The sequence below is a fragment of the Pedobacter sp. 22226 genome (assembly GCF_052045455.1).
GTDB classification, from domain to species: Bacteria; Bacteroidota; Bacteroidia; order Sphingobacteriales; family Sphingobacteriaceae; genus Pedobacter; species Pedobacter jeongneungensis.
The window spans coordinates 57,672-115,342 of record NZ_JBQEPB010000011.1 but is presented as its reverse complement, the minus strand read 5'-3'; the positions used below and the strand labels follow the sequence as shown (position 1 = coordinate 115,342).

Below are 57,671 nucleotides of genomic sequence, written 5' to 3'. Positions count from 1 at the left end.
ATGGTTACGTATCTGGTAGCCGATGGAACATGTTCTGCAATAACCACTACATTGCCAACAGCTTTGGCGCTATCTATATAAACCGTGCCCGATAATGATGCTGTGGTGATGGTTTGTGCAAGGGTTTTGTCAGGTAAAACAGATGTGGCAAATAACAGCATTAAAAAGCAGGCACAGCGGTAAAGTGCCTTACCTGTGTTGTTTTTTGCCATTGTATTATGGTTTAATGCGTATAACATTGCTGGTTGGCGGATAATTAACCGATACGCCTATGGCATGTTCATGTACCAGGAATTTTAAATTACTGGTTAGCGCCAAATCCTGCAGAATTTTTTCTAAAGTTTGATGATGATAACTGAAATTAAGCAATAGCTTGCCCGAAATATCTGATGGGCTATAAGAAAACCGATAGGCTGTTTTGGCTTCAATAATTTTAAATATCTGGCTTGCGGTTTGGTTTTTGGCTATAAAACTTACCCTGTTTTGCTTAATTGATGCTTTTTGCCGGGCATTTGCAAACGCTGTTAAGGATATTAAAAGAAGTATAATTAATACCTTATTTGCCATCGCCATTAAATAAAATTAAAATTTTCCCATCTTTTTTAATATGCCTAAAATTTAGGGTAAAGCCAATCATATCTAACACTTCGTCTATATTTTTCCCTTCAAATTTTCCCGTAAAGGTTTTTTGGGTGATATTCTGGTTTGCAACATCCAGTTTTACGCCATAAGTGGCTGATGTTTTTTCCAAAACAGCTGTAATTGTAGCGTTGTCGAATGTTATAGATTTAACCTCGGCGCCAGTATTTGTTTTGTTAATAATTATTCCGTTTTGCTTATCATACACGGCTTCTTCGCCATGCACTAAAGTTACCTCGTTTTTTAATGTTTTTTTGTTTAAAATGGAAACACTTCCTTCGCTTACACTCACCCTTATTGATTTTAAAGAGGCTTGATCATCCTGCATGGTTACTTTAAAAACCGTGCCCAAATCTTTTACCAGCAGTTCGCCAGCTGTAACCATAAATGGCTTTAAACTATTGTGCACCACGGTAAACTGGGCATTGCCTTTTAGTTCAATTTCTCGGTTAGCCGATTTTTTATAGCTTATGCCCGAATTTTCCTCTAGTGCTATTTTTGAACCATCAGGCAGGTTAATGATTCTGTTTTCGCCCCTGGCCGTTACAATTTGAACGAGGCTATTGCGGGTTTGATGTTGATAAAACCAAAATGCGCCGGCAACAACTGCAAAAATGGCCACATAGCCCAGCCATTTACCCATTTTATTTAAGCTAAGTGTTTTTGGTTGCGCTGATGGAAAAAGTTCATCCTTTAATTTTTGATAAACCAGGCCGGCGTTTGGATTTTCAATATAGTTATCCGTTTCGTTCCAAAGCTGGTCGAACCGTTCTTCGTTCGTTAATTTATCTCCTTTATTACTTTCAGACATTTTAATGTGTAGTTAGCATTAACTTATTATTATGAAAAAAAACAAATTATACTCATTTTGCCTCGCAATAAAATAAACAATCAGGGATAAGATGCCCGCATTTGTTAAGGCTGTTTTTAAAATTTTTCTTGCCCTGAATATCTGATTCTCTACCGTCCGTTTCGAGATACCGAGTTTATCGGCAATTTCTTCAGCCGAAAGGCCATTTTTGTAATTCATCGAAAAAACGATGCGTTGCTGTTCCGGGAGGCGGTTAATGGTATCGTTTATACATTTGTTCGTTTCTAAAAAAGCAATGTCATCTTGTGTGGTATTTGTACCTGCATGGCTATACTGCTCAATATCTTCATCGGTGTAGTAGTGTTTTTTTTCTTCCAGTTTTTTTAGTACAATTCTTTTGGCAATGGTGTACAGTAAACCGTTTACAGATAAATCTTCTTTAATGGAGTCTTTTTGTTTCCACAACTGTAAAAAACTATCCTGAATTACATCTTCGGCCTCTTCATCGCTCATGCCCATTTTTTTTGCCACAGTGTAAATCTTTAAATGGAAAGCATCGAACAGCCATTTAAATGCGGTTTCTGAACCATTTTTAATTTCAGCAATCAATTTGTCCTTATTGTAATTCGAATCCATATTGGGTAACCAGCTAAATCAGATTTGCCACCTGTTTAAGTTAACAAAAAAATGGTTTTGTTAAAATTAGAGTGTTAATTTAATGTTTTTTAATGGTTAGGCTGAAGATTGGAAACTATTTCATTATAAATGACCTTGATTGCAAACAGCGTCGATTGATTGAATTACATATCGAAAAAAAAGAAAAGTGTAACTTATATCAAAAACTTAAAGCAATATCCAGAGCTGCTAGCTAAACTTATTGAGCAATCCTTTTTGTTTTTTATCCTAAAATTCCTGACTAATTAATTTCAGCAAAGTACTGTTATTCGATCTTCCGAAGGTAACATCCTGGCATTTGTTGAATAGGATAAATTCTTTCAGGTTTTGCACTAACTGATTGATGGTTTTCTGGTCAATTTCAACAGGTTCAAAGTGGATGTTATGAATGATCAGTATTTTTTGTTTACGATTTGCTTTGGCATCCATTCTGGCAATAAATTTCTCTCCAGAGAGGATTGGAAGTGAGAAATAACCAAATTTTCGCTTTGGCGCCGGCACGAAACATTCAATCTGGTAATCAAAATCAAAGAAATCTTTTAAGCGGGCACGGAATACATTCAGTATATCGAAAGGGGACAGGATGAAAAGTTCATCTTCAATGGAAATGTTAATGTCGGTGTCGGAGCGCATGTATAGCGGGCCTTTAACTCCATCAACACTTACTGTGAGTACTTCTTTTGACTGAAGCATTTTTTCCAGTTCTTTTTTTACCAGATTTCCCTTTACCCGGCGCGCACGCCAGGCCATTTCCTTTACAGAAGAAATTCCCAGTGCGCCAAGCGTGCGAAGGATCACATAACGCGCATATTCCTCATCTGAAGGCATGGTTTGATCAGTATCCTGAGGTATTACATCCAGAGACAGGTGATAAACTTTTTGAAAAGCGCTATTGCGGCTGATCATCAGTTTGCCTTCCAGGTAAAGCCTTTCGAGGGCAACCTTTGCCGGCCGCCAGTCCCACCAGCCCGAACTGGCCTCTACGCGGTCGTTCTCAAAATCTCCAACCATTACAGCCCCATCACGCTCCACATGGTCTAAAATCTGATTCATTAGGTCCGATTCTCTTCTCGTTAAAGAAGCGCCTTGTGTTTCAAATGCTTTTTTTACCGGTAACGAAAAACGGAAATCGTGCATGGGCAAAAATCCGGCATCCGAGGTGAAATATTCGAAAATATCGCCCTGTTCACCTAATTCAGCAAGCCATTCCGTTTGATAATCAGGAACACGGGCAAACATGGCGTGATGGTGTGCACGTTCTACCACATAATTAGTATCTAACTGTACATATCCCAGGTGGTCGATCACCCTGTAAACGGCTTCTGTTCCCGTTCCGAATTGTGCTTTTTTTGAGAGTCCTGCTGCGTGTATAATGATTTTCCGTGCCTGCGATCTGTTGAGTACAATAGGTTCCATCGCACTAATATACCGATCATTTATCGGCATCAAAAATCAGTATTAATCCTTTTTCCACTTCGACAGGCTCAATATTGCCATTTGCCGTGGCATTTTCCATTTAAGTTCTGAAATCAGGGTAGCCATAAAAATCAGTCCGCCGCCCATTAATAACCGGGATGTAATTTCTTCGCCCAAAATAAAATGTGCTGCAAAGGCTCCAAAAACCGGTTCGAAAAGGTAAATGATGGATACCCTTTCGGCACTGATGTATTTCTGCGAAATGTTTGATATCGTGTACATGTATGCCGTTGAGAATAATGCGCAGAAAACAATACCTGCCCAAAAAGCATGCTCCTGCGGTATCCAAACCGTTCCATTTTGGAACAATGCCAATAAAAATGTTAATATGGCGCAGGTGGCAAACATGGGTACTATGGTAGGCACAATGTCTCCGGCTTTTGATTCCTTCTCGATCTGAATCAGATAAATCGCAAAGCAAAATGCACCAACAATGGTGTAGAGATCGCCGGTACCGATTTTCAGGTTATCAGTTATCGATATTACAAATAAACCAACTAGTGCGGTAAAGGCCGCTATCCATATTTTTAAAGGCGCAGATTTGCGGTAGATGATGAGTTTGATTAAAGGAATCATTACTACCGTTATCCCGGCAACAAACGAGCATTGCGAGGCCGAGGTATGGGTGATGCCCAGTGTTTGCAAATAGATGCCCAATACCAGGGGAATGGCTAAACTGGCACCGGTTTTAATTGTGGCAAAGTTCAGTTTTTTCACCTGCTTCCAGAAAATGACGGATAAAACCATGGTGGCCAGCATAAAGCGATAGCATAGAAATAAAACAGGCTGGTTTTGTCCTATGGCTAGTTTGGTTACCGAAAAGGAAATTCCCCAGAAAGCTGTACCCAGTATCAGTAAAATAAGAAAGAGGTTTCTTTTTTCCATTAAGATACTTTTAATTCATTAGCGTTTACCAATTGTTTTTTCATCATCAAATCCGTTTGCTCATCGTCGCCAAGCCAGAATGAATGTTTTCCAAAGGCTTTAAAGCCGTTTTTTTCGTAGAATTTTAAAGCCCTGTAGTTTTCTTCCCAAACGCCAAGCCATACATAAGATGCCCGTATTTGGTGGGCAATATCAATGGCTTTTTGATAGAGTAACTGACCAACTTTTTGTCCGTAAAATGCTTTCAGGAGGTAAATCCGTTCAATTTCGAGCGCCCCCAGGTCTAATTGTTCAGTTTGCGCCTCTCCAAGATTAATTTTAAGATAGCCAATCACTTTTCCTTCAAGTACCGCAAAATAAATCTGAGAATCTTTATTGCTGAGTTCCGCTTTCAGTTTCTCCTCCGAAAAACTGTTTTCGAGGTATTCTTTCATGTTTTCCTCACTGTTGACTTCAGCAAAAGCTTCAAAAAATGTATTTCTTCCAATTTCCTGTAATTTTTTGAGGTCTGTAATTGTTGCCCTTTCGATTGTGATCTGCTCCATGGTACGAATGTAAGCACTCTTTAAATGTTATAAAATGCTATTATTTCATTTATTAATGCGTATTTTGCATTAATGGATCTGCAGCGAATTAAATATTTTTTGGCCCTGTCTGAGGAGCTTCATTACTGGAAGACAGCCGGAAAGGTAAACATCACACAATCAGCGCTTAGTCGCCAGATTCAATCACTCGAAAGTGAGCTGGGGTTACAGCTTTTCGAACGCAATAAACGCAATGTAAAGCTCACTCCGGCCGGTAAATTTTTAAAAGAAAAGTGGGAAGTAGAACTGAGTGAGCTCGAATATATTCATCAGTTTGCAAAGCAGCTCCATTTGGGCGAACGCGGAACCATAACAATTGCGCATCCCGATTCGATATCGGCTTCCATTATGCCCGATATTTTGGCTAAAATTACCGAAGCATTTCCTCAGCTACAGATTAAACTGGTGCAGGTTTTATATGAAAATCAACTGGAATTTTTAAAAAATTACAAGATCGATTTAGCCATTACCCGCGATATTACCAGTGAACCGGGGATCATGTCAAAAAAAATATATACCGATCATTTGGCTTTAGTAGTTCCGTTAGAACATCCTTTTAAAAGGTTCGAAGATTTATCTGCAGAAAAACTCAGGCAGCAGAAGTTTATTTTGCCCACCAATGACGGTGGCAGTAGCTATAGTGAAATTATTCAGGCACTTTTTAAATCCTATAATTTTGTTCCGGATGTATTTCTGCACTCCGAATTTGGATCTACCATCATTGCCCTGGTAAGGAAAGGTTTGGGAATTGCTATTTTGCCCGATTCGTACATGCATCACCAGAGCCCGGGGCTGCGGTTTATCCCACTGCCTTTTAAAACTGATTTGTTAATCAACTGGCGGGCCGACGACCATAATCCGGTGCTGGCAAATATTTTAAAACTTGTTTTTGGAGATTAGGATAACCTCATTTAATTTATTGATAATGGTTTGAATGACATTTATTTAGAAATATATAAAAATCTAAATTGTATTGAAATATGATGAAAATGCCATAACTTTGATAAAAATTAGTCACTCTCAATAAGTAGGCAGAAAATATAAATAACATTTTAAATTAATTGTTGTTATTATATTACACTCAAAAGAATTAGCATGGGAAGCAATAACAATTCATACGGACAAAATAAAATGCACGCTAACAGTGCTGTTCCGGCCGGAAAATCCTGTGTTAAAATCAATTCTGCATCAAAATCAAATCTTGTACGCGTGACTTCCAGTCAAATCAATAATGGACGTTCACAAGCATACAAGCACTTGATACCTTAATGTTTGATAATTCATTCCCATTTACTAAACATTTTACCGACAAATTTCAAGGGGCTCAGTATTTAAAAGAGCGAACAACTTATATTTTTAAAACTCAGAAAGAAAAATATCATTTAGAGGTTGAAGAGTATCTTTTCAACATTTATGTGCTTAAATTTTTTCCTGCACGTTTAAAAAAGCATCCAGAAGGTTCAACATTCTCACTGGTGAAAATAAGATGGGTAAAATTGTGGCAACCTGTATTCAACTAATATTACAGATCCTAAAAAAGAACCCTATGGCCAACTTTGGCTTTCTGGAATCTCATACTTTTGATCCGAAAAGATCTTATGAGGAGAGTAAGGAATGTACAAAACGTTTTAAAATATATCGTTATGCCGTTTACAATCTTATTGGCGAAGAGTATTTTAGCCATTTTATGGAAGAAAAAAACAGCACCTATTTATTGGTTAATAATAAACATGAAGATATTGATTTAATTAAGGAACAGGCAAACATCATGTTCGATACTATTTTTCCTTCACTAAGTTAGATGCATGGCCTAACAGAGAATTTTTTCATTGCACATGATTTGGATTTAGCTTTTATCATTCACTTTCTTAATCAAAAAAATATTTAATAGCAGTATATAATTTACATATTTTAATACTAAAAAAGTGTTCAGTTTAAATAACTTTGTTTTTCAGTGATTGAATCGGGAAATCGATTTAGCTTGTTTTAAACCAAATAATTCAAAATGCTTTTAATTATTCTCAACATTATTTTTTGCATCTCCTTTTTGGGCTTTGCCTATGTAAATTTAAACGATAACGATGCTTTTCTATGGGTATCGATCTATTTAAGCGCGGCCATATCATGCGGTTTAGCGGCAGCCGGCAAATTTTATCCTTTTGTGTACCTGTTTTTAATTGCCTTTTACCTGGTTTACGCTATTATTCTTTTCTTTGCTAAAGATGGTGTACGCGACTGGATTACAAAATACCGCCGCGAAAGCCTGGTGCAGAGCATGCAGGCTACAAAACCTTACATCGAACAAACCCGTGAGTTTTTTGGCCTGTTAATTATTGCAGGTGCATTGTTGATCAATTATTTTGTTTCTGCGGGCATTACCGCATAAATGTCCTGGGCAATTGTATTTATGAGCGGTAATAATATGGAGGCAGTAAAAGAAATAATATGGTCTGTTGTTAAAAACAATATAAGTTTAGAGGCCGAAAAGTGGCTGGAGGATTTTATACAATCGCCGGATCAGCCAGCGCAAATAGCCAAAGTATTTGTGATGCTGCCGCGTAAAACAGGCAAACTGTTGGTCGCAGTTAACGATGACCAGCAAAAGGCACTTGATAAAGCGGGTTTTGGCTATATCCGTAACTGGACCATCGACAGGCTCAGCCGCGTGTGGTTGCTGAGCAATTTTACAACAGTTGATAAGGAACAATTATACTCTACTCTCGAACGTTTATTTTTGTCGGCAGAGGTGAACGAAGCGGTGGCTTTATATTCGGCGTTGCCATTTTTACCTTATCCGGAAATTTGGGTTAAGCGCTGTGCAGAGGGCATCAGGAGTAATATTGGTACGGTTTTGGAAGCAATTATGGAAAACAATCCCTATCCTGCAGCATACCTGGATGAATCGGCCTGGAACCAGCTCGTATTAAAGGCATTCTTCACCGAAAAAAATATTAAACTCATTGTCGGTTTGGATGAACGCGCTAATCTTCAGCTGGCTTTAACTTTGATTGATTATGCTAAAGAGCGTTGGGCAGCCGGCAGGCAGGTACACCCACAGCTTTGGCGTTTAGTGGGGAAATTCATTAATGCTGAAATTTTTGAAGACCTTAAAACTGGTCTGCAACATTACGATCAGACAGAGCAGCGCGCCATTGCACTGGCCGTAACCGAATCAGATTACCAGCCCGCAAAAGATTATATTAATACCTTTCCGGAACTGAAACTGGCCCTGGCCGATGGAAGTTTAAACTGGAATTCATTATAAATAAAAAATTCAAAATAAAGATATGTGTTGTAGCAGTTCAATCGCAAGAGATAAAGCAACAATGGGAGAGCCTGAGGCTTTTGATATTAGTGCCGTTAAGGGAATGAAATTCTTCGATCCACATGTTCACATGACATCGAGAACCACAGATGATTACCAGGCTATGGCCGATGCAGGCGTTGTTGCGCTTATTGAGCCGGCTTTTTGGCTGGGCCAGCCCCGAACGGGCCTGGATAGTTTCAGGGATTATTACAGCAGCCTGATTGGTTGGGAACGTTTCCGTTCCTCTCAGTTCGGTATTAAACATTATTGCACCATCGGGCTTAATTCGAGAGAGGCGAATAATGAAAGTTTAGCCGAACAGGTAATGGAAATCCTGCCGTTATTTATTTACAAGGAAGGTGTAGTGGGGATTGGTGAAATTGGTTTCGACGATCAGACTGCTGCCGAAGAAAAATATTACCGTTTGCAACTCGAACTGGCTAAAGAAGCAGGTTTGCCGGTACAGGTACATACCCCGCACCGCGATAAGAAAAAGGGTACTCAGCGTAGTATGGATATTGCCCTGGAGCATGGCCTTGATCCTTATCAGGTTATTATCGACCATAACAATGAAGAAACGGTTAAAGAGGTTTTAGACCGGGGTTTTTTTGCGGCTTTTACCATTTATCCTTTTACTAAAATGGGTAACGAGCGTATGGTTGAGATTGTAAAACAATACGGCGCTGAACGGATTATGGTAAATTCTGCAGCAGACTGGGGCATCAGCGATCCCTTAGCCGTGCCTAAAACGGCAGCCTTAATGAAAATGCGTGGTATAAGTGATCAGGATATTGAACTGGTAACTTACCGTAATGCCATTACGGCTTTTGCGCGAAGCGGACAGATTGATGAAGCCGATTTTAATGCACAGGCAGATCTTACCCAGAAATTTGAAGGCAATACCATTCTGCGCGGCGGACAACAACCGAGACCCGATAAATCTTCGATCATCATCAGCTAAATTGTATTGGAAAAATTAATTGTGTACCTGCGCATGATGCGCCCTGCCAATATCGTTACATCTGTAGCTGATATTCTAGCCGGTATTGCCATTTCCGGTGTTTTAAGCAGCGGATTTTCAGTTCCGTGGCTTTCAATTTTTTTCTTAGCTGTATCTACTGCCTGCTTGTATGGCGGAGGCATCGTTTTTAACGATGTATTTGATGCTGAGCTTGATAAAATCGAACGCCCGGAGCGGGCCATTCCCAGCGGATTAATCAGCCTGCAAAATGCAGCTATTTTTGGAAGCCTTTTACTTTTTGCCGGAATTGCACTGGCCGCTTTAAACAGTTTAACATCGGGCATACTGGCGCTTCTGGTGGCACTTTTTGCTTTGCTTTATAATAAATTCGGAAAGCACCATTCTTTCTTTGGCCCGTTAAATATGGGCTTATGCCGTGGCTTTAATTTGTTGCTGGGTTTAAGTATTGTGCCCGAAATGCTTTGCAGCCATTACTATCTTGCGGTTATTCCGGTGGTGTATATTTTCTCCATTACCATGACGAGCCGTGGAGAAGTACATGGAGGAAATACCAAAAATTTATACATCGCCGCCGGTTTATATGCCATTGTGATTTTTGCGATTGCTTACTTTGCCTTTGTTAACGATCGCTTATTATGGTCGCTGTTGTTTTTGATGCCTTTTACCTTTATGATTTTCAGGCCACTTTTAAAAGCGATTAATCAGCCCATTGGCAAAAATATCGGTGCTGCGGTTAAAGCAGGGGTAATATCCTTAATTTTAATGGATGCTGCCTGGGCTGTAACTTTCGATGCGCTGATGATGGCCTTTGTAATTGCCGCTTTATTGCCTTTATCGTTATGGCTCTCTAAATTGTTTGCCGTAACTTAATTCAACTTACACTATCAAATTGATATGGAACATTTACATCAATCTTTCACCGTACAATATAACTACAACGTTTTCTTTACTTCATCCCTTTTTTCGCCTGAAAACGAATTGCTGAACAGCTTTTTGCTCGGTTTAAATCCGGCGGTTACCGTAAAGAAAATTTTATTTGTGATAGATGAAGGCGTAGCCAATGCACATCAGGAGCTTGTTGCGCAGATTAAAACCTATTTCTCCAGCTACAATAAAACACAGCTGGTTCAGGATATGTTGATTATCCCGGGTGGGGAAGTGGTGAAAAATGATACCCGCTATTTCGATCAGGTATTAGAAGCCATCAATGTTCACGGTATCGACAGGCACTCGTTTGTTGCCGCAATTGGCGGTGGTGCCGTGCTCGATATGGTGGGCTATGCCGCTACGGTTGCCCACAGGGGGATTAAACACATCAGGATTCCAAGCACGGTACTTTCGCAGAATGATTCTGGCGTGGGCGTAAAAAACGGAATCAATTATTTTAATAAAAAGAATTTCCTGGGCACGTTTTCGCCACCCGTGGCTGTTTTTAACGACGAACTTTTTTTAAGCACTTTATCCGACCGCGATTGGCGCTCAGGCATTGCAGAAGCCATTAAAGTGGCACTGATTAAAGACGCTGAATTTTTTGAATGGCTCGAAGCCAATGCAGCGGCACTTGCCGCCCGCGATACAACTGCCATGAATTACCAGATCTGGAAGTGTGCTAAACTGCACATGGAGCATATCCGTAGTGCCGATCCTTTCGAAAATGGCTCTGCCAGGCCATTAGATTTTGGTCATTGGAGTGCCCATAAATTAGAATACCTCACCAATTTTGAGATACGGCATGGTGAAGCGGTAGCCATGGGCATTGCTTTAGATAGTGTTTATTCCAACTTATCCGGAAGGATTACTACCGATGAAGCACAAAGGGTAATCAACCTGATCCAGCAATTGGGATTCGAACTCACGCATCCTTTACTACAGGTTACGGAAGGCAATAGTCCGATTTTACAGGGACTGGAAGAATTTCGCGAGCACCTTGGCGGCCAGTTAACCATTACCTTGCTTACCGGTATTGGCAGTGGCGAAGAAGTACATGAAATTGATGCTGAAATTTTAAAACAGGCTGCTGAGATTTTAAATACCCAGACGGTTACCATTCAACATTAAACGATGAAATTAAACTCCGGACATTTAACTTTCTGCACCAATATTTATGCAGGGGAAAGCTGGGAAGCACATTTTGCGGTGTTGAAAGACAGTTTTCCAAAATTAAAAGGGCAATTATCGCCTGATGCACCAATGGGAATTGGTTTGCGCCTTTCTAACCTGGCCAGTATCGAACTTTTGGAGGAAAACCATTTAACCATTTTTAAACAATGGCTCGAAGATGAAGGTGGGTATGTATTTACCATGAACGGTTTTCCATATGGTGGTTTTCACCATACGAGGGTAAAAGATCAGGTACATGCACCCGACTGGACTACAGATGACCGGGTAAATTATACGCTCCGTTTGGCTAATATTCTTTCGCAACTGCTTCCTGATGATATGGATGGCGGTATTTCAACATCTCCTTTGAGTTATAAACCCTGGTTTACCAATGCTGAGGCAAGAAAAAATGCTACCATTACCGCCACAACCAATATTTTAAAAGTTGCTGAAGGTTTACATCAGATCCAGGAACAGAGTGGCAAAGTTATCCACCTCGATATCGAGCCCGAACCTGATGGTTTTCTTGAATCTGGTCCTGAATTTATTGATTGGTATGAGGATGTACTTTTACCTGCCGGAAATGATGAAGCACTGATTAAAAAACACATCCGTTTATGTTACGATGTGTGTCATTTTGCCATCGGCTACGAGCCACATACCTCAATTATAAAAGAACTGCAGGAGAAAGGCATTCAGATTGGTAAAATACAGATCAGTGCAGCCTTGAAAGCCAAATTGCCGGCTTCTTCACCTGAAAGAAAGACTGTATTGGATCAGTTAAGCCGTTTTGATGAGCCAACTTACCTGCACCAGGTGATTGCACGCAAAAATGATAGCACTTTGCTCCGTTATCCCGATCTTGCTGATGCATTGGCAGAAGGTGAAGATCCGGCAGTAGAAGAGTGGCGGGCGCATTTCCATGTGCCGATTTTTGTAGAAGATATGGGGCTGATCCAATCAACCCAAAGTGATATAACCGAGGTATTAAACCTGCAGAAACACCATCCTTTTACAAATCACCTCGAAGTAGAAACCTATACCTGGGAAGTTTTGCCAACCGCTTTAAAAGCTCCCTTAAACGATTCCATCATCAGGGAACTGGCCTGGGTGAAAACATTATTAGAACAATAAAAGCATGCATAAAACAGTTGTTATCGACATAGTAGGCCTGTCTGCATCCGTAATTGGGGCACACACGCCTTTTATCCAAAAATACATTTCTGAAAATCATTTTACCACCATCGAGCCTTTGTTGCCGGCGGTAACCACCTCCGTGCAGTCGAGTTATGTTACCGGGAAATTTCCGTCCGAAACCGGGATCGTAGGCAATGGCTGGTATGATCATGCCGATGCTGAAATCAAATTCTGGAAACAGTCGAACAAGCTCGTTAATGCTGAAAAAATATGGGATCAGGCCAAAAAAGAAGATCCGAATTTTACCTGTGCCAATATGTTCTGGTGGTACAACATGTATTCTACCGTTGATTATTCGGTAACACCACGACCGAATTACCTGGCCGATGGACGTAAATTGCCCGATTGTTATTCGCAACCAGCCGAACTGCGCGATTACCTGCAGGATAAATTAGGGCAATTTCCTCTATTCCAGTTTTGGGGGCCGGGTGCCAACATCAAATCAACCAGATGGATTGCTGATGCAGCAATGGAAACCGAGAAACTCCATCATCCTACGCTTACTTTGATTTATTTGCCACATCTGGATTATTGCCTGCAAAAATTCGGTCCGGATTTAGAAAAAATCAAACCTGAATTACAGGAAATTGATCAGGTGGTATCAGAGCTGGTGCGTTTTTATGAAGAAAAGGGTGCACGCATCATTTTACTTTCCGAATATGGTATTGCTCCTGTGAACAATCCGATCCATTTAAACCGCTTGTTCAGGGAAAACGGATTGATCCAGATTCGCGAAGAAAGGGGATTGGAGTTGTTGGATCCTGGGGCATCAAAAGCTTTCGTTGTGGCCGACCATCAGATTGCGCATGTGTATATCAATGATAAAAGCGTAACCGAACAGGTGAAAACTTTATTGAAAAATGCTGCGGGCATCGAATTGGTTTTAGATAAAGAAGAACAGAAAAAATACAACATCAACCATGAACGTTCCGGCGACCTGGTATTGATAGCCAAAGAAAACAGCTGGTTTACCTACTATTTCTGGCTGGATGATGCCAAAGCACCTGATTATGCAAGGGTGGTTGATATCCATAAAAAACCGGGTTACGATCCGGTAGAAATGTTTATGACTTCTAAACTGAGGGCAGGTTATAAATTATTGAGGAAAAAAGCAGGTTTCCGTTATGTAATGGATGTAATTCCTTTGGATGCAACACTGGTTAAAGGATCGCACGGGCGCACGAACGTTACAGATGAATATAAACCCGTTTTGGTAACTTCGAAACCTGTGGGTAAAACTTTGCATGCACCTGATATTTATGAGGTGATATGGGAGAGCTTGACGGTTAAATGAACTTAGTTTGTCATTCTGAACGCAGTGAAGAATCTGTTTCATAATTGCACATCCTTGAGTAAAGTAGAGGTGTTTTTTAGGTTCTGCTTTTCATCGGTTGGAGATCCTTCGCTGCGCTACCATTGACAGATCCAAAGAAAAGTCGTCATTATTGGTAAGAGACAACCTCAACTCACTATTTTTTTGGAAAGCAATCACAGTGCTATTTGGTTCAGGCAGTCCCGCCCTCCGTTCCAAATCCTCGCCCTCATACTTCGGGCTGTGGGTTTTACACTGTAGTCGCCTGCCCGCACAGGCGGGGGTTTAGCTGGCAAAACCAGTAATTCTATTCGGGGTTTTATAGCATCGCAGCACCCACCTTTGTTAAATAAACCCGACAGAGCGGGTAGCCCGCAGTGAAGCGCAGCGTAACGAGGACTACAAGCGATGGCGGGGCTGCTGTAGCCATGGGGAACAGAACGCTCGTTTTCAAATAAAAACGGCTTTATTTCTGGATTAATTCTCTTCAAAAAATCCTTCGCTGCGCTACCATTGACAGATCCAAAGAAAAGTCGTCATTGCGAGGAGGAACGACGAAGCAATCTTTCCTGCTAGCGATCCTTGCTAGAAAGATTGCTTCCCCGAAATCTGGGCAGGCTGTCGGCTGAAAAAGCCTTTCTCGCAATGACGATCTCGCGCAGCCTAACATTTTGCCATAAAGATCTGTCATTCATATTAATTTTTATAAAATAAATTATCGCTCAGGATGACAGTGCACGAGGAACCGGATTTGGCTACAAATCCAAAGGATTTGCCTACAGCTGTTACCCCGGGAATTTAGATATTTGCATACTTAAACCTGGTTCTCAGGAATTTTTCTTAGTTTGTAATCAATAACCAGCTCAATCAATGGCCAATCAACAGGTTCAACGCATAAAAAGCATCAGCGAATACCACAAGGTGAGGGGACTTCCAAAACCTGAACATCCGCTAATCAGCCTGATCGATTATGCGGATATGAAACATTCGACGGACATTAATACTGTGAGCTGGGTATTCGATTTCTATTTCATTGCTTTGAAGAAGAACATGAATGGCCGGTTTAAATACGGTCAGCAGGAATATGATTTCGACGAAGGCACTTTGTTTTTTATTTCACCTGGACAGGTTTTCAGGATCGAGGTAACAGGAGACGCACCCGATAAATCCGGATGGATGTTGCTTGTTCACCCTGATTTTTTATGGAACTTTCCACTGGCCAATACCATCAAAAAATACGCCTATTTTAGCTATTCGGTAAATGAAGCCCTGTTTCTTTCTGAAAAAGAGGAAACCACCATGGCAGGTATCATACAAAATATTCAGCAGGAGTATCAGGCCAATATTGATAACTTCAGTCAGCAGATTATTATCTCGCAAATTGAGGTGCTGCTTAATTATGCAGAACGTTTTTATCACCGCCAGTTTATTACCCGGCGCATTACCAACCACCAGGTTTTAGATCAGGTAGAAAGTTTCCTCAACCGTTATTTCGAAGAAAACGCTGTAGAAAATGGCTTGCCAACGGTAAACGATCTTGCTGCAGAATTAAATCTCTCGCCCGATTACCTCAGCAGTTTGCTGAAAGTAACCACCGGACAGAGCACGCAGCAGCATATCCATGATAAACTGATTGAAAGGGCGAAAGAAAAACTATCAACTACCACGCTTACCATTAGCGAAATTGCTTACCAGTTGGGCTTTGGGCATCCTCAATCGTTCAGTAAGCTGTTTAAATCCAAAACCAATCTGTCGCCGATCGCATTCCGGCAATCGTTTAATTGATTTCTTGTGCTTCTTTAGTGACAATTGCAGATGCGGTTGCGAGGTTTGCAGTAGCGCTTGCGGTAATTATACATGCGTTTGCGAGGTTTGTACATGCGTTTGCGATAATTACACATGCGTTTGCGAGGTTTGTACATGCGGTTGCGAGGTTTACACATGTATTTGCGATAATTACACACGCGTTTGCGAGGTTTACACATGCGGTTGCGAGGTTTACACATATATTTGCGATAATTACACATGCGGTTGCGAGGTTTACACATGTATTTGCGATGATTACACATGCGTTTGCGAGGTTTACACATGCGTTTGCGAGGTTTACACATGCGTTTGCGATGATTACACATGCGTTTGCGAGGTTTACACATGTATTTGCGAGGTTTACAGCAGCGGTTGCGGGCCTTACCATAACCGTGGTTTGTGTACCCAGCCCACTAAAATTAATAAGCGTATCAATTTCGGGGCTTTTGGTTAGATTAGATAAGCCACTTAAATCGTGATTTTTCCTAAAAATGATCATCTTTGATCATGAAAAATAATGAGGCATATCACGGCTACCGGATCACTGTTCCTGCTGAATTTGAGGAGTTGTTTTCTCATTTTTATTTCGCAGAGAATAAATCTGATGCTCCAATTATCCAAACTTTGCTGCCTGCTTTTCAAACCATGATGGTATTCAGTTTTGGTGCTTCACTTGTTTTGCTTAGCAAGGAAAATGAAGCAATATCAATGGATAAATGCCTGGTTTTAGGTCCTGTTAAGCAGGCTTTTACTTACATTCTTCCCGCAGGAGGCGAAATGCTGGTCGTAAATTTTAAAGATGATGCCTTTTTCCGCTTTTTTGGTACGGCATCACTTATCGGGTATCTTCATCCGGATGATTTATTGAATGACAACTGTTTTACCACGCTATGGGTAAGCCTTAATGCTTTAGATACTGTAAGTGAAAGGGTAACGCAGCTGCTCGAATTTAGCCGCCCGTATATACAAAACAGGCATCCCTTAACCGAGCAGATTATAGCCATGGGCAATGGCCCGATAAGTCTGGTAAAAGAAATTTCTGCTCAGGAAAAACTTTCGGAAAGATCGGTACAGATGAACCTGAAAAAACACCTCGGTTATTCATCAAAAGAAATCAGCCGGTACATGCGTTTTCTAAAAGCAATTGAACTTATACAGCACCTGTTACTCCATAACAAACCTGTTAACTGGTTCGAGGTAATTGAAACCTGTGGTTTTTATGATCAGAGCCAGTTGATCCACGATTTTAAACATTACCTTAACCTAAGCCCGTCTAAATACCTGAGATTTCAGCAGGAGATCTGCAACCCGAGGGGCTGATTACCTTTATTCTCTCACAAACCTGTAACCACAGCCTTCTATACAGGGTGGATTAAGCAGGAGCGATTTTGCCGAAACTTTATAGTAGTAAGTTAATGGCATTTTATAAGTATTGCTGAAAACTTCCATTTTTACACTGTCTAAAATCCTGAATGCATATATATCCGGAACGGCATTTCCGCTAAATTTCCCCGCTTTGTCTGCTGATTTTTCTAAAGTAAGGTATTTGGCATCGCCGGTTACCTTTTTATATTTTCCACTTCCATCACCGGGATCGAACATGGTTTCAGTGAGTTTCCATTTGCCGAAAACTTCACCCGGACCATCGTTGTCGATTGTGGTTTTTTTGCATGATACATAAATCAGGCATGCAATTGTCAATAGAAGGAGTGATATCTTTTTCATAAAGCTTTAATTTACAGCTTATACGTGCAAAAGAACAAAAACGCTACTTAATTAAATAATTTTCTAAATGCCAGTGGCGAAACCTTCGTTTTTGCCTTAAACAGTTTATTAAAAGATTGCGGATGTTCAAAGCCGAGTTCGTAAGCTACCTCACTTACTGATAAATTGGTGCCGGATAATTTCTCCTTTGCTTTCTCGATCAGTTTTTGATGGATGTGCTGTTGTGCATTCTGTCCCGTAAGTGATCGCAATAAGTCGCTCAGATAACTGGGCGAAACATTTAAATGACCGGAAAGGTATTGCACCGTTGGCAAGCCCTTAAACATGGGCATTTTATCGTTAAAATAATCTTCCAGCAGTTCTTCCAGGTTTTGCAACAAATCACTGTTCAGTACCTTTCTGGTAATAAACTGACGCTTGTAAAAGCGGTTGCTGTAATTTAACAACAGTTCGATCTGCGTAATAATCACATCCTGACTAAAATCGTCAATCCGGCTGTTCAGTTCCTCTTCAATGCTTTTAAAGATGGTCATGATGGTAACCTTTTCCTTTTCTGATAAATGCAATGCCTCATTGGCCGAGTATGAAAAGAAACCATAACTTTTGATTTTTTTGGCTATCGGATACGATAGTAAAAAATCAGGGTGGATTAATAAGGTATATAGCGAACAAACACTGGAACTTAAATCTTCTTCATGACCGATAATCTGATTTGGAGCGGCAAATAATAAACCACCTTCGTCAAAATCATAATAGCTCTGGCCGTATTTTAGCCTGCCGCTCAATTTTGGTTTATACGAGATTTTATAAAAGTTGAGGATATGCGAATTGGGCTGTCCGTTCATTTCAACCGGATGATCTTCATTATTGATCAGGCTGATGAGCGGGTGTTTCGGTTGCGGCAAACCCATCATCCGGTGTGCTTCGGTTAGCGAACTGAATTTATATGGGCTATGGTCTTCCTTTTTCATATTAGTTAATACAAATATAACCGATAAGCTTTTGTTTACCGGTTATATGGTTGATTTTTTGGTTAATTAACCTTGTGCTGCGTTCGATACAGACTCCCATTCTTCCCAGCTTGCCATACGCTCAGCATAGGCCTTACGTACCCAGGCCAGATTATGGCTGCCGAGCGACAGGCGTAAGGGCGGGTTTTCCATGTCGACAATTTTGAAAATGGCATCTGGTGTAGCATCCGGATTTCCTCTTTCCATGTGCTGTAAACCTTCAAAAAATGTTGCTTTGAAGTCGGTATATATATCCAGTCCGTCTGCAAATTTCAACGATTCCTGACTGCCAAATTCGGTGGCATAAGCACCCGGCTCTATAATGGTAACTTTAATGCCAAATGGTTTTACCTCTTCGGCCAGACTCTCGTGTATGGCTTCGAATGCCCATTTAGAAGAAGCATAATAACCGATAACCGGCAGTACCACATGGCCGAGGTTGCTCGAAGTACCTAAAATGTGCCCGTAACCTTGTTTGCGTAAAATTGGTAAGGCTGCCTGAATAACCGCAACTGCCCCGAAAATGTTGGTATCGTACATGGCCTTTACCTGATCAATCGTGGCTTCTTCAACAGTACCTACAAGCGAATAACCTGCGTTGTTTAACACGATATCCAATTTCCCAAAATGCTCGTGGGCCCGTTTAACTGCTTTTTCAACCTGATCATGATTGGTCACGTCAAGTTCCAGGGTTAGTATATTTTCCTTGTATTTTTCCTGAAGATCGGCAATGCTGGAGAGATTTCTTGCTGTTGCCGCTACTTTATCGCCCCGTTCTAAGGCGGCAGTAGTCCATACACGCCCAAATCCACGCGAGGTACCGGTAATAAACCAAACTTTATGAGCTGTTGAGTTGAGGTTACTTTGATTTTCCTGTTGATGTTCCATAATTTTTTATCTGAATAAATGATAAATCAAAGGTGAGGACGACGCGATGCAAATTTGTAGCCTAATTGAGGGCTTTTGTAGCCAAAATGAGAAAATAGAAAAACGAATGGATTATTGGAAGTTTAGAATAACCAGTATCAAAACAAGGCTTAGGATGAAGGCGAAAAAGGAAAACTTAAGATAAAGGGTGAAAAAAGGAAATTTTCTTTCCTGCGCACCATAGTGGTTTAGGTTTTCTTTAAGTTGTTGTATGAACTTTTCATTCTCTTGTTGCTCTTTTCTGAGCCGTTTAAAATCTTTAAACTTTGTGTTATCCTGCGAAGTACCTGGAACCAATATCCATAGCTTCTGATCGGTTTGCAGGTAAATTACATTTAAAAGCAAGCCATTTTTCTTGATTTCATAATGCGTAACGTTTACAGGAGATTCTGCTACAACAGGCCCGTTTTCCCAGGTAATGTTTACGCGGTGGTAGGCATTATACATTAAAAATACAACTATACCGATCCCGATAGGTACCAAGGTTTTCTTGTTAAGTAATGCATCAACAATTTTTGGATAAGGAAGTGCATTATAAGAATCAAATCCTCCGGTTACCAACACCAGCATTAAAATCGTAAGCAGATTGAAAACAATGCCTAAAATAAAATTACCTTGCTTTAAATCTGTGCATTTCAGGTGTACACTAAACATTTTTTGACCAAGACCATAAGCTTCGGGTAGCTTTACAGGGGCATTAATGAGATCTTGCTGGTATTTTAAATTCCGCTGCCGGATTACGATGCTCATTACCGCGATACATAGCAATGCAAGTCCGATAAACAGGTAAATGATATGCTGTGGGTTCAAAATTTGTTCGTTTAAATAGATTTACTTAAGAGCATAACAAATGTTCGGGCAGTATGTTTTTTGCCGGTTTTCTGAGATAAAAGCCCGTTTCAAAATAAGCATTTCGCAGTTACCTGAAGATGAGATTTATTATTTATTTGTAACTTTTATGATAAAAAGTAGTTTTTGAAATGATTTTATGGCGCTCTTTTTCAGTGATTTAATAGCGTGAGTGCGTTTTTTTTAAACTATATGCACAGGAGAGTGTTAGAGATGGATAATAAAAAGTTATCTATCATGAAAAAAAATCTATTAAAACTTGTATTTGCCACATTATTATTTGCGGGCAGTGCACAGGCACAAATCCAAAAAGGTAATGTGATGGTTGGTGGAAATCTTACCAACATTAACCTTGGTTTAGATGCGCCAAATGTTTTCAGTGTTGACATTACCCCAAAAGCTGCCTGGTTTATTCAGGATAATGTAGCGGTGGGTGGTTACGTAAATTTTGGTCTGGAAACGGCTAAAAACTCAAGTACCACAACCAGCTATGGCGTAGGTGCATTGGGCCGTTATTACACAGGAAAAGACGTTGAAGTATTGAAACACGGCCGTTTCTTTGCTGAAGCAACTGTAGGTGTTGGTGGTGTTAATGTTAACAGAGGCGGTGCAAACACTAATGGGTTAGATTTAAGTGTAGGTCCTGGTTTTGCTTATTTTATTACGCCTAACATTGGTTTAGAAACCTTGCTTAAGTATAAAGGCCTAGTAGGCTTTGGTAATGCTACCACGCAAAACAACCTAAATCTGTCTTTTGGATTCCAGATTTATCTTCCTGGAAAAAGAACGGCAAACAAAGTTAAAGGTGATGTGAATTAATATAATTCATTCATTAAGTTAAAGCATCAGGTATTATTCTGATGATAAGGGCTGTTCCTAATGAAAGGAACAGCCCTTGATCTTTATAGACTATTTACTTTTTTACGGTACGACCAATAAAAGACGATCGGATAAACAAAAAGGTTAAATAAAGTATTGGTGATTAAACCCCCGATTACTACAATGGCCAATGGCTTTGATGCTTCTGACCCAATCCCGGTAGAAAGTGCTGCGGGCATTAAACCTATCGCGGCCATTAAAGCAGTCATCAATACCGGCCTGAACCTGCTTGCAATTCCATCACGCATGGCATCGGTAAAGGTCCAGCCGGGATGATGTTTGAGTTCGGAAATGTTGGATTTGAAACGGGTAATCAGGATCACTCCGTTTTGGACACAGATCCCAAATAAGGCAATAAAACCTATCCCCGCTGAAATATTAAAGTTTACGCCAGCGGCCAACAGGGCTAATATGCCACCAATCATGGCAAAAGGGACATTGTTTAACACCAATAAAGCATCTTTGATGTTTCCGAACAGTACAAAGAGGATAAAAAAGATCAATAACAAACTTACGGGAACAGCTTGCGATAAACGGGCGATGGCCCTTTGCTGGTTTTCGAAATCGCCGGCCCACTCCAATTGATAACCTTTTGGCAATTTGATTTTTGCATTTACTTTTTGTTGGGCTTCGGCAATTACGCTGCCCATATCCCTGCCGCGGATAGAGAATTTAATGGCACCGTAACGTTTGTGTTTGTCGCGGTAAATCATACTGGGGCCGGTAATTTTGCGGATGCTGGAAATTTCGCCCAACTGTACATTTGATCCGGATAGGGTAGGCACACGCAATTTACTGATCGAACTTTCATCATTTCTGAAATCTTCGGGATAACGTATAATCAGGTCGAATTTGCGTTCGCCTTCGTAAATCTGGGTAGCCGCTTTTCCACCAATGGCCATTTCAATTACCGCATTGGCATCTGCTGTGCTTACGCCATAAAGCGCCATTTTTTTCTGGTCGAGATTGATCTGCAGTTCCGGCTGACCAAGATTTCTTAAAATCCCCAGATCTTCAATACCCTCAACCGTTTTTAAAATGCTTTCTATTTTTTCTTCTTCCTGTTCGATGTATTCGAAGTTTTCGCCAAAAAGTTTTACCACAATCGAACCTTTTACACCCGAAACGGCCTCTTCCACATTATCAGAAATGGGTTGCGAAAAATTGAGGCTAATGCCTGGAAAACTCTTCAGTTTTTCCTGCATGCGCTCAATCAGCTGTTCTTTGGTCTGTTTACGCTTCCATTCTTTTCGCGGATAAATATCCACATGAAATTCCATATTGTAAAAGCCGGTGGCATCGGTTCCGTCGTTTGGCCGGCCGGTTTGCGACATTACCTGTTTTACTTCTTCGAAACTTAAAAAGATCTTTCGCATCTCGTTCGAAAGCTTTTTGGTTTCATTCAATGAAATACTTAGAGGCCCGGTGGCACGTACATAAATGGAGCCTTCATCCAAGCTGGGCAGAAACTCGGTGCCGAGAAATTTAAAGCTAAAGGCACCTGACAGGAGCACAATGACAGAAATGCCAAAAACGAGTTTCTTTTTTTTGAAACAGGCATCGTAAAATTTAAGGGTTGCTTTGGTAATCCATTCTAAAAAAATATTGTGCTTTTCTTTTACATCTTTTTTTAAGAGCACACTGGCCATGGCTGGCACGAGGGTAAAGGTTAAGATTAAAGCGCCCAGTAAGGCAAAACTTAGCGTCCAGGCCAGAGGAGAGAACATTTTACCTTCCACTTTCTCAAAGGTGAAAATGGGCAGCAAACCGGTAATGATAATCAGTTTGGCAAATAAAATGCCTTTTCCATTTTCGAGACAGGCTTTTTTGATGAAACCGAGCTTGCTCATTTTATTGAACTTATCCATGCCCAGTTTTCTGGCTTTGGCATCCAGTACGACGAAAATCCCTTCAACCATTACCACGGCACCATCTATAATGATCCCAAAGTCGATTGCCCCCATAGAGAGCAGGTTGGCCGGCATGCCTTTTAATTTGAGGCAGATAAAAGCAAAAAGTAATGCGAGTGGAATAATGATCGAGACGATTAGGGTGGTGCGCCAATCGGCCATAAAAAGGAACACAATGAGGGTTACGAACAAAATCCCTTCGAGCATATTGCCCATTACGGTATGTACCGAATAATTGACGAGGTCTTCGCGGTCGTAAAAGGGTTTTATTTTTACATCATCTGGTAAAATAGTACTGTTTATGGCGTTGATTTTTTCTTTCAATCTTGCAATTACTTCGCTGGGATTACCACCTTTTCTCATTACAATAATGCCTTCTACTACATCCGGATCCCTGTCGCGGCCAACCTGACCCAATCGTGGCAGGGCCGATTCAGCAACATCGGCAATGGTCTTCACATAAACGGGGGTGCCGTTGATGTTATCGACCACCACATTCCTGATTTCGTCGATATTATTAAGTACGCCGATACCGCGCACCACATAAGCCTGGCCACTTTGTACGATGACGTCGCCACCCACATTAATATTGCTTTTAGATACCGCTTCGAAAAGTTCGGTTGCGCTTACGCCATATTGAATGGCTTTTTGCGGATCGACAGTAATCTGATAGGTTTTTACCTCGCCACCAAAACTCACCACATCGGCAATGCCCGAAACAGATAAAAGTTCGCGCTGGATCACCCAATCCTGCAGGGTTTTTAACTCGCGGACCGATTTTTTATCGCTGGTTAAGGTATAACGGAAAATCTCTCCGGTTGGTCCGTATGGTGGCTGTACCTCAGGCTGAATCCCTTCGGGCAGATCGGCTTCTTCGAGGTGATTATTTACCTGTACACGCGCCTCGGCATAATCTACATCATCTTCGAAACTTACTTTTACAATCGATAAACCAAAGAGGGAAGAAGAACGGATGGTGGTGCGTTTTTCGGTCGGGTTCATGGCAATTTCCAAAGGCCTGCTTACAAACTTTTCCACTTCTTCGGCACTGCGGCCGGGCCATTGGGTAATGATGGTGATGTTGGTATTGGTTACATCGGGGAAGGCATCTATTGTGGTGTGTTTGAAACTTAAATAACCGGCCAGGATTAAAATAAAGGTGGCAAAAAAGATGAAATATTTATTCTTCAGTGCAAAGCCGATAATGCTTTTTATGAATTTATTCATTTTTAAAATCTAGGGGATGAAAAGAAATTATTGTGTTTTCAGGCTTTCGAACAAGAAAACCTGTTTGGAAGCAATAATGCGGTCGCCGGCTTGTACACCTTTGCTGATGTAGGTTTTATCAGCGGTTTTGCGACCGATTTCGATCTCCTGGATCCTTACTTTATGATCCTGGCCCAGAACAAGCACATAATTTTTGTTTTCATCGAAAATAACGGCCCTCGAATTTAAAACAGGTAGATCGATAGCTGAATTTGCCGAAACCTTTACCGTTCCGAGCATGCCTGGTTTTAAAAGAAATCCTGGATTTGGGATCACCACCCTAGCATTCATTACTTTACTTTCCTGATCAACCTGGTTATATAATTTCTCTATTTTGCCTTTAAAAATCTTATCAGGGTAGGAGAGGGTTGATAAACTCACTTCATCCCCGGCCTTAACCCTCGAAATATCAGATTCATAAATGTTGATCATGGCCCAAACGTTAGAGAGATCGGCAATGGTAAAAAGGCTTTTGTCGTTATCGCCACGCAATTGCATATTCTTGGTTACGTTTTTTTCGATCACAAAACCATTTATGGGCGATTTAATGGCGTATAATCCCGTACTGCTACCGCCATTGAGTTTTAGTACAGAATTGGCTCTTTTTACCTCTGCTTTTTTGATCTGATAATCGTTTTTGGCTTCTTCCAGTTCTTTTGCAGATGATAAACCACTTTGAAAAAGCTGTTCGGCCTGTTTTACCGATCGTTCTGCATTTTTAAGTTCGGCATTGGCGGCGATAACTTCTTTATCAAAACCAGCCATTTCGGAACTGGTGAGGGTGGCTAGTGTCTGGCCAGTTGAAACCTGATCGCCCAGCCTTACGCCAACGCGGTTTACTGTTCCGCTCACCATTGGGAAAAGTTCTGAGCGACGCTCCTCATTTGCAGCTATTTTTGCCGAAAACATGAGTTCGGTTTTGCTGTTGGCCTGTTGTACGGTATCGATTAATAAACGGTTGATCAATGAATCGGTGATGGTAAATTTTTCTGCAGGTGCCGCGGTTTTATGTTCGCTACAGCCAAAAATTAAACTGGTTGCTGCAATAAGTAAAGTGTTTTTATAGAGATTTTGCATGAGATTTATTTAAAAAGATTAGAACCGGTTACATAATTGAGCTCAGCACGGCTGCTCATTCTTTCGAATTGGACTTTGTTCAGTTGCAGTGTATTTTCTTTATAAGCATCGTAGAGGTCTAAAAATTCGATCAGGCTGATGTTTCTTGCCTTGAAATTTTTAATCAGTCCGGAAATGAGCGTATTGAAATCGGTACTAAAGGTGGGATCGATCTCTGCATACAGTTTTTCGTTGCGTAAAGCGGTTTTGTAGCTGTTAAATACTTCATTTTCGAGCAGGGCTTCCTTTCTTTTTAGGTGCGTATCGGCTGCGGTTATGCCAACCTGTGCTTTTTTAATTTCGCCCTGGTTCCTGGAGAAAAGCGGAATAGGGATTTTGATGCCCAAACCGGTATATTTTTCGGGATAATTGCCTTTCAGGTCGTAGCTCAAACCAATTTCTATATCAGGGATTGCCATAGCTTTCTGCAGTTTTAAATTACGTTCGTTATAAAGCAGATCGGTTTTGGCCAGTTTGAGATCGGCGCGGTTAGCTCTGGCCGAATCGAGTAATGCGCTGTAAGGAATTTTATCGGGCGAAGGGTTTTTGAGATCTGTTTGATCCAAAACCAGATCGATTGAAGTGCCTGCATTTAGTCCACAAAGCAACTTTAAATCTTTGTAATTGTCTTCCAGTTCATTCAATAATCCGGCCTGTTCTGCTTTGAGGTTGATCAGCAGTGATTTAATCCTGATCACATCTTTTGCAGCCACATTGCCCGTTTTTAACTGAAGATCGTAAGCTTTTAGCAGTTGATCAGTAGAACTGATTTGTTCCTGGTAAACCTTTACCGATTGCGCCGCAAAATAGGTCTTATAGAAAGTATTAACCAACTCGAATTTGAGTGTTCTTAGCAGGTCGAAATATTCATATTCGGCCAGTTTAACACCTGTTTGAGCCAGTTTGATGTTTTTGTTTCTTTTGCCTGCAAGTTTAAACAACTGCGAAATAGATCCCGCAAATTGTCCGTAAGCATAGGAGGTTTGCAGAAATTTCTTGGTTTCGTGGTTGTAAAATAGGTTTTCGTATTCAAGCGTGGGATTCTCGAAAAGTCTGGCAGTAATAATTTCGGCTTTAGCTTTATCGATGTCATAATTGCTGGCCAGGAGATCAAAATTATTTTTTATAAAGAGGTTTTCGGCCTGGTTCAGGTTTAAGCTTAGGGTATCGGTTTGTGCAAAAGTTGCTCTGGTAAGGACTAAAAAGAGAAGGAGCAACGTACATATTCTTGTCATTCAGCAAAGCTATCCTTGCCGGATTAAAGGCGGATTAAATCGGGCTTAAAATGGGATTAAAGTTGATTAGTGTTTGCGCTCGTTTCCAAACGAGTGCATAAATAGTTACACGATTTTATCGTTGTGAACGATAGACTATTAAACGCTCATTAAAAACGAGCGTTAGCGGAATTACTTCATTCGTTCCGTCATTTAGAGCGGAGTGTAGCGTAGTCGAGAACCACAAAGTGCTCAGCGAAGCTAAATCTGTATCGAGATAGATCTCTCTCCCGAATATTCGGGACGCTTCAGGAGATGACGGGCATTGCACGAGCGTTAGCGCAGTAGTATCTAAAACTTTGCTAGCCTCACCGTAAAAGTACAGCCACCCTTATCAATGTTCTTTACGGTTATTTCGCCTTTAAGCAGATCGATAATTTTCTGGGCCATATAAAGTCCCATGCCTTCACCGTTGTGGCCATGTTCATTTGCACGCGTGTAAAAAGGTTTAAAAATATCCGCCTGATTTTCGGTAGAAATACCCGTTCCTTGATCGGTGATGTGGATGAGGAAATCATTTCCATTAGCTTCTACAAAAATATTCACTTCCTGATTTTCGGAAAATTTAAAAGCATTGGAAATGATATTGTCTAAAGCAATTTGCAACAAAACTGTATTAGCTAAAATTTGAGGTTTTGATTCAAATGAGACCTGATAAGTAATTTTAAGATCAAGGTTTTTCTGTGTTTTCCATTCAACCTGGATTTTGGAAAGTAAATTATCCAACCGGATCGGAACAAGTTGCGAATTGATCAGTTCGAGGTCCATTTTTGCAAGGGCAACTAAACCGGTAATGATGTGTTCCATTTTTTCGGCGTCCTCAAGCATTGAAGCGATCACTTTTTGATAAGCGGCCTGATCCCTTTCTTTTGATAGTGCAAGTTCGGAGGTCATCATCATGCGGGTAACAGGCGTCCTTAATTCATGCGAAGCATTGGCAGCAAAAGTTTTTTGCAAGATAAAAGCCTGTTCCAGTTCTTCCATTAAATGGTTAAAACTTTGGGCAATGAGGTTAATCTCGTCTTTATTGTTGTTTTCTTCTACCCTGAATTCCATGTTTTGCGAACCAGCCTGTTTTACTTCGAGCATAAATTTTTGCAGGGGTTCGAGCATTTTCCGGGCAATTAACCGGCTCAGCAACAATACAATCAGTGAAATGAGGATGAAGATAAAAATCATGATCTTCAACAATTTATCGAGCCTGTTGTGTGAGCCCTGATCGTCGGCCGAAGCCAGGATTACAAAATCGCCCTGATTGTCTTTATAATAAATGCCAACCACCTGCCGCTGCCCGTCGGTGTACTTTAAGCGTCCTTTCCGACGTACTTCATCGATGGTGGCGGGTGCCCAGTATTGTGCGGTATCGCCGATAAAGGTGGCCCTGTTCTTTTTATCGTAAACGCGGATCACTTCGCTGTTTAACTTTTGCAGGTATTTATGGCGGACGGTATTCAAAGCATCTCTGCTGATTTCGTCGGCTTCGAGGTAAAGTTTTGCCGTAACCATGGTACGGTCGGTGAGGCGCTCAAAGAAATCGGCTTCCAAAAATTTCATAAAAGTAAAATATACCGTACAGAGCACCGCGAAGAGCATTGAGGTGCTGATCAAGGTAAAATACAACGCTATCCGGTCTTTTATTTTCATTTATTTCAAAATATAACCCATGTTGATTTTGGTGTGGATGAGTTTGCGCTCAAAATCCTTCTCGATTTTTTTTCGCAGGAAATTGATATAAACATCAATTACGTTCGTTCCGGTTTCGAAATTGATGTCCCAGACTTGCTCAGCAATAAACTGCCTGGAGAGTAAGCGGTTGGGGTTGCGCATAAAAAGTTCGAGCAGCACAAATTCTTTGGCACTTAACTCAATGGTTTTTCCTGCACGACTTACTTCTTTGCTATAGGTATCGAGTACCAGGTCTTCGAAATATAATTTATGGTCTGTTTTAATTCCGGCAGCAGGTTGCCTCCTCAAAAGTGCTGCCACCCTGGCCAAAAGTTCTTTCAGGTGGAAGGGTTTTACGAGATAATCATCGGCGCCGGCTTCCAGGCCCGTAACTTTATCATCAATGGTGCCCATAGCAGTGAGCATGAGGATTGGTGTTTGCAAATTGTTTTCCCTGAGGTGTTTACAAAGCTGGATGCCATTGAGGCCGGGCATCATCACGTCGACAATCAGGAGGTTAAAACTTTCACTCAAAAAAAGTTCCAGCGCATCAATCCCATTGGCTACAGTTAGTACCTGATAATCGTTTTCTTCGAGTGCAGATTTTAAAAGTGCCGCAATTTTAGGATCGTCTTCCGCTATTCCAATCTTTAGCATGTAACAAAAGTAACCATCTCATCTTAAAACGGGATTAAAATGGATGGTCTTTATGTTATTTGAGCAGATTTTCAGGACCGGATGATCCAAAATGAGTTATGTTGTAGCTGAAATGACGGGTTAGCCCACACAGACCAAAAAAATGGTTGTCATTTTGAGTGAAACGAAGAATCTGCAAGCGATGGAAAACCGAACCCGAAAACAGATCAAAAATCAGAAAGATTCTTCGCTCCGAATATTCGGGACAGGTAGCGTTCAGAATAACTACAAAGAAGTTTTAGCGTAGGTTATACTACCTTAATCCTTATTATATTTGACCAAAAACATTTCCATGTTCGAAACATTTGATCAGACCAATTTTCTTCAGCTTTGCGATTTAGCAGGTAACAGGGATGCAGATTTGCAGTCGATTTTGGATAAATACGGTTACCCGCCGTTTTGGTCGAGACCAAATACCTTTGAATCACTGGTGCATATTATTTTAGAACAACAGGTTTCTTTGGCTTCGGCATTGGCTACGCTGAATAAACTGAAAGAAAAAATAGGAAAGGTTACACCAGCCCGATTGTTATTGCTTAATGACCAGGAATTAAGGGATTGTTATTTCAGCAGGCAAAAAACAGTTTACGTGCGGCATTTGGCTGAAAGTTTGGTTAGCGGAACGTTATCACTTAGCAAAATGGAAACGATGGATGATCTTGCCATTAGAAATCAACTCAAAACCATTAAAGGTATAGGCGATTGGACCGTAGATATTTACCTGATTTTTATGCTGCACCATACGGATGTTTTCCCCATAGGAGACCTGGCTGCGATAAACTCACTAAAGAAAATAAAAGGTTTGACAGCCAGTGTGAGTAAAGAGGAAGTTTTGGCGGTTGCAGATCAATTTAAACCTTACCGCACCATTGCCACGATGTTGTTATGGCATGTTTATTTGGAAGAAAGGAAGAAAAAGTAATATTAAACAACTCCATGGTCTGTGTCCTCACAGGCCATTTAAATTAGTTTTTGTTTCGGTCTGTGAGGACACAGACCGAGGGTGTGAACCTTATCGCACCATTGCCACGATGTTGTTATGGCATGTTTATTTGGAAGAAAGGAAGAAAAAGTAATATTAAACAACTCCATGGTCTGTGTCCTCACAGGCCATTTAAATTAGTTTTTGTTTCGGTCTGTGAGGACACAGACCGAGGGTGTGAACCTTATCGCACCATTGCCACGATGTTGTTATGGCATGTTTATTTGGAAGAAAGGAAGAAAAAGTAATATTAAACAACTCCATGGTCTGTGTCCTCACAGGCCATTTAAATTAGTTTTTTGTTTCGGTCTGTGAGGACACAGACCGAGAGTGTGAACCTTACCGCACCATTGCTACGATGTTCTTATGGCATGTTTATTTGGAAGAAAGGAAGAAAAAGTAATATTAGACAACTCCATGGTCTGTGTCCTCACAGGCCATTTAAATTAGTTTTTTCTTTCGGTCTGTGAGGACACAGACCGAGAGTGTGGGGTTTGGAATGACAGTGACTTATTACAACAGCGCCCTATCCAAATGTACATAACCACCATCTACATGGATTAACTGACCGGTAGTGTGGCTCGATTTATCTGATAATAAAAACACAGCGGTATTCGCAATTTCATCTACAGTAGTCATCCGGTTTTCAAATGGAATTTTATCGGTAATGCTTTTCAGTTTTTCATCACGGTTTTCAAAAGTGCTGATCCACTTTTCATATAAAGGTGTCCATGCTTCGGCAACAATAATCGCATTAACACGGATGCTGTAGGGCAATAATTCCACCGCCCACTCGCGTGTTAAAGCATTTCTGGCACCGTTTGATGCCGCATAGCCTGATGTTCCGCCTTGTCCGGTTTCTGCTGTTTTACTGCCGATATTCAAAATAGAACCTTTACTTTCTTTCAATGCCGGTAAGGCGTACTTCGCTAAAAGATAATAGTGCACCACATTTTTATGCAGTGATTCCATAAAAGCTTCATAAGTGCCGCTTTCGAGGCCTACGCCATCGTTAACACCGGCATTATTCACCAGGCCATCAATTCTGTTATATTTTTCTAAAATGGCATCTATAATGGTTTTGCAGCTTTCTGGTGCAGTAAGTTCCGCAGTAAAATAATCGGCTTTTAAGCCTGAATTTTTTACTTCCTGAAGCATTTTCTGGTTATCTTCTTCATTTCTGCCGATGATGATTGGGAATGCATTTTCAATGGCAAGAGCTTTAACAATTGCCGCTCCGATGCCTTTTGCACCACCACTTACCAGTATTATTTTGCCGTCTAAATTTAAATTCATATTCGGTTATGTTTTTGTTTTTATTTAAGCATAGCGCCAGGAGTTGAGGGCATAGAGAGAGACTTTGTCTGTATAGATTTCTCTCCCGACTTAACCTCGGGATTTCACTCCAGTCGAAATGACGGATCGATTAGTGTTTCCTCCATTATCCACCTTACCTCATCCATCTTCCATTTTACCTCTTCCATTTCACATCATCCATCCTCTACAGGCTTACTCCTCTTTTCCAGGGGATAAAATCATCCTGGTTAAGTTGTACAGCTTTAGGGATTTCCTCTCCGCTGGCTACTTTAATGCAATATTCTAAAATATCTTCACCCATTTCGTTTATGGTTTTTTCGCCGTTAATCACCGCTCCGGTATCGATGTCGATAATATCGCTCATGCGCTTAGCCAGAATCGAATTCGTGGCCACTTTAATGGTCGGGCAAACCGGATTTCCTGTTGGTGTACCTAAACCCGTGGTAAACAGAATAAGCGTGGCTCCGGCAGCCGCTTTACCTGTAGTGGCTTCCACATCATTTCCGGGCGTACAAACCAGGCTTAAACCAGGTTTAGTTGCAGGCTCAGTATAATCTAACACATCAACCACAGGGGAAGAACCCGCCTTACGTGCTGCTCCTGCAGATTTTATCGCGTCGGTAATTAAACCATCTTTAATATTACCCGGCGAAGGGTTCATGTAAAAACCAGAACCAACTTTATGTGCCAGGTCATCATATTCTGTCATTAAACGGATAAATTTTTCAGCAGTGGGCTGGTCTACAGACCTGTCAATCATTTCCTGTTCTACGCCACAAAGTTCGGGAAACTCTGCCGATAACACCTTTGCACCCAATGCCACCAATAAATCGGCACAGTAACCCACAGCCGGATTGGCAGAAATGCCACTAAAACCATCACTGCCGCCACATTTTACGCCTACGCATAATTTGCTTAAAGGGGCTTCTGTACGTTCTTGTTTATTGATAAGCATCAGGCCTTCAAAAGTGCTTTTGATTGCATTCTGGATTAAATGTTCTTCACTCTGTGTTTTTTGCTGTTCAAAAATTAATAAGGGTTTATCAAAATTGGGATCAAGCGCCAAAAGATCGCGTTTAAAATCGTCTACCTGCAAATGCTGACAACCTAAGCTTAAAACCGTAACACCTGCCACATTGGGGTGATTGGCATAAGCAGCCAGCAACCTGCTCAAAGTATTCGAATCCTGACGCGTACCGCCACAACCACCATTATGTGTGAGGAATTTAATGCCATCTACATTTTTAAAGGTTCGGTTAGCTTTATTTACTTTGGGTTCGAAACTGATGTTATCAATACTCTCACCACTTTCGTAAGCCTGAACAAGTTTGTGCGTGTACGATTTATATTGCGCATCAACCGCATAACCGAGTTCGCCATATAGGGATTCTTTAATGATATCGAGGTTTCTGTTTTCGCAGAAAACCGTTGGGATAAACAGCCAGTAATTTGCAGTGCCCACTGCACCGTTTTTACGGTGATAACCATAAAATTTGCGATCGGCATATTGACTCACATTGGGCGCTTCCCACTTAAAATCAACATTTCGGTAGGCAAATGGCTCAGCTGCATGCTTGGTGTTCTCTACACTCATGCGCATACCTGCTTTTACCTCAAACTGGACTTTCCCCACCAGAACACCATACATAATCACTTCATCGCCGGTTTTCATATCCTGCATAAAAAATTTATGCTTGGCGGGGATTTCATCAACAGTCAGGTAGGCAATTCCTTCGTAAACAATTTCGGTTCCCTGAGGTAAATTCTGTAATGCAACCAAAACATTATCGGCATTATTAATCCTGATGACTAATTTTTTCATTGTTAATTTATACTTCTAAACTTATTTCTTTTTCAGTATGATTGGGTTTCCAGCCTTTCCAGCCAAAGTAGAATACCACTAAAAAGCAAACAAAGGGAACCAAATAACCATATTGTATATTGTGTGTGGCATCTGATATTAAACCCAATACCGGCGGCAAAAATGCACCACCTACTATCGACATTACAATTAGCGATGAACCCAGCTTGGTATCTTTACCCAAGCCAGCTATTCCTAATGAGAATATGGTTGGGAACATAATCGACATAAAAAAGGCCACACCGATTAAAGCGTAAACGGTAATCATTCCGGTAGCAAAAATGGATACCAGTGTAAGCAGCGCGCTGATTAAAGCATATAACATTAACAATTTGTGTGGAGCGACAAATCTCATAAGGAAGGTCCCGGCAAATCTACCCAGCATAAAAGCCAAGCCTGCTGCGCCAGAATACCATGCCGCCTGCGCCGGGGTAATACCAGCAGATGAGGTTACGAAACTGATAAATAAGCTTAATACGCAAACCTGTGCGCCAACGTAAAAAAACTGCCCGATAACCGCCCAACGTAAATGACTATGCCCCAGAACATGCCCAAAAGAGCTTTTTTCATTAGCATTTTCTTCTTCTTTAATATCCGGCAGCTTGGTAAAAATAAATAAGATGGCCACTATAATAATCAGGATACCCAAAATTAAATAAGGCGCTTTTACTGTTGAAGCTTCCTCAAGTACATAAGCCTGTTTTTCTAATGGAAGCAATTTCGCCAGTTGCGCATCGGTGTATTTTGCTTCAGTAAAAATCAATTTTCCCCCAACTACAGGTGCTAAAAATGCTGCTAAACCATTAAACGATTGGGAGAAGTTTAAACGTTGGGTAGCTGTTTCCGGCGGCCCAAGCACGGTAACGTAAGGATTTGCAGCTGTTTCTAAAAAGGTTAAACCGCAGGCAATGATAAAAAGTGCACCTAAGAAAAAGATGTATTGTGCGGTATTTGCTGCGGGGATAAACAACAAACAACCTATGGCAAATAAAACAAGTCCTAATATAATGCCGCTTTTATAGCCATACTTGCGCATGATGTAACCTGCAGGAAGTGCCAATAAAAAATAGGCGATAAAAACAGACGAATCGACCAGGGTAGATTCGAAAACATTCAGCTGGAAGGCTTTGCGTAAATGTGGAATTAAAACCGGATCGAGGTTATGTACAAAACCCCAGAAAAAAAAGAGGCTGGTAACTAAAATTAATGGAAACAGGTACCCTTTGCCGCCATTTGGTGTATCGGATACCTGAAAATTCGTTGTGGTGTTGTGGCTCATATTTGGTTTGGTTAAATTGATGAAGCTGGTTATGCCAAAATAAAAGTAGTTAAACTTCGGGCTCCATTGCACCAATTACTAAAGATTGTTCAATATCTGCTGTTTTAGAAGGTCAGGCTATAAATGCACCGTATCCGGTATCTTTCGGTATAACAAGGAATAAATAATCTACCTTCATAAATGTGTTATTGGTTAGTTGTTGTATTACAAATTAAGCCCTTAAGTACTAATAAAAATTTAACTTTATGATCTAATTATTAAATGATATTGTCTCTAATTTATACATTGCGAAATATTACTGCATATTAGAGTGATTTTTTAAGATTTTATGAAACCGCATTTACTTAATGTATCTACCAATACGGTGGATTCTTTTAGCGCCCGGAGGGATATTATGCCAGATGTGAACAACCTGTGGCATTACCATTCTGCCCTGGAGCTGATTTACATCAAAAAAGGCAGGGGAACGCAGTTTATTGGCGACAGCATTAAAAATTTTAGCGAGGGCGATGTGGTATTGCTTGGCAGTAACCTGCCTCATTACTGGCGATTTGATCCTGAGTTTTTCGAAAAAAAGGAGGGCGAATCTGTTGATGTGTATGCCATCCACTTTAAAGAAGATTTTTTAGGAGCTGGATTTATCGATCTTCCCGAAAACCAGGAACTTAAAAAGATGCTGGCACAATCTAAACAAGGAATCCAGCTATCAGGGGATGCGAAAGAAAAAATAGCCCGATTGGTGCCTTTAATTATTGAGGCTACGGGTACCATGCGGATTATCAGGCTGTTAGAGGTGTTGACTGAAATAGCCAGCTGCGAAGAGAAAAAAACATTGGTTTCGCTGGGCTTTAAACCTAATTTTCTGGAAAACGAAAAAGACAGGATCCAATCGATTTATAATTATACCATCAGCAATTACAAAAATAAGATAGAGCTTAAAGAAATTGCTGCGGTGGCTAAAATCAGTCCGAATTCGTTTTGCAAGTTCTTTAAAACCAAAAGCCGGAAAACTTACACGCAGTTTCTGAACGAGATTAGGGTGGGGCAGGCCTGTAAACTATTAATAGAAAATGATTTAACGGTAAAAGAAATCTGTTATGATTGCGGTTTTTATAATTTTACCAGTTTTCATAAATATTTTAGGGAAATAACCGGAAAAACCCCGCTTAAATATCAGCAGGCCTTTTCTAAGCAGTAATGTTCTTTAGTGGTTAGAGCAGATACCAACCATTTTTAGCCCCGATTGCACGGAAAGCCCGGAGCGTAGTGAGGACTTGGAGTAAAAGCGGGACAGCAGTTGTCTAAAAACCACAGGCTTTGCGCTTCAAAAAAATAAATAGCTCACCCTGAATTTTTTTATGTCTTTAAGTTAGCCTGATGTCTAATTTAAATTTTGGAGCAGATACCAACCCTTTATAGCCCCGATTGCACGGAAAGCCCGGAGCGTAGTGAGGACTTGGAGTAAAAGCGGGACTGCAGTTGACCAAGAACCACAGGCTCTGCGCTTCAAAAAAATAAATAGCTCACCCTAAAATAAATGCACAAATTTCTCTACTGCGGCCAAAATGACGGTGTTTCCTACCTCGCCTGGAATTTATCCCGATACTGTGTAGGCGTCATCCCAACTGATTTTCTGAACACTTTCCTGAATGCTTTTGGATCGTTATACCCCGAATTGTAAATCACTTCCGTCATTTGCTGAGCCGTTTGTTCTAAAAGTTTTTTAGCTGCTTCAATGCGGGTTTGCTGCAGGTACTCGATGGGGGTAATGCCAATAACCTGCTTAAAACGGCGTACAATATTTCTTCTGCTGGAAGGAATATCCTTAATCATTTCTTCAATAGTAGCCACATCCTGGTAGTTGCTTTCAATTTTTTCCTGTGCCGAAGCTACCAGGTCATCGTTATGGTGACGGATGGGCTGAAAAGTGCTGAAGTATAACTGGTTTACGCGGTCCATATCGATGGCGAAAACTTTGGCAACTTTCACCGCCATATCTTTTCCGCAGTGGATCTGTAAAAGGTGTAACAATAAATGAAAGGTAGAGGTTGCACCGCCACTGGTAAAAAGTTTTCCATCCTGTGTTACGGTTTTATCGGCTTTTAAATGCACCTGCGGAAAAGCGGTCGAAAATGCCGGACAGGCATCAACATGTGTGGTAGCAGCTTTCCCATCCAACAAACCCGATGCGGCCAGTAAAAATGCACCGGTACAAAAAGTTGCAATTTCTGCCCCGGTGTGATGCTGTTTGTTTAACCATGAAATATAACTTTTATTGGCCGAAATGCATTCCTTAATATCATTGGTGGCAAAAGATGGAATCAAAATAAGATCAAGATCGGTGGCCTTTTGTAAGGAGATGCAGGGGTGTTCGCTAAAGTTATAATTTTTATCATCAGCAGTAATTAAACTGATATTAAAGGGTGTTTCGAGCTCATCTTTCCTGTAGAATCCATTTACGGTATCAAAAACATCTAAAATAGCCGCTACGCTTAATAATCTGAAGTTTTGGGGCATTAAAACACCTATTTGTATCATTTGGTTAAAATTTGGGAATAGTAAATATATAAAAATTGTCTGAAATGCCCCTTAATATTGACTTTTACGGCAAGGGTGTGCCTCAATATTAAGCTTTAACTTTATTTTAAGTTAATCACCTAAACAAAACAACATGAAAACCACACCAAAAAGTAGCAGGATTTACGGTCTGATTGTACTCTACGAGATGCATACCGATTTTTTATTAAAGGCTTTAGATGGTATAGATGAAAAGGATGCGCAGAAAAAACTGGAAACCAAGGCCAACCACATCGCCTGGATTACGGGCAGTGTAGTGCAGGGGAGGTATTTTCTGGCTAAATCGTTCGGAATTGATCTCCTTTCTATCACCGATGAACTTTTTGCTAATAATAAGGGCATTGTTGATGATGCGGTGTATCCATCGATTGCCGACCTTAAAAAAGACTGGTCAGTCATTTCGCCAAAGCTGCAGGATGCATTAACGCAGGCTACGGATGAAAAGCTGGAGGAAAAGTTAACTATGCCGGGAATGGAAATTACCCTTTTCGAAATGATCAGCTTTAGTACTTACCGTGATGCGAACTGCATCGGGCAGATTGCCTTGTGGCGAAGATTATTGAACTATCCAGGAATGAATTATATGTAGGCTATGGAAAAATTAATTAAAGAAACCGAAGAAACCTTATTGGCACTGGAAAACGTTTTCTCAAAATTTGATGGCCATCTGGTTAACAAAGTGCCTTTTGAAGGCAGCTGGACTGCCGGACAACTTGCAGAACATTTGATATTATCGAATGGTGGCTTTTTGCAGGTAATTAACGGAAGGGTTACGGAAACCGATAAACCGGCAGATTTAATGGTAAGTCAGATTAAAAATGATTTTTTAAATTTTAATGTGAAGTACAATTCGCCCAAAGAGATTTATCCTGAAAACAAAGCTTATAACCAGCCGGAATTATTAGAAAATTTAAAGCAGATCAGGACGGGAATTTCGAATGCCGCAACTGGTTTAGATTTAACTAAAACATGTGTTTCTTATGAACTACCTGGATATGGCTTTTTAACACGTTTAGAGGCAATTTATTTTGTGATTTACCATACACAAAGACATGTACATCAATTAAAAAATATTTATAGTGGCTTAAATCCCAATTGATTTTAACTAAATTTATGAGAAACAACAGGCTTGATTTACTCAATCCCTATATAGGTAAATGGAAAACCGAAGGTTTAACCAAATCGGGCGAAGTAATTACCGGAACGGATACCTACGAATGGATTGAAGGCAGTTTCTTTTTAACACATAAAGTGGATGTAACGTTTAACAAAAAGAAAATGCAATCTTTAGAAATTACCCATTATGATGATATGGAGGATGTGTTCAGGTCACAGTCGTTTGATAATGAAGGAAATATTTCGATCTCTACACTTAAAATTTATGATGATATCATTTTAATTTTTGCGGATACAGAAAGATTTAAAGGGAATTTTAAGGCTGATACAATAGAAGGACTGTGGGAGCAGTTTGATGGTAAAAACTGGGTAGAATGGATGGATATAAAACTGACCAGACTATAGATGAGGTTTGAAGTCGGAAGTCTGAAGTCTCAAGTCTGAAGTCCGAAGCCGACTAATCGCAGGGCTATACAAATAACCAATGACTACTGAACTAATGACTACTGAACTAATGACCAATTAACCAATGACTAATAAACCAATTAACTAAATAAAAATGGCAACACTTAACACGTATTTAAATTTTAACGGTAACACCGAAGAAGCATTCAACTTTTACAAATCAGTTTTTGGCGGTGAGTTTCTGGTAGTGCAACGCTATAAAGATTCGCCCGGCTGCGATGGAATGCCTGCGAGTGATCAGGAGAAATTGATGCATATCGCTTTACCTATAGGCGGTAACATTTTAATGGGAACCGATATTACCGATCCGATGCCACCAGCCACATTAGGCACAGGTATTTCGCTTTCTGTTGATGCGCAAAGCGAAGAAGAAGCCAAACGCTTATTTGATAGCCTGTCTGAAGGTGGTACCGTAACCATGACTTTAGAAAAAACCTTTTGGAATGCACTTTTCGGCATGACTACCGATAAGTTCGGGATCCAGTGGATGGTGAATTATGATTTTAAATAAGGAGGTAGTCCAAAGTCTATAGTCATGAGTCCTTAGTCCCGGGTCTTTAGTCCGTAGTCGATTATCTAGATTAGTCACCCTAAGCGGAGTTGAAGGGCAGTAGCAGTTCGGCTTTCAGCGCCGGTTAACCGGTTTAAACAATTAACCAGTTAACCCAATCATTGTAAGCTATGCGACTATCAACCATGGACTATAAAACTATTGACCAACAGGTGGTTTGAAGTTCCGCGTTTCATCAACAATTAACCAATTAACCAATTAACCAATGACCAATGACCCAACAGACCAACAATAAATGATCAAAAAATATTATTTTTAAAATACAAACTAAAACTTAACCATCATGAAAATTGCTGTAATTATTGTACGTGTACTTTTGGCCGCCATGTATTTATTTGCTTCGGTGAGCTATTTTCTTAACTTAATGCCTAAGGCACCAGAGATGACGGCTGCACAAACCAGCTTTATGACAGGCGTAATGGCATCCGTATATCTTTTTCCGTTAATTAAAATAACAGAGTTAATCGGGGGAGTATTATTGCTCATTAACCGTACCGCGCCTTTGGCTGCTATCATTATTTTTCCGGTCACTTTAAATGTTTTTCTGTATCATGCATTTTTGGGGCCGAAAGAATTACCAATGGTTGCCGTAATGTTATTGTTCAATCTGTTTCTGTTTTATGCTTACAGGGCGAAGTACCTGCCCATCGTTTCAAAGTAAATTTCAGTTTTAAAAAACTTTCTCATACTTTTTCTCTTTATTTAGTGTTTCGGTATAAGGTGTAATTCATTATCTTTAAAAACTAACTAGAAATAAAAAATATGAGAAAGCTACCATTTTTAATGCTGCTCTTTGTAGCGGTATCATTTTCTGCCTTTGCGCAGAACAAAGATGCCATTGTAGGCAAATGGCTTAATCCATCAGGAGAGGGACAAATAGAAATTTACAAAAAAGGCGATAAATTTTACGGGAAACTGGCCTGGATTAAAGAGCCAAACATTAACGGAAAACCTAAATTAGACGTTAAAAACCCAAATGAAAACCTGCAGAAGCGTGCTTTGTTAAACCTTGAAATACTTAAGGATTTTAAATACGATGACGGCAAATGGACCGATGGGACCATCTACGATCCAAAAAGCGGTAAAACCTACAGCTGTAACATGACCTTAAAAAGTGCTGATGTATTAAACATCCGCGGTTATGTGGGTATTTCACTATTGGGCCGATCGGAAACTTTTAGACGAGTTAAATAACAATCAATGAAGAAATTAATATGGTGCCTTTTAATGGCACCTTTTTTTTGCGCTGCGCAGTCGTACGTTGTTAAACCCTTAAATGAGGCTGCCAAAACCAGTTTAAGGGGTTTAAGTGTGGTAACCGATCAGGTGGTGTGGGTAAGTGGCAGCAACGGCTCAATTGGTAAAACAACCGATGGCGGCAAAACCTGGACCTGGGTAAAACCTAAAGGATATGAGAAAATCGATTTCAGGGATATAGAAGCTTTTGATGATCAACAGGCCGTTATTGTGGGGATTGCTTCGCCGGCATATATCTTAAAAACCGTTGACGGAGGCCAAACCTGGAAAGAAACCTATAAAAATGTAGATTCTGCCATATTTTTAGATGGAGTTAGTTTTTGGGATAAAAACAGAGGAATTATTTTCGGCGATCCTATCAATGATAAACTTCAACTCCTGAAAACAGTTAATGCCGGTAAAACCTGGCAGGATATTTCTGCAAATTTAAAAACAAGTTTAGCCAAAGGCGAAGCGAGTTTTGCAGCCAGTGGCACCACGATAAAAACATTACCAGGGGGCAAAACATGGATTGCAACAGGCGGAACAGTATCAAATATTTATTTTTCACCTGATTATGGACAAACCTGGCAAATATTTAAATGCCCTATTTTACAGGGCGAAAATAGCACAGGTCCTTTCTCTATCGATTTTTTGAATAATAAAAATGGTGTAACGGTTGGCGGAAACTATGTAAAAGATAAAGAAAATGCCAATAACATCTTGTTAACCAGCGACGGTGGTAAAACCTGGCAAAAGCCAAATACACCAGTTTTTGGTTTTCGTTCGGGAGTAACCTACATCAATGCCAAAACATTGGTTGCAACCGGTACATCTGGCACAGATATCTCGACCGATGGCGGCCAAAACTGGAAACACATTTCTGATAAGAGTTTTAATGCTGTTCAAAAAGCAAAAAAAGGTAAACTAGTTATACTGGCAGGAGATAAAGGTGTAATTTATCAGTTAGATGCCACCAACTAATATTTGGCGCCAATACGTAACAATTCTAACAATTGTCATTCTAACAATAAAACAATAACATAAATAAACAGCAGAAATGATAAAATTTTGTTTCTTTGTTATGAAAACTAAAACTTTAATTTAAAAATACACACGCTCAATGGATTTTCTGCACACAATTTTAGGTGATGATATACAGGCCGGATTATTAATTATTTTAAACCTGATTGTAATCGAAAGTTTGCTCTCGGTTGATAATGCTGCGGTTTTGGCTACCATGGTAATGGATTTGCCAAAGAACCAGCGCGATAAAGCATTAAAATACGGAATTATCGGTGCATACGTTTTTAGGGGTATCTGTTTGTTCCTTGCGGCGTGGCTGGTAAAAATCTGGTGGTTAAAACCACTTGGCGGTTTATATCTGTTATACCTCGCATTCGATTATTTCAGAAAAAAGAACAGTAAAAACAACGAGGAAGAAGAGGAAGTAGATAAAAGCAAAAGCTGGATCTATAAATCTACAGTGGGTTTAGTCGGTACTTTTTGGGCAACCGTTGCTTTGGTAGAAGTAATGGACCTTGCCTTCTCTATCGATAACGTTTTTGCTGCGGTAGCCTTTACCGATCACATCTGGTTAATTTATATTGGTGTTTTTATCGGTATTCTGGCCATGCGTTTTGTGGCACAGGCTTTCGTGAAATTAATGGAGAAATTCACCTTTTTAGAAACAGTGGCTTTCATCGTAATTGGTGTTTTGGGGATTAAACTTACCTCGTCGTTATTTACGCATTTCTATCCAGAGTCACCCATTTCTCATGCTATAGAAGGCGAAAAAACAGATCTTTTTGTATCTATTTTTACCGTAGCCATTTTCATTTTGCCGGTATTAAGTTCTTTATTGTTCAACTATCCCAAAAAACATAAAAGCGATATTATCATTTCGGATGATGCCGAAGATGTATTGGATAAATCTTAATTGTAAGGCTTATCTGTGATAAATCTTACAATCAAACCTTCCTGATATTAGAATCAAATTTTGTAATATTAGGATTTAATAAATAGATTAGGAAACAGGGACAAATGGCTTTTTACAAACATTATTCATTCGATCTTTGGTTAACGCTGATTAAATCCAATCCAACGTACAAACAGGAAAGGGTACAGTACTTTTACCGGAATTTTAATGGCAAACATAAATCTGTTGAAGAAATAGCGGTTATTTTCCGCCAGGTTGATTTAATGGTAAATGCCATTAATGAAAAAGCCGGTAAAAATGTAGATGCCGACGAGATGTACCTCATGATCATTAGCATGATCAATGATTACGATTACAGTTTCCGTGATGTAGACCTGCAGTTGCTTGATCAGGATATGGAAGAAATCGTATTTGCCCATATGCCAAAGCTTTATTGTAATGACTGTTTAGATGTGCTGGCAAAAATTAAGGACTCGGGCAAAAGTTCTACCAATATTTTGAGCAACACCGGTTTTATTAAAGGCAAAACCCTCAAAAAAGTCATCAACCATTTAGGAATCGGTCAGTATATCGATTTTCAGCTTTATTCGGATGAAGTACGGATGTCTAAACCCAGCAGCGGATTTTTTCAGCTGATGCTGGATACGATCGACCGAACAAAACATCCTGATTTGTTGTTAAGCGATGTAATCCACATTGGCGATAACCCGTATGCTGATGTGCGCGGGGCCGAAGCCATGGGGATCAACAGTATGCTCATCAATTCAAACCATCTATCTATCTCAAACCTACTCTATGATACCGTATAGTTATTCACTCCACAAAATCGACAACACAACCGATTTCGGTTTTAGTGCCGATGATTACAGCCGCTTTAAGTTTGGCGATGATTTAGTAGCCCGATCATTTGGTAAGGCCCTTGCCGATGGTTTCATCCGCTATTACCTGGTTGATAACCTGATTAGCGACCAGATTGTGGTCATTTCGAGCCCTTACAGCTTTATACCTACGGCAACTTTTGCCATGAAAAATTATTTCGTGAGTCAGCTTAACCGCTGGCTGGTCGAAAATGGCGGTTTGGCTGTGCAGGAAACAAAAGTACACCGTACCATTACCTATAAGGAAGATTATGGCGAATTAAGTGCAGAAGAAAGGCTTTCACTCATCGGAAATGATTCTTTCCATATCGATAAGGATTTTCTGACCGGAAAAACGCTTTTGTTTCTGGATGATATTAAAATTACCGGAAGTCATGAGCGCATGATTTTAAAAATGGCGAAAGAATATGGCCTCAGCAACGAAATGCATATGCTTTACTTTGCCGAACTGGTAAACAAAAATATCCACCCCAACGTAGAAAACTTTCTGAATTACCATCAGATCAAGTCTATTTTCGATCTCGAAGAAATTATAGACGGTGGAAATTTCTGTTTCAATACCCGTATTGTAAAATACATTTTAAACAGTACTTCGAGCAGTTTTACCATATTTTTAGAACGCAGAAGTGCCGATTTTATTAATCAGCTTTACGACCTTTCGCTGGGTAATAATTACCATACCATAGAGGCGTATTCGAAAAATTTACATCTTATCAAAGACTATATCAAAAACAACAATTATAAATTAATTTAATATGGCTATTAATTTGCAAAAGGGGCAGAGAGAAAATATCAGTGCTCCTAAATTTACAATAGGTTTAGGTTGGGATACCAACAGCTCTTCTACAGGTTCTGCATTCGATTTAGATGCTTCGATTTTTATATTAAACGATCAGAGAAAATTAGTTTCTGACGAAAATTTTGTTTTCTATAATAACCTGGTTTCTCCGGATGGCGCTGTAGAACATACCGGCGATAATTTAACAGGCGATGGTGATGGCGATGACGAACAAATTAAAATCGATCTGACCAAAATTGATGCTAAAGTAAGCGAAATCTGCATTGTAGTAACCATTCACGAAGCAGAAAGCAGAAGACAAAACTTCGGTCAGGTAAGAAATTCTTTCATCCGTATTTTTGATGCCGTAACCAACGAAGTGATTTTAAAGTACGAACTGGAAGAAGATTTTTCTATCGAAACCGCTGTAGAATTCGGAAGGATTTACAAACGCGAAAATCAATGGAAATTTGAGGCAGTAGGCGTAGGCATGAAAGGTGGTTTACAGGATTATTTAAACAAATATCAATAATATTATGGCAATCAATCTTCAAAAAGGACAGCGCATCAGTCTTGAAAAAAGCAATGGTAGCAAACTGCAGAATGTATGCGTGGGCATTAACTGGGGCGCTATCGAAAAGAAAGGCCTTTTCGGTTTCGGATCTTCAAAAGAGGCTGTAGATTTAGATGCAAGTTGTGCTTTGTACAACGAAAACAAGCAGCTTTTAGAAGTGGTTTACTTTGGTAACCTGAAATCTAAAAACGGATCGGTAAAACACAGTGGCGACGATTTAACAGGCGATATGGGGGGGGATGATGGCCTGGACAATGAAATTATTACCCTTGATTTTTCAATGTTGGATGCCAGCGTAAGTTACGTAGCCTTTGTGTTGAACAGTTTTAGAGGGCACGATTTCGGTACCATTCCGTTTGCATCTATCCGCATTTACGAGGGTACAACCAAACGTGTAAATGAAGTTTTTGCTAAATATGATATTGCCAACGGATCTAACTTTGCAGGTCACGTATCGATGGTAATGGGTGTTTTTTATAAGAAAAACGGCGAATGGAAATTTAATGCCATCGGCGAGCCTACCAAAGATAGAAAACTGGAAGATACCGTTAAAACCGTAACCCAACATTATTTATAAGCTGCAAAGCCGATCATATAATCAACTATGGAAACCAACCCAAATCTTCCCCAGGCGCTTACACCAGTTAAACTGGATAAAGACGGGAATGTTGACCTCGAAAAAATAACAAACGAGGAAACTGCTAAATATCAGGAAATTGGAAAATCGCTCGAACCATCAGATGTTAATTCGATCCTGAATTACGGAAGCGATGCCCAGAATTCAATGGAGAAATACAGTAACGAATTTTTATCGTCTGTACGTACCTATAACAGTGGCGAAGTTGGCGGTTTAATTAACGAACTGCTTACCGAACTCAATTATATCGACGTATCTGAACTCGAACAGAGCGGTTTTAAGAGTTTTATCTCTAAAATCCCTTTTTTAAAGAGTTTAGTGGTTGATGTGAAAAAACTTTTTCAGAAATATGATGTGGTGGTGAACAATATCGATAAAATCACCAACAAAATTAAAGCCGGAAGGTTAAATTCAATTAAAGATAACAGCTCACTGCAAACCATGTTCGACAGCAATGTGGGATACATCCACCAGATGGAAGAACTCATTATTGCAGGTCAACTGAAATATAACGAACTGAATATCAAACTGGCCGAAATGGAAGGCAGGCCTGCCGATTATCAGGATTATGAAATTGCCGATTTAAGGGATTTCATCAGCCGTTTGGATAAGCGACTGGCCGATATGAAGATTGTACGTTTTATTATGTTACAATCTTTGGCGCAGATTCGTGTGGTGCAGAACAACAATACTTCGATTGCAGAAAAAGCCCAGTCGATTGTTTCTACAACCATTCCGGTGTGGAAAAACCAGCTAACCATTGCGGTTGCTTTACAAAGGCAAAAAGCCAATGTAGAGATGCAAAAGAAAATTTCGGATACCACGAATACCATTTTGCAGAAAAATGCTGAAATGTTAAAGCAGAACAGTATTGATGTGGCCAAAGAAAATGAAAAAACTGTGGTATCTTTGGAAACCCTGAAACGTACCACATCATCATTGATTGAAACGCTTAATGAGGTGAAACAGATCCATGAGGCTGGTGCACAAAGCAGACGTGTGTTGGATGGCGAACTTAAAACTCTGGAAGCAGAGTTAAAAAAGAACGTTACGAGGGTGAATTAAATTAACCTATGGATGAATACCGTTTAAATATTATCAAAAAATCAAGCGCAGAGATCAACCGTTTACAGTTGCTCTCTGTGTTTTTTGATGATGAAGTGATTTATAAAATTTACTTACGGAGCCAGGTTATTCATCAGCTTTTTGCCAATAATGAAGAACTGGAGATCGAAAAACTCGATCTTTTTCACCTTCAGTTTACCGATAGTGTAATCGAACTGCTCAGAAAGATTAAAAAGAGCAACGAAAAAAATGTATCGCTTATTTATGATGAGATCGATCTTAACGAAGAACTGATAGACCGTATGGCTGGAACGCTGGTTGATCAGAAAAGTTTTCAGCAGGATAAGCAAAAGCAATCGCTTAAAGTAAACCTGTCGCTGCGGAAACTTTTTAGTGTCCTTTCTGATCTGAGTACAGATTTTCCTTTCTCTAAAAATATTAACGTTTTCAGTTCTAAATACGCCAACGATTTTTATTTCGATTTAACCACCGGTCAGTTTGCACAGTTGATTAATTTTCAGGATAAACAGGTGTACACCAATGTTTATGCTACAATTGAGAAAAAACTGATGGGGAAATTGTGTAAGTACGATTTTCGTACAGAATTTTACATCGGTTTAAAATCTGGTGAGCAGGTTATCGAAGTTTATAAATTTTTGGAAACAGACAGCCATTATCTCTTTTTTCCAAGTAGAAATCTCTTCCTGTTCTGTGATTTAACGGTTTTGAAAGATCTGGACACTTCTACCAATCTCTCCGAAAAAGGGAAGATTATGCAGGAGCTTCAGTATAAAAACGATAAGCTGAAAAGCAATGCAGCGGTGTTAAAAACCGCCATTCCACACGAGGTTCTCAGTTTACTGGAAGATAGTTACCATAAAATATCGGATATCAATTTCTTAAACCACCTCAATAATTTCGATGTTCAATCGAATATTTTGAAGACCATGTTGAATACGGATTTGTTTTAAGGTTGGTTTATACATTGATCTATAGCGATCGTCATTTCGACTGTAGCATGCCGATTTTTCATCGGCAGCGAAACGGAGAAATCTAACTCGAGATAGATTTCTCGGCTACGTTGCACTTCGCTCGAAATGACGGGACGAGTGGGCGCTCCGCTCGAAATGACGGCACTAAAGGAACTTCATTTTAGTTCATAATTACTACAAAAATCGTCATTTCGACTGTAGCGTGCCGATTTTTCATCGGCAGCGAAACGGAGAAATCTGACTCGAGATAGATTTCTCGACTACGCTGCACTTCGCTCGAAATGACGGGACGAGTGGGCGCTCCGCTCGAAATGACGGAACTAAAGGAACTTCATTTTAGTTAATAAATTACTACAAAAATCGTCATTTCGACTGAAGCTTACCGATTTTTCATCGGTAGCGAAACGGAGAAATCTGACTCGAGATAGATTTCCCGGCTACGCTGCACTTCGCTCGAAATGACGGCACTAAAGGCACCTCGTTCTAGTTGAATCATTACTACAAAATCGTCATTTCGACTGTAGCGTGCCGATTTTTCATCGGCAGCGAAACGGAGAAATCTAACAGATAGATTTCTCGGCTGCGTTGCACTTCGCTCGAAATGACGGGACGAGTGGGCACTCCGCTCGAAATGACGGAACTAAAGGAACTTCATTTTAGTCGATAAATTACTATAAGAATCTTCATTTCGACTGTAGCGTGCCGATTTTTCATCGGCAGCGGAATGGAGAAATAACTCGAGATAGATTTCTCGACTACGTTGCACTTCGCTCGAAATGACGGGACGAGTGGGCGCTCCGCTCGAAATGACGGCACTAAAGAACTTCATTTTAGTTGATAATTACTGCAAAAATCGTCATTTCGACTGTAGCGTGCCGATTTTTCATCGGTAGCGGAATGGAGAAATCTGACTCGAGATAGATTTCTCGACTACGTTGCACTTCGCTCGAAATGACAGGACGAGTGGACGTTCCGATCGAAATGATACTGAGACACGAAAACCTACCTCGTTAACACCGCTAATTTCTGTTTAAACAAATCAATGGTTCTGCTCCAGGCCAGTTTTGCAGTTGCTTCATTGTATCTGGTAGGAGAGGTATTGTTGTTAAACGCATGGTTCACTCCATCATAGATGTAAAGTTTATAATCAATTTTATTTTCTTTTAAAGCCTGCTCGTAGGCTGGTATTCCGGCGTTAATACGCTCATCCAAACCACCATAATGCAACATTATACTGGCTTTAATTTTTGGAACATCGGCGGCGTTGGGCTGTGCACCATAATAAGCAACAGCTACCTGTAGTTTCGGGTCGTTAACGGCCAGTTTATTAGCCATTCCACCGCCCCAGCAAAAGCCAACACAACCTACTTTTCCGTTTCCATCTTTACGGTTGCGTAAATAATCCAATCCTTTTAAATAATTCTGCAGGTTTTTCTCCGGATCCAGCTTCCCAATTAGCTCGCGGCCTTTATCTTCATCGGCAGGCGTTCCACCCAATGGCGAAAGTGCATCAACTCCCAGGGCAATAAAACCTTTGGCGGCAAAACGTTTGGTTACATCAATAATATGCGGGTTTAATCCACGGTTTTCATGGATCACCAACACACATCCTAAATTCTTTTTGCCTTTGGGCTTTGCCAGTACAGCTTTTATTTCGCCATCAACACCCTGATAGGTAATATTTTCAACCTCAATGTCATCGCTGCTAAACCCGGCCGCTGCCGCGTAGTTATTTTCCAGCATGGGTAAAATAGTCATAGCCAATGCCGTGCTGCCGGCCAGTACGGCCAGCTTTTTCATAAAATCTTTTCTACCGATATTGCTATGGGTGTACTCATCGTACAGGTTGATTATTTTCTGGTCCATCTTATTGATTTTGATTTATTTACAAGATAAAAAGAGCTGGTGATATTTGATACAGCGTTGCCTAAAAGTTACAATACAGTTCTTCCCATTTTTTGATCAGCTCCACTCGGTGTTTCGTATAGCGCGGCGTTAAAAAAGCATTCGACCAGTCATCGTAATTATCGTAAAAGAATTTGAGGAAGAAAATATGAAAGGTGATGCCCAGATAAGGAATGGCCTTTAATTCATCTTCGGTTAAGGGCCTTACTTCCTGATAAGCCTTTAAAAAAGTACCGAAATCTTTTTCCGCCTGTTCTTTAGTAATCAGGTTATTGAGCTGGTGGAAGAAATAATGATTCAGGAAGGTCATCAAATCATTAATGAGGTAACCTTCACCCGCAAAATCGAAATCAAAAAAAGTAATTTTTCCGTTTTCATCGAAGTGGAAATTCTTGGGGAAGAAATCGTAATGGCAGTAACCATAACTAAAGGTTGAAGTATTAAAATCATCGAATTTTTTGACCACTTTATCTGCAATATTGCGTAAGTATTCGAATTCCTCAGGCATTTCATTAAAATGAGGTTTCAAATCTCTTAAAGGTTCGAACAAGGTTGTTTCAAAATTGAATTCGGGCCTTGGATTGTTTAGCTTTACCGATGAAGTGGTTTGATGCAATTTGGCAATATCTTGCCCTAGTTGTATCAGGTATTTATCTTCCAGATCCAAAATTACCTTTCCTTTTGCAAAAGAAAACAATATGCCGTTTCTTAAACCTTCAGCTGCATTAAACTGCTGGATCTGATTTCCCTCCACATCTGCTATCGGATAAGAAACCGAATTTCCATTCTCCTTTAAAATATTGAGTAATTCTACCTCTGCTTCAATTTCATTGCGTTTCCGGTGTGCATCACGGTAAATTTTGAAGATGTATTTCTCATTTTCGTTTTCAAGAATATAAGTATCGCTTACATTCCTGATGAGCAACCTGCAGGTTGTAGCAGAATTTAACTGATAAGCTTTAATCAGATAATCTTTTAAAGCAGCGGCAGATAAGGTGGAGTATTGTGCGGGAAAGGTATTCATTTAATTAATTTATCTGCCCAAAGCGGCATTAATGGCTGTTTTAAGATCTGGAATGGTTAGCCTCGAGCTACCCACAACGGCATATTTAATGATCTGTTTCTTATCCGAAACAATATATACCGGATAACGCGTAAGTTGGTAGGCATCAGAAACGGCCCTTCCAGAACTGATTAATTCGGCATTACGTAAAGGTTGTTCTTTTAATTTTTTAAGGGCCACATCGTTATTATCGGTTGTGATGGCTAAAACTAACAAATCTTTTGGGTCGCCCAGTTCCTTGATGAAAGTACTTATCTCGGCAAAGTTTTCAGTACAGGTACTGCAGCTGGCATACCAATATATTTGTACGATTACCTTATTCTCTAATTTATTCTGTTCGTAAAATGCAGTCAGGGGTGCTATATCCAGTTTTTTGCCTTCATAAATATAAGGAGTTTTAACCTTTGTATTTTCCCTGATGATTGAGGTGAATCTGTTAATTTCCTCTTCTGTCGATTTGGTAACTACCATTTTCTGTGGCAGCGTTCTGTCGGTGCTTGGTACCAGCTTATACCAACCGGTACGAAACATTTTATCATACTGATAATAGCGCAGCGCTTTCCCTTTTTCATCATAATATACCTGGTTGGTATCTGTTTTAGGGATCATACTGGCCTTCAGGCTTATTATTGCGCTTGTTGTACGTACTGTTTTTATGCTATCCTGTGCCCGCAAATAAAAACAGGCCAAAAGCAGTGAGAGTGTTATCAGATATTTCATAGGATTTGGTTTTGACATGCAATTTAACATTTAGTTTTAAACTTAACCATTAATTAAGACTACCTTACCAGCCTTAGGCATACTGTTTTAAGATTTAAACCAATCTGTTGGAAAAAATATTTGATTGCCTTATCAATAGTTTTATCGAAGATAAAGTTGGGATTGCGGAAAACTTTTTAAGCATCCCGTTGGCTGCCCACCTTAAAGAAAACCTGATCGCCCTGTTTGAAAACAAGAAACTTTTAAATGCAGGAATAGGGAATAATGCGGTTATTAATCAGGACAAACTGATCCGTAGTGATGTGATTTACTGGCTCGATAGAAAGCATAATAATCAATATGAAAATGATTTTTTCGATCTGATGGACGAGTTCGTGATTTATTTAAACCGTACCTGTTATACGGGAATAACGGGTTACGAGTTTCATTATACCCTTTACGAAGCGGGTACTTTTTACAAAAAGCATATCGATCAGTTTCAAAACAATGGAAGCCGGCAATATTCGATGGTTATGTATTTAAATGCAGGTTGGAAAGCAGAAGATGGCGGAGAGTTACGCATTTATCATACGGATGATGAACAGAATATTTCACCTGATAACGGGAAAAGTGTTTTCTTTAAAAGTTCTGATCTGGCACATGAGGTACTGCTCACCAATACACCGCGGATGAGCATTACAGGCTGGTTGAAAATCGGTTAAAAACTAATTCTCAATATGGAGAAGTTGTTTGATAATGCCTTTAAAGTTTTTACCAATAGGCACCTCCTGACCGTTTTTAAGCACAAGGGTATTGCCCTCGAGATAATCGACGTATTTTTTGTTCAAGATAAAAGATTTATGGATGCGGATAAAAACGGATGGCAATTGCTCCTCAAAACTGCCTAACGTTCGTGGCGTAAGTAAGAATTCTTTGTCTTTCCAAACTTTTACATAATTGCCCAGGCTTTCCAAAAACTGTATTTCTTCGATATTGATCAGAATATACTTCTTATCTACTTTTAGTGAAATTTGTTGATCGGTTTTATTAGTTGCTTTTTCTGTATCAGCAGTATTAATAGTCTGTTTATGGAGTTGTTGGAACTCTAAAGCTCTGTTAACAGCTTTTAAAAATCGATCGAGCCTGAAGGGTTTTAAAAGGTAATCGCAAACAGCCAGATCAAAACTTTCTAAAGCATATTCTTCGTAGGCCGAAGTAATAATTACAAGAGGTTTGTGCTGCAACGTCCTTAAAAAATCCAGACCGTTTAGCTTTGGCATCCTGATATCAAGGAAGATCAGATCTACCTGTTGCCTGCTCAAAAAATCCAACGCTTCTGTAGCACGATAACAATGCCCGACTATGGTAATGAAAGGGATTTCTTTTGCATATTCGGTTATTACGCCATGTGCAAGCGGTTCATCATCTACAATTAAGCAACGCAAGCTCATGTTAGCTGGAGTTTAAGTTCTGCTTTAAAGATATTACCAATTGTGCTTATTTGCAATGTAAAATGGTTTGGATAGAGCAGTTCCAGCCTTTTTCTCAGGTTACCTAGTCCGATTCCTTTGGTTTTGTGTATTTCTTCCTGGTCGAAAGAATTTTCACAGGTAAATATGAGGCTATGGTGATCGCTAACTAACGAAAGTTTTAACGTCGCTGCATCTTCTGCAGGCTCAATACCATGTTTAAAAGCATTTTCGATAAACACGATGAAGAGAAGCGGGGCGATATCGATCTGATCATTATCAATATGTTTATGAAACTCAAAATGTAATGTTTTTCGTAAACGGATCTGTTGCAATTGAATGTAATCTTCAATATAATCCACTTCCTGCGAAAGTTTAACCGTTTTTTCCTGTCCTTTGTAAATGGCATAGCGCATTAATTCTGATAATTGCAGGATGCTTTCAGGAGTTTTCTCCGATTTCTGCAGACTTAATGCATAGAGGTTGTTCAGGGTATTAAAAAAGAAATGCGGATTGAGCTGCTGTTTTAATAAATCGAGTTTAGTTTGCGATTTTTCTTTTTCCAATGCTAAAATTTTATTGTTCTGTTTTCCCCACTGCAGCGCCAAAACTACGGGCAAACTGATGAGCATAATGACGAAGGCACCGAAAGCATTTTCGAGCTCGAAAGGATTGGCCACGAATATACTCCGCCCAAAAACTGTATTAATGGGCAGTGAAATTAATATTTGTGCCAATAATGGATACAATATGGCAATCGTAGCAGACAGTGTTAAGAGATAAATTAGAAGGCCTTTTTCTTTAAGGATTTTTGAAACCAGAAACCTGCTGTTGATGAAGAAAAGCAGGTATCCGCAGAGGTACATGATCAGAAATTGTGAAAAGAAAGCCAGAAAAGTGCCGAAATTATGCAGGAGCATTTTGATATCAAATTCAAAACCCACCAAACGGAAACCTTTTCTTTGATAAATGGGGTTTTCTAAACTCGATACCGCCATCACTGAAATGGTTGCGGCAAGCAAAATGATGGTAATCAATACTGCATTCTCCAGACCGATTTTCTTAATCCATTTAATATGCTGCACTTTTTTCTGGTAATATTGATTGGCAATCAACATCAGTTCGAGTGTTTGTGCAGCCAAAGCTGTTGAAATAAAAACGGAGCTATCCAGTTCGCCGATTTTTAGATTAGATGCAATATCTGTAAAAACAGGTAAGATGATGAAGTAGCAGATGCCCAGGTAAATGGCATATCGTTTTTTATTTAAGGTTTGTTTTAATCTGGATTTAATGAAAGAGAAGATGAGTACAGGCAATAAACAAAAGCCCAAAGCCAAAATGCAGCTCACATAAGTTGACCAAATGCTGGTTGATAAGGAGTAGGTATTAAATATGGCAATCCATAACAAAAGTCCAACATTGATGAAGAAATCCTGGTATTTATAACTGAAGTTTAAGCTTTTGGTATTGAGCATTTCTTTGTTTTAATCTTCTGTCACTGTGGTCTGGTCTGCGTCGCCGTGGTCTGTATCCCTACAGATCACTTTTTCTTTTTTAAAATTAAGAAACTTTGGATGTTGCTTAAAATATAGATGATGAAAGGCCTGTTTTTCATGATGAAAGCAATATCAGGTCTGTAATTTCCCTTCATCATCATTTCACCTTCCTTCGTCACTTAAATTTAACAGACCGGTTTAAGCTATATAATTTGCACCCATCTTATGTTAGAAAATATGGTACGGCTTAAAATACAACAACTTACAAAAACATATCAGAACGGGGTGAAAGCCCTTGATGATATTACATTGAATATTGCTAACGGTATGTTTGGTTTATTGGGACCAAATGGCGCCGGTAAATCATCGCTGATGCGCACGCTCGCTACCTTACAGTTACCAGATGCAGGGCAAATTTTATTCGACGGGAATGATGTACTGCAAAATCCGCAGGAGATGCGGAATAAACTGGGTTATCTGCCACAGGATTTTGGCGTTTATCCTAAAATTTCGGCTTTAGATCTCTTAAACCACTTAGCGGTTTTAAAAGGCCTGCAAAACAAGAATGAGCGAAAAGAGCAGGTGCTTTCACTTTTACAACAAAGCAACCTCTTCGAAGTAAGGAAAAGATCAGTAGGTACTTTCTCTGGCGGCATGCGTCAGCGTTTTGGCATTGCACAAGCTTTATTGGGCAACCCGCAACTGATTATTGTAGATGAACCTACTGCAGGTCTCGATCCGCAGGAGCGGAACCGTTTTCATGACCTGTTGAGCGAAATCGGTGCCGACCGGGTGGTGATTCTATCCACTCATATTGTTGAAGATGTAAACGATCTTTGTCCTGAAATGGCTGTAATGGCCGGTGGCAAGCTGATTTTACAGGGCAAACCGGCAGGTTTAACGCAGAAACTGGATGGAAAGATCTGGCGTAAGGTAATTGAAAAAGCTGATCTGCCACATTATGCTACACTTTATAGTGTGATTTCGACTAAAATTATATCAGGTAAATTAAATCTGTTTGTATTAGCTGATCAAAGCCCGGCTGAAGGTTTTAATTCGGTTTATCCAGGTTTGGAAGAGGTTTATTTTTCTTCATTATTCGGTTCAGCAAATCAGAATCTGGAGGCAAAGCTATGATCAGTAATTTACTTAAATTCGAACTCAAATATCATTTCGGGCAGGTGTCTTATAAAGTTGCTGCACTTTTGTTTTTTATATTGGGTTATTTCTGTGTGGTTCAGGGTGGTTTTGGTTCGGTAGAGGTACATAAAAATTCGCCTTATGTAATCACCAATATCACGGCATTACTTTCGCTGTTTTCCATATTTTCGGGTACCATATTTAGTGCGAATGTGGTGTTAAGGGATGCGATGTACCGGATGGAAGCGGTTATTTTTACTACATCAATAAACAAACTAACATATTTTGGGGTAAGGTTTCTGGGTTTATTCCTGGCTGTTTTCAGTTTGTATATCCTTGTTGCGGTTGGGATTTTTACAGGATCTTTTTTTATCGATGCAGATCGTTTAGGCCCCTTAAATATTTCCTGTTTCTTACAGCCACTTTTCATTTTCGTGCTGCCCAATGTATTATTTGCTACCGGAACATTATTTTGTACGGCTTTATTAAGCAAAAGTGTCAGATCCATATATGTGGCTGGTGTGCTGATTTACATTTTATACATGCTCGCATCAATATTCGGCAACTCACCCTTACTGGCTACTTCTACCATGAAAGCCGGTACACCCGATGTTTTGCCTTTATTACTAGATCCTTTTGCACTTGCTTCATTTTTCGGCGAAACCAGAACCTGGACCAATCTGCAACGCAATCAACAGTTATTCCCTTTAACAGGAACATTTCTATTCAACAGGGTGTTGTGGATCTGCATCACCGCTTTAATCACTATAATTTCTTACAGGCTCTTCAACTTCCGATCGCAGCGCGAACGGAAGTTGAAGGTAAAAACAGTTAAATCAGAGCAGGTAGCATTTATTCCATATCGCGTTTTGCCGGTTTCATCAAATGGTTTAAGCTATTATTTAGCTACTTTAAAAACACAATTTAAGCTCGAAATCATTTTCCTTTTTAAAAATATCCCCATTATGGTGATGCTTTTATTATGGGTGTTTTTGTACGGGGTCGAATTAAAAGATCAGCTGTTCAGCGGTATTTATGGCATCCACAGTTATCCCGCAACCGGTATAATCATCGAAGAAATGCGTTCCATGAAATTCGGATTGATCCTGATCCTGTTTTACGCTGCAGAAAGCATCAGCAGGGAAAAATCAGTCAATATCCATGCTTTAATTTATAGTACACCCGTTCAAAATTCGGCCATGTGGATGGCGAAATGTGGAAGTCTTTTCCTGCTGGTATTTACGCTGGTTACCTTAAATATTGGGATTGGCATTGTTCTGCAGGTTACACACGGTTATTTCCACATCGAATTGCCCCTGTATTTAACTTTATACTATTATAGTGCATTGCCGATGCTGCTTTTTGTGGTGCTGATCATGTTTATCCAGAATTTAAGCAGCAACAAATACCTGGGCATGGTATTAAGCATGATAATGATGTTTTTGATTTCGTATGCTGAAAGGTTTGGCATTGAGCATTATCTGCTCCGTTTTGCTACAGTGCCCGACCTGCTGCATTCCTACTTCAACGGTTTTGGTTATTATGCCCATGCATTTAACTGGTACATGTTATATTGGTCGGCTTTCGCCGTTATTATTGCTGTTTTAACCATCGGAATGTGGCAAAATATGGTTGAAATAAAGGCCGGTAACCGGTTTAAATCCATTGTTAAAACATTTAAGCAACACAATTGGATCGCCATTTCTGCATTGCTGATCTGGATTTCCGCTGCTGCGTTCATTTACCATCAAACTAATATTATCGGAAAATATCAGAATAAAGATGCACAACTGGAATGGCGTTTAACTTATGAAAAGAAATATAAAGCATGGGTAAATTTGCCCCAACCGGTTATCAAATCGGTCAAAACGAAGGTAGATTTATATCCAAATGAAGGAAAATACATTGTAACCGGCACTTATCTGCTGAAAAATGAAACAAAATTGCCTGTTTCTAAAATCTGGACTTATATTAATCCTGAAGTAACTTCTTTTTCTGTAAACATGATTGGTGGCCAAAACAACAAAAGGGATGAACGCTTTGGTCAGCAGTTTATCATGCTAAAAACACCCTTAAAACCGAATGAAGAGATCAAAATGAATTTTTCTGTTGAAGTGATCCGATTTGGTTTTACCACTTTTGATAGCGAAAATTCGATTGTAAAAAACGGAACCTATATCGAACTGGAAAAATTTGTGCCCCATTTTGGTTACTGTTATAATTTTGAAAGTGATAATAAGCTGGAGCGTAAAAAAGCAGGTTTGCCCGAAATTGCTACACCTCCTGCCTACAATCGCACTTACGAATTAATTGATTTAGAAACCACCATTTCTACCGAAGCCGATCAAAAAGTGATTACTGCTGGTGAGTTGCAAAAAGAATGGGTTTCGGAAAAACGCAGATATTTTAAATATAAAACAGTTCAACCAATCAATTTTATGTTTGCATTGAGCAGTGCAAGATATGCAGTTAAAGAAGAAAAACATAAAGATGTAAATCTGCGTATTTATTATCAGCGAGGGCAGGAGTATAACCTTAAAG

General features: G+C 39.9%; 58 protein-coding genes (2 of these 58 cut by a window edge). 32 read left to right on the top strand and 26 right to left on the bottom strand.

The window, feature by feature from the left end; all coding sequences use genetic code 11:
- From ACTJKC_RS22540 to ACTJKC_RS22510, 7 genes are all read right to left on the bottom strand, one after another.
- Positions 1-212: the 5' end (the start) of a carboxypeptidase regulatory-like domain-containing protein gene (locus ACTJKC_RS22540; protein ID WP_440795541.1), read on the bottom strand. It extends 3,034 nt beyond the left edge of the window; 212 of the gene's 3,246 nt are visible here — the first part of the coding sequence; its start codon is at positions 210-212; the stop codon falls past the left edge of the window.
- A 4-nt stretch (positions 213-216) separates the two neighbouring features.
- Positions 217-567: a hypothetical protein gene (locus tag ACTJKC_RS22535; protein ID WP_440795539.1), complete on the bottom strand. Its 351-nt coding sequence runs from the start codon at positions 565-567 to the stop codon at positions 217-219.
- The gene (locus ACTJKC_RS22530) at positions 557-1,450 is read right to left on the bottom strand and encodes a FecR family protein (RefSeq protein WP_440795537.1); all 894 of its coding nucleotides are present in this window, start codon (positions 1,448-1,450) and stop codon (positions 557-559) included. Before ACTJKC_RS22530 ends, ACTJKC_RS22535 begins: the two co-directional genes overlap by 11 nt.
- A gap of 18 nt (positions 1,451-1,468) precedes the next feature.
- Positions 1,469-2,086: an RNA polymerase sigma factor gene (locus ACTJKC_RS22525; RefSeq protein ID WP_440795535.1), complete on the bottom strand. Its 618-nt coding sequence runs from the start codon at positions 2,084-2,086 to the stop codon at positions 1,469-1,471.
- A 267-nt stretch (positions 2,087-2,353) separates the two neighbouring features.
- A complete protein-coding gene (locus tag ACTJKC_RS22520; RefSeq protein WP_440795533.1) occupies positions 2,354-3,541 on the bottom strand; it encodes a winged helix-turn-helix domain-containing protein in 1,188 nt (395 codons plus the stop codon).
- Positions 3,542-3,583: 42 nt separating this feature from the next.
- Positions 3,584-4,486: a DMT family transporter gene (locus tag ACTJKC_RS22515; protein ID WP_440795531.1), complete on the bottom strand. Its 903-nt coding sequence runs from the start codon at positions 4,484-4,486 to the stop codon at positions 3,584-3,586.
- Positions 4,486-5,031: a GNAT family N-acetyltransferase gene (locus tag ACTJKC_RS22510; RefSeq protein WP_440795529.1), complete on the bottom strand. Its 546-nt coding sequence runs from the start codon at positions 5,029-5,031 to the stop codon at positions 4,486-4,488. Before ACTJKC_RS22510 ends, ACTJKC_RS22515 begins: the two co-directional genes overlap by 1 nt.
- Before the next feature lie 72 nt (positions 5,032-5,103).
- Between ACTJKC_RS22510 and ACTJKC_RS22505 the strand changes: the two genes are divergently transcribed.
- From ACTJKC_RS22505 to ACTJKC_RS22455, 11 genes are all read left to right on the top strand, one after another.
- Positions 5,104-5,970 carry a LysR family transcriptional regulator gene (locus tag ACTJKC_RS22505; RefSeq protein WP_440795527.1) on the top strand — a complete coding sequence of 289 codons (867 nt, stop codon included), beginning with the start codon at positions 5,104-5,106 and terminating at the stop codon, positions 5,968-5,970.
- Positions 5,971-6,338: 368 nt separating this feature from the next.
- Positions 6,339-6,590, top strand: coding sequence for a hypothetical protein (locus ACTJKC_RS22500; protein ID WP_440795525.1), 252 nt, complete (start codon positions 6,339-6,341; stop codon positions 6,588-6,590).
- Positions 6,591-6,616: 26 nt separating this feature from the next.
- Positions 6,617-6,871 carry a hypothetical protein gene (locus ACTJKC_RS22495; protein ID WP_440795523.1) on the top strand — a complete coding sequence of 85 codons (255 nt, stop codon included), beginning with the start codon at positions 6,617-6,619 and terminating at the stop codon, positions 6,869-6,871.
- Between the two features lie 204 nt (positions 6,872-7,075).
- Positions 7,076-7,456 (top strand): transmembrane 220 family protein, encoded by a 381-nt coding sequence (locus ACTJKC_RS22490; RefSeq protein ID WP_344849848.1) that lies wholly within the window; start codon positions 7,076-7,078, stop codon positions 7,454-7,456.
- Positions 7,457-8,335 (top strand): EboA domain-containing protein, encoded by an 879-nt coding sequence (locus ACTJKC_RS22485; RefSeq protein WP_440795520.1) that lies wholly within the window; start codon positions 7,457-7,459, stop codon positions 8,333-8,335.
- A 61-nt stretch (positions 8,336-8,396) separates the two neighbouring features.
- A complete protein-coding gene (locus ACTJKC_RS22480) occupies positions 8,397-9,338 on the top strand; it encodes a TatD family hydrolase (RefSeq protein ID WP_440795518.1) in 942 nt (313 codons plus the stop codon).
- A 6-nt stretch (positions 9,339-9,344) separates the two neighbouring features.
- Positions 9,345-10,229, top strand: coding sequence for a UbiA-like protein EboC (gene eboC / locus ACTJKC_RS22475; protein WP_440795516.1), 885 nt, complete (start codon positions 9,345-9,347; stop codon positions 10,227-10,229).
- A gap of 24 nt (positions 10,230-10,253) precedes the next feature.
- Entirely contained in the window at positions 10,254-11,417 is a 1,164-nt protein-coding gene (locus ACTJKC_RS22470; protein WP_440795514.1) for a 3-dehydroquinate synthase, read from the top strand.
- Between the two features lie 3 nt (positions 11,418-11,420).
- Complete coding sequence (gene eboE, locus ACTJKC_RS22465; protein ID WP_440795512.1) at positions 11,421-12,593, top strand: metabolite traffic protein EboE; 1,173 nt, start codon at positions 11,421-11,423, stop codon at positions 12,591-12,593.
- Between the two features lie 4 nt (positions 12,594-12,597).
- Positions 12,598-13,950 (top strand): alkaline phosphatase family protein, encoded by a 1,353-nt coding sequence (locus tag ACTJKC_RS22460; RefSeq protein WP_440795510.1) that lies wholly within the window; start codon positions 12,598-12,600, stop codon positions 13,948-13,950.
- 888 nt (positions 13,951-14,838) lie between these two features.
- Positions 14,839-15,753: an AraC family transcriptional regulator gene (locus tag ACTJKC_RS22455; RefSeq protein WP_440795508.1), complete on the top strand. Its 915-nt coding sequence runs from the start codon at positions 14,839-14,841 to the stop codon at positions 15,751-15,753.
- Here ACTJKC_RS22455 and ACTJKC_RS22450 read toward each other — a convergent pair.
- Entirely contained in the window at positions 15,746-16,273 is a 528-nt protein-coding gene (locus ACTJKC_RS22450) for a hypothetical protein (RefSeq protein ID WP_440795506.1), read from the bottom strand. The two genes, ACTJKC_RS22455 and ACTJKC_RS22450, sit on opposite strands and share 8 nt — an antisense overlap.
- A gap of 8 nt (positions 16,274-16,281) precedes the next feature.
- Here ACTJKC_RS22450 and ACTJKC_RS22445 point away from each other — a divergent pair, with 8 nt between their 5' ends.
- The gene (locus ACTJKC_RS22445; RefSeq protein ID WP_440795504.1) at positions 16,282-17,094 is read left to right on the top strand and encodes a helix-turn-helix domain-containing protein; all 813 of its coding nucleotides are present in this window, start codon (positions 16,282-16,284) and stop codon (positions 17,092-17,094) included.
- Between the two features lie 6 nt (positions 17,095-17,100).
- Here the strand turns inward: ACTJKC_RS22445 and ACTJKC_RS22440 are convergent, their stop codons facing one another.
- From ACTJKC_RS22440 to ACTJKC_RS22425, 4 genes are all read right to left on the bottom strand, one after another.
- Complete coding sequence (locus tag ACTJKC_RS22440; protein ID WP_440795502.1) at positions 17,101-17,499, bottom strand: hypothetical protein; 399 nt, start codon at positions 17,497-17,499, stop codon at positions 17,101-17,103.
- Positions 17,500-17,546: 47 nt separating this feature from the next.
- A complete protein-coding gene (locus ACTJKC_RS22435) occupies positions 17,547-18,470 on the bottom strand; it encodes a helix-turn-helix domain-containing protein (protein ID WP_440795500.1) in 924 nt (307 codons plus the stop codon).
- Between the two features lie 66 nt (positions 18,471-18,536).
- Positions 18,537-19,397 (bottom strand): SDR family NAD(P)-dependent oxidoreductase, encoded by an 861-nt coding sequence (locus tag ACTJKC_RS22430; RefSeq protein WP_440795498.1) that lies wholly within the window; start codon positions 19,395-19,397, stop codon positions 18,537-18,539.
- Between the two features lie 111 nt (positions 19,398-19,508).
- Positions 19,509-20,246: a hypothetical protein gene (locus ACTJKC_RS22425; protein ID WP_440795496.1), complete on the bottom strand. Its 738-nt coding sequence runs from the start codon at positions 20,244-20,246 to the stop codon at positions 19,509-19,511.
- Positions 20,247-20,522: 276 nt separating this feature from the next.
- Between ACTJKC_RS22425 and ACTJKC_RS22420 the strand changes: the two genes are divergently transcribed.
- Positions 20,523-21,104 (top strand): outer membrane beta-barrel protein, encoded by a 582-nt coding sequence (locus ACTJKC_RS22420; RefSeq protein ID WP_344849867.1) that lies wholly within the window; start codon positions 20,523-20,525, stop codon positions 21,102-21,104.
- Positions 21,105-21,187: 83 nt separating this feature from the next.
- Here ACTJKC_RS22420 and ACTJKC_RS22415 read toward each other — a convergent pair whose 3' ends face one another.
- From ACTJKC_RS22415 to ACTJKC_RS22395, 5 genes are all read right to left on the bottom strand, one after another.
- The gene (locus ACTJKC_RS22415) at positions 21,188-24,301 is read right to left on the bottom strand and encodes an efflux RND transporter permease subunit (protein ID WP_440795493.1); all 3,114 of its coding nucleotides are present in this window, start codon (positions 24,299-24,301) and stop codon (positions 21,188-21,190) included.
- Positions 24,302-24,328: 27 nt separating this feature from the next.
- A complete protein-coding gene (locus ACTJKC_RS22410) occupies positions 24,329-25,417 on the bottom strand; it encodes an efflux RND transporter periplasmic adaptor subunit (protein ID WP_440795491.1) in 1,089 nt (362 codons plus the stop codon).
- A gap of 5 nt (positions 25,418-25,422) precedes the next feature.
- Positions 25,423-26,691 carry a TolC family protein gene (locus ACTJKC_RS22405; protein WP_440795489.1) on the bottom strand — a complete coding sequence of 423 codons (1,269 nt, stop codon included), beginning with the start codon at positions 26,689-26,691 and terminating at the stop codon, positions 25,423-25,425.
- Positions 26,692-27,021: 330 nt separating this feature from the next.
- Entirely contained in the window at positions 27,022-28,374 is a 1,353-nt protein-coding gene (locus ACTJKC_RS22400) for a HAMP domain-containing sensor histidine kinase (protein ID WP_440795487.1), read from the bottom strand.
- Positions 28,375-29,052 (bottom strand): response regulator transcription factor, encoded by a 678-nt coding sequence (locus ACTJKC_RS22395; RefSeq protein WP_440795485.1) that lies wholly within the window; start codon positions 29,050-29,052, stop codon positions 28,375-28,377. It lies immediately after the preceding gene.
- 331 nt (positions 29,053-29,383) lie between these two features.
- Here ACTJKC_RS22395 and ACTJKC_RS22390 point away from each other — a divergent pair, with 331 nt between their 5' ends.
- Complete coding sequence (locus ACTJKC_RS22390; protein WP_440795483.1) at positions 29,384-30,013, top strand: DNA-3-methyladenine glycosylase family protein; 630 nt, start codon at positions 29,384-29,386, stop codon at positions 30,011-30,013.
- 573 nt (positions 30,014-30,586) lie between these two features.
- On the opposite strand, the gene ACTJKC_RS22385 is transcribed toward ACTJKC_RS22390, so the two are convergent.
- The 3 genes from ACTJKC_RS22385 to fucP all read right to left on the bottom strand — a co-directional run bounded on the left by ACTJKC_RS22385 (position 30,587) and on the right by fucP (position 34,530).
- On the bottom strand, positions 30,587-31,369 hold the full coding sequence (locus ACTJKC_RS22385) for an SDR family oxidoreductase (RefSeq protein WP_440795481.1): 783 nt from the start codon (positions 31,367-31,369) through the stop codon (positions 30,587-30,589).
- A gap of 205 nt (positions 31,370-31,574) precedes the next feature.
- Complete coding sequence (locus tag ACTJKC_RS22380) at positions 31,575-33,212, bottom strand: UxaA family hydrolase (RefSeq protein WP_440795479.1); 1,638 nt, start codon at positions 33,210-33,212, stop codon at positions 31,575-31,577.
- A 7-nt stretch (positions 33,213-33,219) separates the two neighbouring features.
- Positions 33,220-34,530 carry an L-fucose:H+ symporter permease gene (gene fucP / locus ACTJKC_RS22375; protein WP_440795477.1) on the bottom strand — a complete coding sequence of 437 codons (1,311 nt, stop codon included), beginning with the start codon at positions 34,528-34,530 and terminating at the stop codon, positions 33,220-33,222.
- A 328-nt stretch (positions 34,531-34,858) separates the two neighbouring features.
- On the opposite strand from fucP, the gene ACTJKC_RS22370 reads away from it, so the two are divergent.
- The gene (locus ACTJKC_RS22370; RefSeq protein ID WP_440795475.1) at positions 34,859-35,728 is read left to right on the top strand and encodes an AraC family transcriptional regulator; all 870 of its coding nucleotides are present in this window, start codon (positions 34,859-34,861) and stop codon (positions 35,726-35,728) included.
- 380 nt (positions 35,729-36,108) lie between these two features.
- Here ACTJKC_RS22370 and ACTJKC_RS22365 read toward each other — a convergent pair whose 3' ends face one another.
- Complete coding sequence (locus tag ACTJKC_RS22365; protein WP_440795473.1) at positions 36,109-37,068, bottom strand: GlxA family transcriptional regulator; 960 nt, start codon at positions 37,066-37,068, stop codon at positions 36,109-36,111.
- Positions 37,069-37,201: 133 nt separating this feature from the next.
- On the opposite strand from ACTJKC_RS22365, the gene ACTJKC_RS22360 reads away from it, so the two are divergent.
- The 14 genes from ACTJKC_RS22360 to ACTJKC_RS22295 all read left to right on the top strand — a co-directional run bounded on the left by ACTJKC_RS22360 (position 37,202) and on the right by ACTJKC_RS22295 (position 47,337).
- Positions 37,202-37,696 carry a DinB family protein gene (locus ACTJKC_RS22360; RefSeq protein WP_440795471.1) on the top strand — a complete coding sequence of 165 codons (495 nt, stop codon included), beginning with the start codon at positions 37,202-37,204 and terminating at the stop codon, positions 37,694-37,696.
- A gap of 3 nt (positions 37,697-37,699) precedes the next feature.
- Positions 37,700-38,206: a DinB family protein gene (locus tag ACTJKC_RS22355; RefSeq protein ID WP_440795469.1), complete on the top strand. Its 507-nt coding sequence runs from the start codon at positions 37,700-37,702 to the stop codon at positions 38,204-38,206.
- A 14-nt stretch (positions 38,207-38,220) separates the two neighbouring features.
- Positions 38,221-38,628 carry a hypothetical protein gene (locus ACTJKC_RS22350; RefSeq protein WP_440795467.1) on the top strand — a complete coding sequence of 136 codons (408 nt, stop codon included), beginning with the start codon at positions 38,221-38,223 and terminating at the stop codon, positions 38,626-38,628.
- A gap of 154 nt (positions 38,629-38,782) precedes the next feature.
- Entirely contained in the window at positions 38,783-39,199 is a 417-nt protein-coding gene (locus tag ACTJKC_RS22345; protein ID WP_440795465.1) for a VOC family protein, read from the top strand.
- Positions 39,200-39,542: 343 nt separating this feature from the next.
- Positions 39,543-39,920, top strand: coding sequence for a DoxX family membrane protein (locus ACTJKC_RS22340; RefSeq protein ID WP_440795463.1), 378 nt, complete (start codon positions 39,543-39,545; stop codon positions 39,918-39,920).
- Between the two features lie 101 nt (positions 39,921-40,021).
- Positions 40,022-40,453 (top strand): DUF2147 domain-containing protein, encoded by a 432-nt coding sequence (locus ACTJKC_RS22335; RefSeq protein WP_344849889.1) that lies wholly within the window; start codon positions 40,022-40,024, stop codon positions 40,451-40,453.
- Positions 40,454-40,459: 6 nt separating this feature from the next.
- Positions 40,460-41,479 carry a WD40/YVTN/BNR-like repeat-containing protein gene (locus tag ACTJKC_RS22330; protein WP_440795461.1) on the top strand — a complete coding sequence of 340 codons (1,020 nt, stop codon included), beginning with the start codon at positions 40,460-40,462 and terminating at the stop codon, positions 41,477-41,479.
- A gap of 139 nt (positions 41,480-41,618) precedes the next feature.
- The gene (locus ACTJKC_RS22325; RefSeq protein WP_344849892.1) at positions 41,619-42,434 is read left to right on the top strand and encodes a TerC family protein; all 816 of its coding nucleotides are present in this window, start codon (positions 41,619-41,621) and stop codon (positions 42,432-42,434) included.
- Positions 42,435-42,538: 104 nt separating this feature from the next.
- The gene (locus ACTJKC_RS22320; protein ID WP_440795459.1) at positions 42,539-43,243 is read left to right on the top strand and encodes an HAD family hydrolase; all 705 of its coding nucleotides are present in this window, start codon (positions 42,539-42,541) and stop codon (positions 43,241-43,243) included.
- Complete coding sequence (locus ACTJKC_RS22315; protein ID WP_440795457.1) at positions 43,230-44,066, top strand: phosphoribosyltransferase family protein; 837 nt, start codon at positions 43,230-43,232, stop codon at positions 44,064-44,066. The genes ACTJKC_RS22320 and ACTJKC_RS22315 overlap by 14 nt, the downstream gene beginning before the upstream one ends.
- 1 nt (position 44,067) lies before the next feature.
- Complete coding sequence (locus tag ACTJKC_RS22310; protein ID WP_344849898.1) at positions 44,068-44,622, top strand: TerD family protein; 555 nt, start codon at positions 44,068-44,070, stop codon at positions 44,620-44,622.
- Between the two features lie 4 nt (positions 44,623-44,626).
- Positions 44,627-45,241, top strand: a complete 615-nt coding sequence (locus ACTJKC_RS22305) for a TerD family protein (protein ID WP_344849900.1) — start codon at positions 44,627-44,629, stop codon at positions 45,239-45,241.
- A 27-nt stretch (positions 45,242-45,268) separates the two neighbouring features.
- A complete protein-coding gene (locus ACTJKC_RS22300; RefSeq protein WP_440795454.1) occupies positions 45,269-46,366 on the top strand; it encodes a toxic anion resistance protein in 1,098 nt (365 codons plus the stop codon).
- An 8-nt stretch (positions 46,367-46,374) separates the two neighbouring features.
- Positions 46,375-47,337 carry a hypothetical protein gene (locus ACTJKC_RS22295; RefSeq protein WP_440795452.1) on the top strand — a complete coding sequence of 321 codons (963 nt, stop codon included), beginning with the start codon at positions 46,375-46,377 and terminating at the stop codon, positions 47,335-47,337.
- A 1,023-nt stretch (positions 47,338-48,360) separates the two neighbouring features.
- Here the strand turns inward: ACTJKC_RS22295 and ACTJKC_RS22290 are convergent.
- From ACTJKC_RS22290 to ACTJKC_RS22280, 3 genes are all read right to left on the bottom strand, one after another.
- Entirely contained in the window at positions 48,361-49,224 is an 864-nt protein-coding gene (locus tag ACTJKC_RS22290) for a dienelactone hydrolase family protein (RefSeq protein WP_440795450.1), read from the bottom strand.
- A gap of 61 nt (positions 49,225-49,285) precedes the next feature.
- Positions 49,286-50,287 (bottom strand): phosphotransferase enzyme family protein, encoded by a 1,002-nt coding sequence (locus ACTJKC_RS22285; RefSeq protein WP_440795448.1) that lies wholly within the window; start codon positions 50,285-50,287, stop codon positions 49,286-49,288.
- Between the two features lie 9 nt (positions 50,288-50,296).
- The gene (locus ACTJKC_RS22280) at positions 50,297-51,046 is read right to left on the bottom strand and encodes a peroxiredoxin family protein (RefSeq protein WP_440795446.1); all 750 of its coding nucleotides are present in this window, start codon (positions 51,044-51,046) and stop codon (positions 50,297-50,299) included.
- Positions 51,047-51,153: 107 nt separating this feature from the next.
- On the opposite strand from ACTJKC_RS22280, the gene ACTJKC_RS22275 reads away from it, so the two are divergent.
- Entirely contained in the window at positions 51,154-51,747 is a 594-nt protein-coding gene (locus ACTJKC_RS22275; protein ID WP_440795444.1) for a 2OG-Fe(II) oxygenase, read from the top strand.
- Between the two features lie 3 nt (positions 51,748-51,750).
- Here ACTJKC_RS22275 and ACTJKC_RS22270 read toward each other — a convergent pair whose 3' ends face one another.
- The gene (locus ACTJKC_RS22270) at positions 51,751-52,476 is read right to left on the bottom strand and encodes a LytR/AlgR family response regulator transcription factor (RefSeq protein ID WP_440795442.1); all 726 of its coding nucleotides are present in this window, start codon (positions 52,474-52,476) and stop codon (positions 51,751-51,753) included.
- Complete coding sequence (locus tag ACTJKC_RS22265; protein WP_440795440.1) at positions 52,473-53,969, bottom strand: sensor histidine kinase; 1,497 nt, start codon at positions 53,967-53,969, stop codon at positions 52,473-52,475. Before ACTJKC_RS22265 ends, ACTJKC_RS22270 begins: the two co-directional genes overlap by 4 nt.
- 246 nt (positions 53,970-54,215) lie before the next feature.
- Between ACTJKC_RS22265 and ACTJKC_RS22260 the strand changes: the two genes are divergently transcribed.
- On the top strand, positions 54,216-55,127 hold the full coding sequence (locus ACTJKC_RS22260; protein ID WP_440795438.1) for an ABC transporter ATP-binding protein: 912 nt from the start codon (positions 54,216-54,218) through the stop codon (positions 55,125-55,127).
- Positions 55,124-57,671: the 5' portion of a M1 family aminopeptidase gene (locus ACTJKC_RS22255; RefSeq protein ID WP_440795436.1), read on the top strand. Its footprint extends 974 nt past the window's final position; the window shows 2,548 of its 3,522 coding nt (coding positions 1-2,548); the start codon lies at positions 55,124-55,126; its stop codon lies off the right edge, out of view. The genes ACTJKC_RS22260 and ACTJKC_RS22255 overlap by 4 nt, the downstream gene beginning before the upstream one ends.

Coding starts and splice junctions, on each gene's coding strand:
- ACTJKC_RS22400 (WP_440795487.1), bottom strand. CDS start 28,374: ATGAAAATAAAAGACCGGATAGCGTTGTATTTTACCTTGATCAGCACC.
- ACTJKC_RS22305 (WP_344849900.1), top strand. CDS start 44,627: ATGGCAATCAATCTTCAAAAAGGACAGCGCATCAGTCTTGAAAAAAGC.
- ACTJKC_RS22410 (WP_440795491.1), bottom strand. CDS start 25,417: ATGCAAAATCTCTATAAAAACACTTTACTTATTGCAGCAACCAGTTTA.
- ACTJKC_RS22270 (WP_440795442.1), bottom strand. CDS start 52,476: ATGAGCTTGCGTTGCTTAATTGTAGATGATGAACCGCTTGCACATGGC.
- ACTJKC_RS22435 (WP_440795500.1), bottom strand. CDS start 18,470: ATGAAAAAGGAAGACCATAGCCCATATAAATTCAGTTCGCTAACCGAA.
- ACTJKC_RS22335 (WP_344849889.1), top strand. CDS start 40,022: ATGAGAAAGCTACCATTTTTAATGCTGCTCTTTGTAGCGGTATCATTT.
- ACTJKC_RS22390 (WP_440795483.1), top strand. CDS start 29,384: ATGTTCGAAACATTTGATCAGACCAATTTTCTTCAGCTTTGCGATTTA.
- ACTJKC_RS22290 (WP_440795450.1), bottom strand. CDS start 49,224: ATGGACCAGAAAATAATCAACCTGTACGATGAGTACACCCATAGCAAT.
- eboE (WP_440795512.1), top strand. CDS start 11,421: ATGAAATTAAACTCCGGACATTTAACTTTCTGCACCAATATTTATGCA.
- ACTJKC_RS22525 (WP_440795535.1), bottom strand. CDS start 2,086: ATGGATTCGAATTACAATAAGGACAAATTGATTGCTGAAATTAAAAAT.
- ACTJKC_RS22320 (WP_440795459.1), top strand. CDS start 42,539: ATGGCTTTTTACAAACATTATTCATTCGATCTTTGGTTAACGCTGATT.
- ACTJKC_RS22280 (WP_440795446.1), bottom strand. CDS start 51,046: ATGAAATATCTGATAACACTCTCACTGCTTTTGGCCTGTTTTTATTTG.
- ACTJKC_RS22450 (WP_440795506.1), bottom strand. CDS start 16,273: ATGATCATTTTTAGGAAAAATCACGATTTAAGTGGCTTATCTAATCTA.
- ACTJKC_RS22295 (WP_440795452.1), top strand. CDS start 46,375: ATGGATGAATACCGTTTAAATATTATCAAAAAATCAAGCGCAGAGATC.
- ACTJKC_RS22505 (WP_440795527.1), top strand. CDS start 5,104: ATGGATCTGCAGCGAATTAAATATTTTTTGGCCCTGTCTGAGGAGCTT.
- ACTJKC_RS22510 (WP_440795529.1), bottom strand. CDS start 5,031: ATGGAGCAGATCACAATCGAAAGGGCAACAATTACAGACCTCAAAAAA.
- ACTJKC_RS22415 (WP_440795493.1), bottom strand. CDS start 24,301: ATGAATAAATTCATAAAAAGCATTATCGGCTTTGCACTGAAGAATAAA.
- ACTJKC_RS22385 (WP_440795481.1), bottom strand. CDS start 31,369: ATGAATTTAAATTTAGACGGCAAAATAATACTGGTAAGTGGTGGTGCA.
- ACTJKC_RS22300 (WP_440795454.1), top strand. CDS start 45,269: ATGGAAACCAACCCAAATCTTCCCCAGGCGCTTACACCAGTTAAACTG.
- ACTJKC_RS22350 (WP_440795467.1), top strand. CDS start 38,221: ATGAGAAACAACAGGCTTGATTTACTCAATCCCTATATAGGTAAATGG.
- ACTJKC_RS22430 (WP_440795498.1), bottom strand. CDS start 19,397: ATGGAACATCAACAGGAAAATCAAAGTAACCTCAACTCAACAGCTCAT.
- ACTJKC_RS22265 (WP_440795440.1), bottom strand. CDS start 53,969: ATGCTCAATACCAAAAGCTTAAACTTCAGTTATAAATACCAGGATTTC.
- ACTJKC_RS22455 (WP_440795508.1), top strand. CDS start 14,839: ATGGCCAATCAACAGGTTCAACGCATAAAAAGCATCAGCGAATACCAC.
- ACTJKC_RS22420 (WP_344849867.1), top strand. CDS start 20,523: ATGAAAAAAAATCTATTAAAACTTGTATTTGCCACATTATTATTTGCG.
- ACTJKC_RS22330 (WP_440795461.1), top strand. CDS start 40,460: ATGAAGAAATTAATATGGTGCCTTTTAATGGCACCTTTTTTTTGCGCT.
- ACTJKC_RS22405 (WP_440795489.1), bottom strand. CDS start 26,691: ATGACAAGAATATGTACGTTGCTCCTTCTCTTTTTAGTCCTTACCAGA.
- ACTJKC_RS22490 (WP_344849848.1), top strand. CDS start 7,076: ATGCTTTTAATTATTCTCAACATTATTTTTTGCATCTCCTTTTTGGGC.
- ACTJKC_RS22370 (WP_440795475.1), top strand. CDS start 34,859: ATGAAACCGCATTTACTTAATGTATCTACCAATACGGTGGATTCTTTT.
- ACTJKC_RS22440 (WP_440795502.1), bottom strand. CDS start 17,499: ATGAAAAAGATATCACTCCTTCTATTGACAATTGCATGCCTGATTTAT.
- ACTJKC_RS22260 (WP_440795438.1), top strand. CDS start 54,216: ATGTTAGAAAATATGGTACGGCTTAAAATACAACAACTTACAAAAACA.
- ACTJKC_RS22480 (WP_440795518.1), top strand. CDS start 8,397: ATGGGAGAGCCTGAGGCTTTTGATATTAGTGCCGTTAAGGGAATGAAA.
- ACTJKC_RS22445 (WP_440795504.1), top strand. CDS start 16,282: ATGAAAAATAATGAGGCATATCACGGCTACCGGATCACTGTTCCTGCT.
- ACTJKC_RS22365 (WP_440795473.1), bottom strand. CDS start 37,068: ATGATACAAATAGGTGTTTTAATGCCCCAAAACTTCAGATTATTAAGC.
- ACTJKC_RS22285 (WP_440795448.1), bottom strand. CDS start 50,287: ATGAATACCTTTCCCGCACAATACTCCACCTTATCTGCCGCTGCTTTA.
- ACTJKC_RS22485 (WP_440795520.1), top strand. CDS start 7,457: ATGTCCTGGGCAATTGTATTTATGAGCGGTAATAATATGGAGGCAGTA.
- ACTJKC_RS22325 (WP_344849892.1), top strand. CDS start 41,619: ATGGATTTTCTGCACACAATTTTAGGTGATGATATACAGGCCGGATTA.
- ACTJKC_RS22395 (WP_440795485.1), bottom strand. CDS start 29,052: ATGCTAAAGATTGGAATAGCGGAAGACGATCCTAAAATTGCGGCACTT.
- ACTJKC_RS22315 (WP_440795457.1), top strand. CDS start 43,230: ATGATACCGTATAGTTATTCACTCCACAAAATCGACAACACAACCGAT.
- ACTJKC_RS22380 (WP_440795479.1), bottom strand. CDS start 33,212: ATGAAAAAATTAGTCATCAGGATTAATAATGCCGATAATGTTTTGGTT.
- ACTJKC_RS22520 (WP_440795533.1), bottom strand. CDS start 3,541: ATGGAACCTATTGTACTCAACAGATCGCAGGCACGGAAAATCATTATA.
- ACTJKC_RS22530 (WP_440795537.1), bottom strand. CDS start 1,450: ATGTCTGAAAGTAATAAAGGAGATAAATTAACGAACGAAGAACGGTTC.
- ACTJKC_RS22345 (WP_440795465.1), top strand. CDS start 38,783: ATGGCAACACTTAACACGTATTTAAATTTTAACGGTAACACCGAAGAA.
- ACTJKC_RS22470 (WP_440795514.1), top strand. CDS start 10,254: ATGGAACATTTACATCAATCTTTCACCGTACAATATAACTACAACGTT.
- ACTJKC_RS22500 (WP_440795525.1), top strand. CDS start 6,339: ATGTTTGATAATTCATTCCCATTTACTAAACATTTTACCGACAAATTT.
- ACTJKC_RS22495 (WP_440795523.1), top strand. CDS start 6,617: ATGGCCAACTTTGGCTTTCTGGAATCTCATACTTTTGATCCGAAAAGA.
- fucP (WP_440795477.1), bottom strand. CDS start 34,530: ATGAGCCACAACACCACAACGAATTTTCAGGTATCCGATACACCAAAT.
- ACTJKC_RS22310 (WP_344849898.1), top strand. CDS start 44,068: ATGGCTATTAATTTGCAAAAGGGGCAGAGAGAAAATATCAGTGCTCCT.
- ACTJKC_RS22460 (WP_440795510.1), top strand. CDS start 12,598: ATGCATAAAACAGTTGTTATCGACATAGTAGGCCTGTCTGCATCCGTA.
- ACTJKC_RS22355 (WP_440795469.1), top strand. CDS start 37,700: ATGGAAAAATTAATTAAAGAAACCGAAGAAACCTTATTGGCACTGGAA.
- ACTJKC_RS22515 (WP_440795531.1), bottom strand. CDS start 4,486: ATGGAAAAAAGAAACCTCTTTCTTATTTTACTGATACTGGGTACAGCT.
- ACTJKC_RS22535 (WP_440795539.1), bottom strand. CDS start 567: ATGGCAAATAAGGTATTAATTATACTTCTTTTAATATCCTTAACAGCG.
- ACTJKC_RS22360 (WP_440795471.1), top strand. CDS start 37,202: ATGAAAACCACACCAAAAAGTAGCAGGATTTACGGTCTGATTGTACTC.
- ACTJKC_RS22340 (WP_440795463.1), top strand. CDS start 39,543: ATGAAAATTGCTGTAATTATTGTACGTGTACTTTTGGCCGCCATGTAT.